The 57,671-nt window shown below is 61.3% G+C and carries 47 protein-coding genes and 5 pseudogenes (1 of these 52 running past the window's edge); 30 read left to right on the forward strand and 22 right to left on the reverse strand.

The window, feature by feature from the left end; genetic code table 11:
• The 4 genes and pseudogenes from ASF45_RS36535 to ASF45_RS17670 form a co-directional block, all read right to left on the reverse strand.
• The coding region (locus tag ASF45_RS36535; protein ID WP_304440568.1) for a calcium-binding protein at positions 1-441 on the reverse strand (441 nt) is incomplete at both ends.
• Position 442: 1 nt separating this feature from the next.
• A pseudogene (locus tag ASF45_RS37120) lies at positions 443-2,867 on the reverse strand (calcium-binding protein); the annotation flags it as partial.
• A gap of 507 nt (positions 2,868-3,374) precedes the next feature.
• The gene (locus ASF45_RS34655) at positions 3,375-4,859 is read right to left on the reverse strand and encodes an HlyD family type I secretion periplasmic adaptor subunit (RefSeq protein WP_156473059.1); all 1,485 of its coding nucleotides are present in this window, start codon (positions 4,857-4,859) and stop codon (positions 3,375-3,377) included.
• Complete coding sequence (locus tag ASF45_RS17670) at positions 4,856-7,090, reverse strand: type I secretion system permease/ATPase (RefSeq protein ID WP_369802142.1); 2,235 nt, start codon at positions 7,088-7,090, stop codon at positions 4,856-4,858. Before ASF45_RS17670 ends, ASF45_RS34655 begins: the two co-directional genes overlap by 4 nt.
• 510 nt (positions 7,091-7,600) lie before the next feature.
• Here ASF45_RS17670 and ASF45_RS17675 point away from each other — a divergent pair.
• From ASF45_RS17675 to ASF45_RS35415, 4 genes are all read left to right on the forward strand, one after another.
• On the forward strand, positions 7,601-8,830 hold the full coding sequence (locus tag ASF45_RS17675; RefSeq protein ID WP_156473060.1) for a hypothetical protein: 1,230 nt from the start codon (positions 7,601-7,603) through the stop codon (positions 8,828-8,830).
• A 163-nt stretch (positions 8,831-8,993) separates the two neighbouring features.
• On the forward strand, positions 8,994-10,160 hold the full coding sequence (locus tag ASF45_RS17680; RefSeq protein ID WP_056665380.1) for an FRG domain-containing protein: 1,167 nt from the start codon (positions 8,994-8,996) through the stop codon (positions 10,158-10,160).
• A 39-nt stretch (positions 10,161-10,199) separates the two neighbouring features.
• The gene (locus ASF45_RS35410; RefSeq protein WP_156473061.1) at positions 10,200-10,781 is read left to right on the forward strand and encodes a hypothetical protein; all 582 of its coding nucleotides are present in this window, start codon (positions 10,200-10,202) and stop codon (positions 10,779-10,781) included.
• Positions 10,782-11,311: 530 nt separating this feature from the next.
• The gene (locus ASF45_RS35415) at positions 11,312-11,896 is read left to right on the forward strand and encodes a hypothetical protein (protein ID WP_156473062.1); all 585 of its coding nucleotides are present in this window, start codon (positions 11,312-11,314) and stop codon (positions 11,894-11,896) included.
• A 75-nt stretch (positions 11,897-11,971) separates the two neighbouring features.
• Here the strand turns inward: ASF45_RS35415 and ASF45_RS17685 are convergent, their stop codons facing one another.
• The 5 genes from ASF45_RS17685 to ASF45_RS17700 form a co-directional block, all read right to left on the reverse strand.
• Complete coding sequence (locus ASF45_RS17685; RefSeq protein WP_056665383.1) at positions 11,972-12,289, reverse strand: hypothetical protein; 318 nt, start codon at positions 12,287-12,289, stop codon at positions 11,972-11,974.
• A 370-nt stretch (positions 12,290-12,659) separates the two neighbouring features.
• Positions 12,660-13,547 carry a serine protease gene (locus ASF45_RS35420; RefSeq protein WP_156473063.1) on the reverse strand — a complete coding sequence of 296 codons (888 nt, stop codon included), beginning with the start codon at positions 13,545-13,547 and terminating at the stop codon, positions 12,660-12,662.
• 364 nt (positions 13,548-13,911) lie between these two features.
• On the reverse strand, positions 13,912-14,274 hold the full coding sequence (locus ASF45_RS17690) for a hypothetical protein (protein ID WP_156473064.1): 363 nt from the start codon (positions 14,272-14,274) through the stop codon (positions 13,912-13,914).
• 39 nt (positions 14,275-14,313) lie between these two features.
• Complete coding sequence (locus ASF45_RS17695; protein ID WP_156473065.1) at positions 14,314-15,519, reverse strand: hypothetical protein; 1,206 nt, start codon at positions 15,517-15,519, stop codon at positions 14,314-14,316.
• Between the two features lie 548 nt (positions 15,520-16,067).
• Positions 16,068-17,579, reverse strand: coding sequence for a hypothetical protein (locus tag ASF45_RS17700; RefSeq protein WP_056665392.1), 1,512 nt, complete (start codon positions 17,577-17,579; stop codon positions 16,068-16,070).
• A gap of 251 nt (positions 17,580-17,830) precedes the next feature.
• Here ASF45_RS17700 and ASF45_RS17705 point away from each other — a divergent pair, with 251 nt between their 5' ends.
• On the forward strand, positions 17,831-18,679 hold the full coding sequence (locus tag ASF45_RS17705; protein WP_156473066.1) for a hypothetical protein: 849 nt from the start codon (positions 17,831-17,833) through the stop codon (positions 18,677-18,679).
• Between the two features lie 233 nt (positions 18,680-18,912).
• Here ASF45_RS17705 and ASF45_RS17710 read toward each other — a convergent pair whose 3' ends face one another.
• The 5 genes from ASF45_RS17710 to ASF45_RS17730 all read right to left on the reverse strand — a co-directional run bounded on the left by ASF45_RS17710 (position 18,913) and on the right by ASF45_RS17730 (position 24,339).
• Positions 18,913-19,461 carry a GNAT family N-acetyltransferase gene (locus ASF45_RS17710; RefSeq protein WP_162244021.1) on the reverse strand — a complete coding sequence of 183 codons (549 nt, stop codon included), beginning with the start codon at positions 19,459-19,461 and terminating at the stop codon, positions 18,913-18,915.
• Between the two features lie 833 nt (positions 19,462-20,294).
• Complete coding sequence (gene istB / locus ASF45_RS17715; RefSeq protein WP_056665401.1) at positions 20,295-21,188, reverse strand: IS21-like element helper ATPase IstB; 894 nt, start codon at positions 21,186-21,188, stop codon at positions 20,295-20,297.
• A complete protein-coding gene (gene istA / locus ASF45_RS17720; RefSeq protein WP_056665530.1) occupies positions 21,181-22,704 on the reverse strand; it encodes an IS21 family transposase in 1,524 nt (507 codons plus the stop codon). The genes istB and istA overlap by 8 nt, the downstream gene beginning before the upstream one ends.
• A gap of 54 nt (positions 22,705-22,758) precedes the next feature.
• Complete coding sequence (locus ASF45_RS17725; RefSeq protein ID WP_162244022.1) at positions 22,759-23,628, reverse strand: PEP-CTERM sorting domain-containing protein; 870 nt, start codon at positions 23,626-23,628, stop codon at positions 22,759-22,761.
• Positions 23,629-23,745: 117 nt separating this feature from the next.
• A complete protein-coding gene (locus ASF45_RS17730; RefSeq protein WP_056665408.1) occupies positions 23,746-24,339 on the reverse strand; it encodes a hypothetical protein in 594 nt (197 codons plus the stop codon).
• Between the two features lie 782 nt (positions 24,340-25,121).
• Between ASF45_RS17730 and ASF45_RS17735 the strand changes: the two genes are divergently transcribed.
• The 4 genes from ASF45_RS17735 (at position 25,122) to ASF45_RS35430 (ending at position 28,750) form a co-directional block, all read left to right on the forward strand.
• Positions 25,122-25,370 carry a hypothetical protein gene (locus ASF45_RS17735; protein ID WP_056665411.1) on the forward strand — a complete coding sequence of 83 codons (249 nt, stop codon included), beginning with the start codon at positions 25,122-25,124 and terminating at the stop codon, positions 25,368-25,370.
• A gap of 860 nt (positions 25,371-26,230) precedes the next feature.
• Complete coding sequence (gene dinB, locus ASF45_RS17740) at positions 26,231-27,376, forward strand: DNA polymerase IV (protein WP_056665413.1); 1,146 nt, start codon at positions 26,231-26,233, stop codon at positions 27,374-27,376.
• A gap of 916 nt (positions 27,377-28,292) precedes the next feature.
• The gene (locus ASF45_RS35425; RefSeq protein ID WP_156473068.1) at positions 28,293-28,520 is read left to right on the forward strand and encodes a hypothetical protein; all 228 of its coding nucleotides are present in this window, start codon (positions 28,293-28,295) and stop codon (positions 28,518-28,520) included.
• 23 nt (positions 28,521-28,543) lie between these two features.
• Entirely contained in the window at positions 28,544-28,750 is a 207-nt protein-coding gene (locus tag ASF45_RS35430) for a hypothetical protein (RefSeq protein ID WP_156473069.1), read from the forward strand.
• A gap of 167 nt (positions 28,751-28,917) precedes the next feature.
• Here ASF45_RS35430 and avs1c read toward each other — a convergent pair whose 3' ends face one another.
• From avs1c to ASF45_RS17755, 3 genes and pseudogenes are all read right to left on the reverse strand, one after another.
• A complete protein-coding gene (gene avs1c, locus ASF45_RS17745; RefSeq protein ID WP_200932173.1) occupies positions 28,918-29,184 on the reverse strand; it encodes an AVAST type 1 anti-phage system protein Avs1c in 267 nt (88 codons plus the stop codon).
• 31 nt (positions 29,185-29,215) lie between these two features.
• A complete protein-coding gene (locus tag ASF45_RS17750; RefSeq protein ID WP_056665419.1) occupies positions 29,216-30,823 on the reverse strand; it encodes a hypothetical protein in 1,608 nt (535 codons plus the stop codon).
• 147 nt (positions 30,824-30,970) lie between these two features.
• Positions 30,971-31,246, reverse strand: a pseudogene (locus ASF45_RS17755) (integrase core domain-containing protein); the annotation flags it as partial.
• A gap of 68 nt (positions 31,247-31,314) precedes the next feature.
• Here ASF45_RS17755 and ASF45_RS17760 point away from each other — a divergent pair.
• A complete protein-coding gene (locus ASF45_RS17760) occupies positions 31,315-32,667 on the forward strand; it encodes an IS30 family transposase (RefSeq protein WP_082551091.1) in 1,353 nt (450 codons plus the stop codon).
• Between the two features lie 31 nt (positions 32,668-32,698).
• On the opposite strand, the pseudogene ASF45_RS34660 reads toward ASF45_RS17760, so the two are convergent.
• A pseudogene (locus ASF45_RS34660) lies at positions 32,699-33,606 on the reverse strand (IS3 family transposase); the annotation flags it as partial.
• Between the two features lie 451 nt (positions 33,607-34,057).
• On the opposite strand from ASF45_RS34660, the gene ASF45_RS17770 reads away from it, so the two are divergent.
• The 3 genes from ASF45_RS17770 to ASF45_RS34665 all read left to right on the forward strand — a co-directional run bounded on the left by ASF45_RS17770 (position 34,058) and on the right by ASF45_RS34665 (position 39,047).
• Positions 34,058-35,503 carry a VPA1262 family N-terminal domain-containing protein gene (locus ASF45_RS17770; RefSeq protein WP_056665429.1) on the forward strand — a complete coding sequence of 482 codons (1,446 nt, stop codon included), beginning with the start codon at positions 34,058-34,060 and terminating at the stop codon, positions 35,501-35,503.
• A gap of 7 nt (positions 35,504-35,510) precedes the next feature.
• Positions 35,511-37,586, forward strand: a complete 2,076-nt coding sequence (locus ASF45_RS17775) for a hypothetical protein (protein WP_156473070.1) — start codon at positions 35,511-35,513, stop codon at positions 37,584-37,586.
• Positions 37,587-38,702: 1,116 nt separating this feature from the next.
• Positions 38,703-39,047: a transposase gene (locus tag ASF45_RS34665; RefSeq protein ID WP_162244024.1), complete on the forward strand. Its 345-nt coding sequence runs from the start codon at positions 38,703-38,705 to the stop codon at positions 39,045-39,047.
• A gap of 214 nt (positions 39,048-39,261) precedes the next feature.
• Here the strand turns inward: ASF45_RS34665 and ASF45_RS17780 are convergent, their stop codons facing one another.
• Complete coding sequence (locus ASF45_RS17780; RefSeq protein ID WP_235580952.1) at positions 39,262-39,585, reverse strand: helix-turn-helix transcriptional regulator; 324 nt, start codon at positions 39,583-39,585, stop codon at positions 39,262-39,264.
• A 276-nt stretch (positions 39,586-39,861) separates the two neighbouring features.
• Positions 39,862-40,142 (reverse strand): annotated as a pseudogene (locus tag ASF45_RS35435) (OB-fold nucleic acid binding domain-containing protein); the annotation flags it as partial.
• Between the two features lie 453 nt (positions 40,143-40,595).
• On the opposite strand from ASF45_RS35435, the gene ASF45_RS17790 reads away from it, so the two are divergent.
• Positions 40,596-41,057, forward strand: a complete 462-nt coding sequence (locus tag ASF45_RS17790; RefSeq protein ID WP_056665443.1) for a hypothetical protein — start codon at positions 40,596-40,598, stop codon at positions 41,055-41,057.
• A 64-nt stretch (positions 41,058-41,121) separates the two neighbouring features.
• Here ASF45_RS17790 and ASF45_RS17795 read toward each other — a convergent pair whose 3' ends face one another.
• Positions 41,122-42,162, reverse strand: a complete 1,041-nt coding sequence (locus ASF45_RS17795) for an IS30 family transposase (RefSeq protein WP_056665446.1) — start codon at positions 42,160-42,162, stop codon at positions 41,122-41,124.
• A 27-nt stretch (positions 42,163-42,189) separates the two neighbouring features.
• Here ASF45_RS17795 and ASF45_RS17800 point away from each other — a divergent pair, with 27 nt between their 5' ends.
• The 8 genes and pseudogenes from ASF45_RS17800 to ASF45_RS17835 all read left to right on the forward strand — a co-directional run bounded on the left by ASF45_RS17800 (position 42,190) and on the right by ASF45_RS17835 (position 48,830).
• Positions 42,190-42,750 carry a hypothetical protein gene (locus ASF45_RS17800; protein ID WP_156473071.1) on the forward strand — a complete coding sequence of 187 codons (561 nt, stop codon included), beginning with the start codon at positions 42,190-42,192 and terminating at the stop codon, positions 42,748-42,750.
• A gap of 48 nt (positions 42,751-42,798) precedes the next feature.
• A complete protein-coding gene (locus tag ASF45_RS17805) occupies positions 42,799-43,059 on the forward strand; it encodes a hypothetical protein (RefSeq protein WP_156473072.1) in 261 nt (86 codons plus the stop codon).
• A gap of 943 nt (positions 43,060-44,002) precedes the next feature.
• On the forward strand, positions 44,003-44,353 hold the full coding sequence (locus ASF45_RS17810; protein ID WP_056665454.1) for a hypothetical protein: 351 nt from the start codon (positions 44,003-44,005) through the stop codon (positions 44,351-44,353).
• Between the two features lie 119 nt (positions 44,354-44,472).
• The gene (locus ASF45_RS17815; RefSeq protein ID WP_056665459.1) at positions 44,473-44,823 is read left to right on the forward strand and encodes a transposase; all 351 of its coding nucleotides are present in this window, start codon (positions 44,473-44,475) and stop codon (positions 44,821-44,823) included.
• Positions 44,766-45,149 (forward strand): IS66 family insertion sequence element accessory protein TnpB, encoded by a 384-nt coding sequence (gene tnpB / locus ASF45_RS17820; RefSeq protein WP_156473073.1) that lies wholly within the window; start codon positions 44,766-44,768, stop codon positions 45,147-45,149. Before ASF45_RS17815 ends, tnpB begins: the two co-directional genes overlap by 58 nt.
• 63 nt (positions 45,150-45,212) lie before the next feature.
• Positions 45,213-46,766 (forward strand): annotated as a pseudogene (locus tag ASF45_RS17825) (IS66 family transposase); the annotation flags it as partial.
• Positions 46,767-46,905: 139 nt separating this feature from the next.
• Positions 46,906-47,709, forward strand: a complete 804-nt coding sequence (locus tag ASF45_RS17830) for an alpha/beta fold hydrolase (RefSeq protein ID WP_056665465.1) — start codon at positions 46,906-46,908, stop codon at positions 47,707-47,709.
• A complete protein-coding gene (locus ASF45_RS17835; RefSeq protein WP_056665469.1) occupies positions 47,709-48,830 on the forward strand; it encodes a PAS domain-containing sensor histidine kinase in 1,122 nt (373 codons plus the stop codon). Before ASF45_RS17830 ends, ASF45_RS17835 begins: the two co-directional genes overlap by 1 nt.
• Positions 48,831-48,868: 38 nt before the next feature.
• Here the strand turns inward: ASF45_RS17835 and ASF45_RS17840 are convergent, their stop codons facing one another.
• Positions 48,869-49,339 carry a response regulator gene (locus ASF45_RS17840; protein WP_056665473.1) on the reverse strand — a complete coding sequence of 157 codons (471 nt, stop codon included), beginning with the start codon at positions 49,337-49,339 and terminating at the stop codon, positions 48,869-48,871.
• Between the two features lie 116 nt (positions 49,340-49,455).
• Here ASF45_RS17840 and ASF45_RS17845 point away from each other — a divergent pair, with 116 nt between their 5' ends.
• The 8 genes from ASF45_RS17845 to ASF45_RS35440 form a co-directional block, all read left to right on the forward strand.
• Positions 49,456-49,788, forward strand: a complete 333-nt coding sequence (locus ASF45_RS17845) for a hypothetical protein (RefSeq protein WP_156473074.1) — start codon at positions 49,456-49,458, stop codon at positions 49,786-49,788.
• Positions 49,789-49,790: 2 nt separating this feature from the next.
• Positions 49,791-50,225: a very short patch repair endonuclease gene (locus tag ASF45_RS17850; RefSeq protein WP_056665479.1), complete on the forward strand. Its 435-nt coding sequence runs from the start codon at positions 49,791-49,793 to the stop codon at positions 50,223-50,225.
• A 46-nt stretch (positions 50,226-50,271) separates the two neighbouring features.
• Entirely contained in the window at positions 50,272-50,856 is a 585-nt protein-coding gene (locus ASF45_RS17855; RefSeq protein ID WP_056665482.1) for a hypothetical protein, read from the forward strand.
• A gap of 179 nt (positions 50,857-51,035) precedes the next feature.
• Positions 51,036-52,070, forward strand: a complete 1,035-nt coding sequence (locus ASF45_RS17860; protein ID WP_056665485.1) for a serine protease — start codon at positions 51,036-51,038, stop codon at positions 52,068-52,070.
• A 28-nt stretch (positions 52,071-52,098) separates the two neighbouring features.
• Positions 52,099-54,057, forward strand: coding sequence for a protein-arginine deiminase family protein (locus ASF45_RS17865; RefSeq protein WP_056665489.1), 1,959 nt, complete (start codon positions 52,099-52,101; stop codon positions 54,055-54,057).
• Between the two features lie 423 nt (positions 54,058-54,480).
• Positions 54,481-55,428 (forward strand): hypothetical protein, encoded by a 948-nt coding sequence (locus tag ASF45_RS17870; RefSeq protein WP_156473075.1) that lies wholly within the window; start codon positions 54,481-54,483, stop codon positions 55,426-55,428.
• Positions 55,429-55,436: 8 nt separating this feature from the next.
• Positions 55,437-56,381: a hypothetical protein gene (locus ASF45_RS17875; RefSeq protein ID WP_156473076.1), complete on the forward strand. Its 945-nt coding sequence runs from the start codon at positions 55,437-55,439 to the stop codon at positions 56,379-56,381.
• Positions 56,382-56,946: 565 nt separating this feature from the next.
• On the forward strand, positions 56,947-57,671 hold the 5' portion of the coding sequence (locus tag ASF45_RS35440; RefSeq protein ID WP_156473077.1) for a hypothetical protein. It continues 16 nt past the right edge of the window; 725 of the gene's 741 nt are visible here — the first part of the coding sequence; its start codon is at positions 56,947-56,949; its stop codon lies off the right edge, out of view.

Here is a 57,671-nt window from a genome sequence, read left to right on the forward strand (position 1 = left end):
TCCTCGATCTGCCAGCCGTTGGCCCCGTCGCCACCGAAGTAGTTGTCGATGCGCACCTGGTCGCTCGTGCCCTTGATCTTGAGCACCAGGGTGTCGCCRTCGCGGCYGRCCARCACGTCGGCCACCGCCACGCCAGCCTTGAACACCAGCTTGTCCAGGTTGCCCGCCGTGGTGTCGGAGTCCACGATCCGGTCCTGCCCGTCGCCCCGGCCAAACAGGTAGGTGTCGTTGCCAGCACCGTTGTAGTTGCCGTTCCAGGTGTCGTACACCCCACCGGCCAGCAGGTCGTTGCCCGTGCCGCCGTCCAGCGTGTCGCTGCCCGCGCCGCCTTGCAGCACGTCWTCGCCCGTGCCACCTTGCAGCGAGTCGTTGCCGTTCTCGCCCTGCAGGTTGTCGTTGCCCGTCCCGCCGATCAGCGTGTCGTTGCCGTCGCGGCCATAGNCCACGATCCGGTCCTGCCCGTCGCCCCGGCCAAACAGGTAGGTGTCGTTGCCAGCACCGTTGTAGTTGCCGTTCCAGGTGTCGTACACCCCACCGGCCAGCAGGTCGTTGCCCGTGCCACCTTCCAGCGTGTCGCTGCCCGCGCCGCCTTGCAAAAGATCGTTCCCGGCTTCCCCGTACAGCGCGTCAGCTCCGTCATTTCCCGCTAACGCATCCTCTCCAGCACCGCCGAACAACAGGTCATTGCCAAAGCCACCGGAGAGGTTGTCATGCCCAGCGGCCCCATCAATGATGTCATTTCCGTCTCCACCATCAAATGTGTTGCCTTGATCATCGCCGCCGAAGGTGTCTGCGTCAGAAGTCCCAATTGCGCTTGCGGTCGGCGAGAAGCTGTAGCCAGCAAGGTTTAATCCGTCACGTACATCCAGATTTATCGCTCCCTCTTGGATAAGCAAGCGAATGCGGCTAGCGCCATTCCAACCGAATGCATCAAATTCGCCCCCCTGTACTCGATACAAATCCAGCAGTAGCGCGGCACCCTCTTGCATATTAGATGCCATTGCTTCGCTCAATGCCGCATCCAGTTGGTCGAAGGCGAGATAGGCTTCGTCGCCGGAAAAGACTACATCAACCAGATCAAGATAGGGCGATAAGCGCAAACTCGGCAGCAAATTGGTCGCCACATCATCAACGATTCGACCCCATAGCGCGTCTATATGCGAGACTCCAACAAGTGGTGCCGGAACCGTCAGCCTTATATAACCAGCCTGGCTAGACATAACAGCATTTCGATTCTCAACCACAATTTGAGAAAGTGGCACCCAAGTTTCTACTGGGCGACCAGATCCTTGAACAGCTGCTCTAGGAGTATAACTCTGAGCATCTCCAAATATTTGGCTCCAGTTTAGGAACGAATAACCAGTAAAGGCCTCGTAGGCTTCGATCCTATCGATGCCTCCGATCATTCGGTCGCGCATAGCATCAAAGCTTGCGCGATCAGAAGAAGACAGTGTTTCCCGAAACGCATTTCGCGCCTGATCACTGGCCTTGATCGCGGCGTCCATCCAGCCCCGCTCCTGCTCATTGGCCGGATCGCTTAATATCAATCCGTATCCTGCAGAAAGAGCACTCTTACTCGCACCAATATATTGCGAGGACCGCCCCCATTCCAGAAGCAACTCGCCTACTGCTGTACTGTATGCACCCCTTGTAGCAGTCGCTTTGGCCGCGTTGTACAACTCCAATAAATTAGAGTTTTGTGTCGCAGCCTCTTGTAGATCTCGCACCCATCCGCTTCCTCCCAAATTTTGGATCTTCTTGGCCTCGATGCTTACGGCTATTGGTGAGAATGAGCGCACAAAATTATTCTGCGCCAAAATAAAACTACCGACCTGGCCCTGTGTTCCGTCGGGACGGCTGAAGCTGCTACTTTGAACCAATATGGCGTCACCATAGCTTGCATTTGTTGTGCTGCTGCCGAGTCCTATGCTCTGGATTCCGGCCTGAGTCAGAGTCTGAAGTTCATTTTCTTGACTGATACCATCTTGATTCAAATCTCGCCAGACACGAATATCGGCGTACTGTGCATCTAGATGATCGAAAATTCCATCACCAGCGCCACTGATCTGGCCGTCTACAATGCTCCCAACATCAAGATCCGCCAATGCGCTGAAACCGTGTTGTGCCTTTTGACCGGTCGACAGAATTGTTTCATCACCGAAAAGCTCTTTCCCAGAATCGATTTGGCCGTCTCTATTGCGATCCAATACAAGCAGTCCGTCGTCTGGCGCAGCCCAAGCAGTCCCCGTTTTAATGGAGTCACCATCTGTATCAAAAAGAATATTTTTGTTAAGTGGCGTTATTTCCAGGCCGTCGCCATCCAAATCCAGAATGAGTGGGTCTACATACCTGATCGTCTTAACAAGAGGGTCGGGAGTGCTCCCAATCGCGGTCGAAACTGCGGTGGGATCCGCCGATCCAGTTGTACCGCTGCGCGGTGGCAGAGAACCGCTTGAAGGAAAGCTGTTCTTCGCTCCGGTTAGGAGAATCGAAATACCAGCAGCCATTGGCCTCATCGGCAATGGAAGCACCCCAGCCAATAATCCAGCGACTGCAGCGCCTAGCCCCAAAAACTTCTGACTGGCATCAAACGCATTTCCGCTGTTGAGTGCGACGTGGAAATCGGCATAATTTTTCAGGACGGCAGCGCCCGCTCCCGCCAGTCCAGCCGCACCAACCATTTGAGAGAGGCCGGGAGGTAAACGAGCTGCAACTGCGCCTGCCGCAGCTGCCGCGCCGGACAGAGCATCGAATATTGCCGCCGAGTTGCCATCGGGGCTGTTGGGAACATTCTTCCAAGCGTCGACGAGCGTGTCATATGCGCCGGCTAGATCGTTTAATGCATTAATTGAAAATCCGACGTTCATAGAGCCCCCCCAAAAAATGCTTTAAGCATTAGAAAGCAAAACATCCAAACAGTAAGAAATGCGTTTAGTCTTCCGAAGGATTTCTTTTGGAGAAAAGCATTCCAAACTATTAACGCTAAAAATCCAATAAATCCAACAATCAGCCCCGTGAAACTCAGCAAAGGCGACCACTTCTCGAAGCGAGGTGAATGAAGTAAGACAAAGAATAAGAGGCAAGAAAAAATTGCCCCCACAAAAAGAATCAACTCAATCTTGCCCATCGGCCCTTTACTCAATTTAGCACCTCCAAAAAATGCCAGTTCTCTAAAAAATTACGACGACACCATTAGATGCAAGCTGGAGACCGAGTGATCGTTGCGTTCTTTGCAAGCTAAGAAATTCCTTGACGAACGGATTATTTCGTGTCGCACGCCGCGCATCTCATGCATTTAAAACACCAGCACCCCGATTCTCGGATACTTTTTTATCAGCAGCGCTGCATAAATATCTCGATGCGACGCGACCGCTTCACCGCTCTCGGAGACTTTCTCTGGTCGCCCGTTGAACTGGACTAAATAAGTATTCGATCACTTTTCTTTTACCTGTTTTGATTTCAGCCGTAATGTTCATGCCGGCACTAAGTCGGACAGGCGATCCATCGACGTCAATAGTTTCCCGGTGAAGGCGTAACGCCACAGGAAACACGGCACCTAATTTTTCGTCACTCACCGCATCAGCCGTAACCATTTGCACCTCAGCATCGACTGTCCCGTACCGAGTGAAGTTAAATGTATCGAACTTTATTTCCGCTTGTTGTCCCAAGTGGACAAAACCTATATCTTTGTTGTCGAGGGTTACTTCAGCACGCAAACCGGCACTATCCGGGACAATAACCATCAATACCTGAGCATCTGTAACGACGCCACCTTGTGTGTGAACAGCCAACTGCTGAACCATTCCTGCTACCGGAGCCAAAAGGGTCGTGATTTTTTCTCGCTGAACTGCTTTTAGCTGTTCTTGAAGAGTCTGCTCCCGTGTAAGATCGGCGCGTGCCAATCTCTCATGAAGCGACCGTAGTGTTTCAGCGAGATATGCAGCTTTAGCATTCTCGCTTTCCGCAGACGAAGCACTTGCTTCATACAGTCGAGCGCGCTGCGTATCCAGATCACGCTCCAACTCGATCCGCTCGCGCTGCCGGTCTTGACCGGCATGGCTCGCCATAAAACCTTGTAACGCCAACTTTTGGAAGTCCTCTTCCCGCTGACGACTGAGCGGCAGCGTTGCTTCCAGCTTTGCCATTATCGCTCTTGCCGTTTCCGTTTCCGCTTGACGTCTGGCGAGCTCCGACCGGAATCTGGACAGTTTTGCCTGAATTTCACCCCATTCGGCATCGAGCTGTGCTGTTGCCGACCGCAGCTCAGTCTTTGTCCATTCTTTAGGAAAAAAGTCCCTAGACGTCGGCAGAGTAGCTGACTGGCCTTTCAGAGCCGCTAAAAGAAGTTGAGTCCGCAGAGATTCGGATTGAGCAGCTTTATACTGCTCAAGAATACTGAACTTGTCGGCGGTAGCTGATGTTGGATCTAGCGCCACTAAGGGTTGACCTGCAACGACGCGGTCGCCGTCTTTGACTAGCACCTCTTGCACAATGCTCGTCTGAAGGGGTTGAATTAGTTTTGTGCGTTCACTAACGACAACGCGCCCGCGAGCAATCGCCACGATGTCGACTTCGCCGATACTTGCCCATATCAGTGCGATACCAAACAACGCCATCATTGCAAATGCCAAGCGTCGCGGTGCCGGGTGGATCGGTGTGTCGCGAAGACTTAACGCCGCAGGCAGGAATGCGGCCTCGTCGGTAAGCCGCCGCGGTCCTACCAGCTCTCGTCGCATACCCCAAGCCGCGCCGAACACTGCCCGGTAACGCGCAAGAAGCTCAAATACTGGATGCTGCGTGCATGCCGAAGCGTGCAGTTTTGACGCCGGTTTATTCATCGTTTTGACCACATGCTTCATGCGCTGGCTTCGACCTCAGGTTGACGCGACTCCTGCATGCGCCAAAGGTGTGCATATAGACCTTGCTGCTTCTGCAAAAGCACCTCGTGCGGCCCTGCTTCCGCGATGCGACCGGACTCCATGACGATGATGCGATTTGCATGCCGCACCGCCGAGAGTCGATGCGCAATGATCAGAACGGTGCGCCCGCGCGCGATGTCTCGCATGTTGCGCTGAACGATGGCTTCGCTCTCGTAATCCAGCGCACTTGTGGCTTCGTCCAGGATAAGGATGCGGGGGTTCGTGAACAGGGCCCGCGCAATAGCAATCCGCTGACGCTGTCCTCCGGACAGCGAGGCGCCCTGCTCGCCTACTACTGTGTCGTAACCCTCTGGCAACTCGCTGATGAAATCGTCGGCGCCCGCCAGTTTCGCCACGTGCACCACGGACTCGATGCTCGCGGCCGGGTCCGCGATGGCGATGTTCTCGCGCACGCTGCGATTGAACAGCAGGTTTTCTTGGAGGACGACGCCCACCTGCCGGCGCAGTTGAGCCGCGTCGATCAGGCTGATGTCAATGCCATCGACGAGAACACGGCCTTGCTCCGGGCTGTACAGGCGTTGGACGAGCTTGGTGAGAGTGCTCTTGCCAGAGCCTGATCGGCCAACGATGCCTAGAACCTCGCCAGGCCGGATGTCCAGTCGCAGTTGGTGCAGTACAGGTGATGCTTCGGGGCGGTAGCGGAAGGTCACTCCGTCCAGCGTGATGCGGCCTTTGATGGGCGGCAACTGAGCCGCGCTGGTGGGTGCAACCTCGGTCCGGGTGTTCAGGATGTCGCCCAGTCGAGCCACAGAGATCCCGGTTTGCTGGAAGTCTGTCCAAAGCTGCGCCATCCGCATGATCGGCTGCGCCACTCGCCCAGCGAACATGTTGAACGCCACGAACTGCCCCACCGTCAGCTGGTTGTCCATGACCAGGTGAGCGCCGTACCAGAGGGTGGCGGCGTTGACCAACTTGCCGATGAGGTTGACACCCTCGTGCGCCCACGTGGCCAAGTTCTGCGTTCGGAAACCGGAACTGACGTAGCCGGCGAGCTGGTTGTCCCACCGACGAGCAAATGCGGGTTCCAACGCATGCGCCTTGACCGTCTGGATGCCCGTGACGGTCTCGACCAACATGGCCTGGTTCTCTGCTCCCCGGGCGAACTTTTCGTCCAGGCGACGGCGAAGGATCGGGACCACGGCCAAGCTCAAGCCGAAGTACAACGGGATGCTTGCCAGCACGATCAACGTCAGGGGCACGCTGTAGAAGAACATGACCGCGATGAAGATCGACGAGAACAACACGTCAAGCACCACGGTCAGCGCGTTGCCGGTGAGGAAGCTCCGGATGTTCTCCAGCTCACGTACGCGTGCGACCGAGTCGCCGACTCGGCGCGCTTGAAAGTACGCCAGCGGCAGCTGCACAAGATGGCGGAACAACCGCGCACCCAGTTCGACGTCGATGCGGCTGGTCGTGTGGCTGAACACGTAGCTTCGAAGACCGCTGAGGATGCTTTCGAAGATCACGACCACGAGCAAGCCGATGACCAGGACGTCCAGCGTCGTCATGCCCCTATGCACCAGCACCTTGTCCATGACCACCTGAAAGAACAGCGGGCTGACCAAGGCGAACAGCTGCAGCACGCAGGAGATCAGCAGGACTTCGCCGAGCAAGCGCCTGTGCTTGACCAAGCTTGGAATGAACCAGGAAAAATCGAACTTGGCGAGCGCGCCGACCAGGCTTGCACGGCTCTGAAGCAAGATCAGATCGCCGGTCCATTGCTGCGCGAACAGCTCCATCGGCTGGATCTGCGGGCGCGAGGGTGTCGTGCTGAAGTCTTGGAGCAAGACACGCTTGCCGTCGCATTGCGCCAGCACCACAGCACGAGAGCCACCTTCGGGATCGTGAATCAGCGCCAACGCAGGCAAGGGAACATGGGGTAATCGCTCGGTCGTGGTTCGGCTGCTTTTGGCCTTGAGACCCAGTCGGCGCGCGCCCAGCAAAAGCTCTCGCACACCACTGGACTCTGTCGGCCCCAGACCCATCTGATGAGCGAGTGTTGCCGGGTCCGCGGGCACTTGGTGGTAGGCCGCCACCGCACACAGCGCTTTGAACGAAGAACTTGCTCCGAGACGGGCGTTTTCGTCGGTGTCTGCGCTCGGGGCGCTGGTCGAGGCCCCCGGAGGAGCCCTCTGAAAGCTGATGTCCACGTCGCCCTTTGTTGCTTCATGTTCTCGAATGTCACAACAAGTGTCCGACGAAGGCCCGAACTCCGTAACCTGAAGAGGTGGTAAATATTCACGTTTTGGGATGGGGGGACGGTCTGGTCAGGTATTGGTCAGCCTCCATTTCTTGTTCCTCGGCCCGTGCGCGCTAGCGTCCTGCGACGTGTTCTGCCAGCTCGCAACTACTCGATGGCTCCGACACTGACCTATGGACGTCCATACTTTGAAGGATGCAACCCCTACGACCGTCTGAAGACGTCGCGATTTGGTATACCCTCCGCGCCAAATTCGTGACATATAGAAACCTTGATGACGATTGGACACATTGAGCGGCGCGTAGTGCCCCTCGCTCTTTCCCTGGTTCTAACGGCGGCCCTCATGGCTTGCGGCGGCGGAGGTGGCGGCGACGAGCCGAGCGAAACCGCCGCCGTACTGCGGCCTACGTCGATCGCAGACGTTCCTGCCGGTTGCGCGGATCCTTCCATGTGCCAAGCCGTGACCGCGACTTTTCTGGACAGCGACGGAACCGCCAGCGTGTTCTGGGGTGGCGCCGATTCCGGCACCATGCCGCGCTGGCGCGCCGCGTCTCTGGCTCCAGGTGCGTCCTCCCCCGGTCCCACCGTCGAGATCGCGCTTGCCCAAGGCAACTGGTGGACCCAAACGGCCGATTTGGGGAACAAGCGCTTCGCGGTGATCGAGACCCTTACGTCCAAATGGGAGTCAAGGGTCGTGGACCTTTCGGCGCCATCAAGCCCCTCTGTCAGTCCGCGCGTCGTCTTGGACGTGGGCTACCCGGCGCAGATGGTCACGACGCAATTCGACGGAGCCTACGTCGTCGGCACGAACGTGTCCCTCGGGCCGATCGACATGGGTGGGGGCATCACGGCCCAAGGCACGCCCATCGAGTTGCCATCGAACCTGAGCCGACCGACTTGGGGGCGCGTCGAACGGTTGTGGGGTGCTGCTTCCGCATGGTGGGGCTTCAACGCCACGAGCACGACCGACACCCAGCAGAACGTGTACCTGGGCTTGGTCGACTTGGCCAGTGGAGCGGTGCGGAGAACCGAAGACCGTCGCCCCATTCCATGGGTCGACAACGGCTCCAACTACTACGCTTGCCGACCGAACCGCGAGCCCTACATCGAGGTCAGCGACTACGGACAGGGTCGAGCCGTGATCGGCTGGATCCAGCGCAAACTGGCTTCCAATCGCGGTTGCGACATCGTCGCCGACGGCGCCACGTTGACCGGGCCATCCGCGAACGCCGCGGGCGGGCCCGTGCTGGGAGGATCCGTTTCGGGCCCCGTGGTGCTTTGGCAGGAATCGGCTTTGGGCGCGACCGACCACACCCCAGGGCCATCTCGGATCGTATGGCGGTCGCAGGATGCGCAAACAGGAACTTGGGGAGCCACGAACGAGCTTTCATTCCATCCCCACGCGTACATCACCGGCCGCACGTCCGCACCTCAAGGGCTCATAGCAATTGCTTGGGCGGGATGCCCAGACCACACGAGCAGCCGTTGTACGAACTACCTCACAAAGTTTGTGCGAGGCCAGTGGCAAACCGTAAGCCTCGGCGCGGCGGGTCCGTTCTCCCCCTTTTACACGCAGGTGGCCATCAACATCCACGGCGACGCGATCGCGGTATGGAGCTTTTCGGCGGCCGATCGATGCCCCGAGGGAGTGACCGCGCGTTGCGCACGTGTTTACGCGCAGCGATTCTGAAGATTTGAACCGGCGCGCTGATCGCTCCCAGGATCCCTGTCGGCGGCGGTGGCGCCGAACGGTGTGAGCTGCCAGCGTGCCGCCTGACTGCTCACATTGAGCGCGAGGAAACGAGCACAGGGTCCCAGCGCGTGCAACAAACCACCCCGTCATACGCAGAGTCATGGCAAACCAGCAATTCGGCACGATCGAAACCCCTGACGGCCCACTTAGGTCGATCATCTGCATGGACGAGGACCGTCCCAACGAGGCGGTGATGCATTGGTGGGGCAATGAAGCAACGACCGCATCAGGTGCCCTCGTTGAACTTCACTGGACGTCCGAGTACGAAGCCCAGGTGATCCCGAGGTTGTCGCTTTCCAGCGATTCGGCCAGCGGAGAAATCACGGTCCCGCAGTTGTCCGCAGAACTGCAGGCCTATTTCAACGGCTACAGCGCCAAGTTGCGGCGTCTGAAGAACAGATCGCTTAAGGGCGAGTGGTCGCACGAGCACGGCGCGCATGGCAAGTTCTCCTACTCGCCTTTGACCAACGAAACACGCGTCAACGCCACGCAGTGCGCAGACTGGCGGGAGTTCAAGCAATGGGCAGACGACACCAGGGGACTATTGGACGCCGTCATGTACCGCGGCCACGGCAGCCACCGGTTTAGGCTTTCGACAACGTTGCATCGCTCCGGCCGGACCCGGCTGGAGCGCTACTGCAGCGAAACCCTGCAACGGTTCCGCGGCTACGCAGAAGCAGTGCTGAGCTTGCGGTTCAACATGCGCGACTCCGAGGATTACGCCACCCTCCTCGGCTTGGCGCAACACCACGGCTTGCCCACCCCTCTTTTGGACTGGAGCACCTCGCCTTACGTTGCCGCGTTCTTCGCATTCTCCGATGCATTGGAAATGGAAGCATCGAGACCGGACGTCTCCCACGTCCGAATCTACGCACTCACGCGGTCCTTCGTGGAAGCATCTGCGCCGAAGGTCGTCACCATCCCGACGCTGATGCCTTACGTCTGCGCGTTGTCGATCTCGCCTCGCAACAACCCGCGGCTGTACGCGCAGCAAGGGCGCTTCCTTGTCACCAACGTGGCCGACCTTGAGCGTTACCTGTGCGTGCTCGAAAAGGCACAGGGTACCCGCATTTTGGTCGCCGCCGACGTCCCTGTTGAATGTGCTCGGAGCGCGCTCGAAGACCTTGCCTTTATGGGCCTCAACGCTGCCACCATGTTCCCAGGGTTGGATGGAGTGTGCCGGATGATGAAGCATGAGATGTCGTTCCGACGCCCTCCGATTCCTATGCCTGTGAAGCGCACGGGCGACGGCGCCTCCATGCTGTGATCGCAAGCCAGCGGCCTGCGGTTCGACTTTCGTTCACTCGTGTACAACGAAGACTCTTCTTTCATCATACGAATCATCATGAAAAAAGCGATAGTCGCCGCAACGCTCCTTTCAGTGGCGGCAATGGTGCATGCTGCGCAAAACTATGCAGATCGAAAGGCCCACATCGTCAATGTCAGCCCCCATGTCGAGCTGACACAGTTCACGTTCTCGAACGAGGATCGGGACAGAGGGCGAGGTTTGTCGTCGGACACCCGATTCATCGCAAACTATTCTTGGAAGAACACGTCACAGCAACCAATCATCGCACTGGAAATTGTGATGTTGAAGTACGACGCCTTCGATGAGCGGCTCATCGGAAGTCGCTTTATCGTGCAAGGCACCAACAGCGCGAATTGGTCACCTTTGCAACCTGGCCAGAGCAGCTCAGACGGCTCGATCGGATTCCGAGATGAAGATGTTTACACCGGCATTGCCTATGTCAGGCGCGTCCGACTGAGCGACGGATCGGTCTGGCGCGTTGACGATTCAAAACTGCTTCAAGAGTTAAAGAAGGTTGCCCCTAGCATCCGCAATCCTGGGAATCTAGCGCCTGACGCAAAACCTCCCGCAAAGGAATGACTGCCGGGCACTAAAGCTGCATCTTGGCAGACGGTTCGCTCCCATCAGCCTTAGCGCATGAGATCGCACGCTCGACGTCGCACGAGCCGCAGTGTGCCGAATGCTTGAGCGCCGCTGCTTGCCGCAGTCTCCCTGGTACTGACTGGAACTGGACAAGATGGACGTAGCGTCCGCGGGCCGCGAAAGACTTTCAACTTGCTCGCACAGCGGTCGCACGCTCACTGTTCTCAAATTTCGCTGAGCAACAAGCGACTGAACCAAGCGAAACGCGCCAAAAGCAGCTTGATCATCGTCGTGGAGGGAACGTGTTATCTCGAAAAAGCAAAGGCCAATTTCATCCCGAAAGGTGGATGAAAGAAGGGAACCACCTGCTTGCATCCTCGAAGATTGCAAGAGCGACGTGGATCGTCAGGCGCGCTCGGTTCAAGCGAAAGCTTGAGCGCCAGCCTCCACCATCAAAGTTGTCCGCGTCCAAGTTCGCTGAACTAGAAGCACTCCCGAAATCGTCGTGCCTGCTCCTTGGGTACGCCGTGGAAATGTATCTGAAGGCGGGAATTACAAAGTTGTTTGTGGGGTGCTCGGAAGACTTCTTCGACCACGCTGTCCGTAAACGCTATGGTCATAAGTTGCGCCAACTGGCGAAGGACCTTCATTTCGATGCGAGCCAGCAAGATCTCAACGATTTGAAAGACCTGGAAGCAATGATGGTCACCGGTGCTCGGTATCCCGTGGTGCCGGGTCCTGACGGTTCGAGTGCAGAGCAGGAGAGCGAACGGACGCGGACGATGTGGAACGGAACCAGCTACTTTCGCTTCCGTCAGTTGGCTCTGCGTGTCCGCCGGCACGTCTCGCACATCGACGCCGACCCTCAACGACCGATGTCGCATTGGAGGGTGCCGTTTGGCGGTGACGGCTACGTCGTCTGTCGATCGGGAGGTGGATTGCCACCTCGAGTCACTTACAGGCGCGGCAGCGATCGGATGGACGACGGTGACGACGTGCTCCAGGAGGTAAAGCTTTTGGTGGTCGCGCGACATGACTTCACTGGCATGTGGGACGTCGCCGTGAAAAACGAAGATCGAACCGGATTGCCGAAACTCTCCAAGCACTGCTAGCGAATGGGCTGCTCGTTGGCGGGGTCCACCGGCCGAGGTCGAGCCGCCATCTTGCAAGATCGCCGGTCGCTCCATTCAGAACTCGTGCCGCTCTTCTATCGACGAGCCGGGCGCCAGCTCAAGCGTGCACTCGACGACCTCAGCGTCTCCATCCCGACTTCGGCGTTGAGCGACCACCCGGGCCGCGTCCATGGTTTGAGCGCTCGACGGCAGCGCCACCTGCTGGCGAAACACCTCAATGGCGGGCGGCGGTGTTCGGATCGTAAGCCGGCCGCCGGCGTCGAACCGCTCCAGCAATGCGCGCCCTACTTCCGTGACGCGAACGGTGACGGTCGGCTTGGCCGTGCGCTTGGATGCATGGATCACGCAGCGCCCCTCGATGACGAGCGCCATGCGAATCACTTCCTACAGCTTCTCTGACGAGGTCGACAGCCCCAGAGCAACTGGAATGCTCTCGTTCACCATCCTTGCGATGGAGCGAGCCGCCTTCACGTAGTACGCAAACCTCAGGTGATCCGTCAGCCACTCCTGACTGCCCTGTTGCAGACCTCTGGCCGCAAGAGCGAGCAGGTTTTGCAATTGGTCCGCGAGGTTCCGTCAAACGGCCGGCGCACAAACAAGCTGCACGCTGCGGCGTGGCTCGAGTCAGCCGGCCCTCGCGACCGGATGCCAGCAGCGTGCACCCAAGCTACATCGTTCATCAAGCACTTCGCGACCGAGGGGGAGCGCCTGTGCTCAATTATTGGCTGCACACTCAAGGCAGCTAAATCACGCGCGCTTTGAGAAATGCTGATTTGGCATCTGCCGCGGCTCTTGCGAGGTGGACGACTCCGCCAATTTCGCTGGCGTGCACGACGTTCCCGAGATTCATCATCGTGTGAACCACCGGAACCACGTTCACGGCCGTAGGAATGTCCCTTTGAACCAGCGAACCCTCGTTGGTGAAACGTGGTCCTGAGGCAAGAACGCCCAACAACTGCGCCCTGGTCCCTGGGGTGTAGGCGTTCTGCTTGGTCCTGTACATCAAATCTTCGAAGAGAAACACCGGGGATCCGCTCGAACCTGGAAAGCAAGCTGCGTCGATGACAAATATCGATCGCCCGTTCCATTTCAAAAAGGGGTGCGAAGCCGATGTTCCGCGCCTTGCCAGCGGTCGATTGTTGCGCTCGTCCCACAATCCATTCGGGTACCCGATCATAAGGATGGGTTCGATCGGTCGAATGTTGATCCGCTCGTCCATAGGCACGAGAAAATGTTCTTGCAGAAACGTGTTCCTCAGTTCCTTCCCTGCTCTCTGAATATCGTCCAGAATGTCGCTAATAAAAAAAGCGCACAAGTCGACGTCGGGATCTGGATGCCGCGACAACCGCTGCTGGCATCCTGGAATGACGTACGTGAGGTGCACGTCACCGGGGCCCGCGACGATTTCTCCGAGAGCATCTCCCGGGTTTCGGACCGTGAGCGTCAGCTTGATCTCGTTGAAATTCGCCACTACGTGCTTGTTCGTGAAGATCAAAGGAATTTGGGCCTTTCCCCCTGGCGCATCAAACTCGTCAAGATAGAAGAACCCGGTGCCGACGGACGCCGACGCCCCGCTGTTTCCGCAAAGAAGGCGAACCGTTGACAGCGAAATGAAGGTTGCTGGATTCATACAAAGTTTGAGTGGTTGTATGGGACGTTCGGCATTCCTGCCGAATTGGGTTTGGGCGGTCGGCCTTTGTCCGCTTCGACTGTGGTGCCTACGGCCCGTTGCATTGAAAAATCAACTTCCGGCGTGCTGTGACGATCACATGGCCGCTTGGATGCCCACCGCCCCGGCGCGAAGCATTGGCCATCCAACAATCACGGGGGAGAAGTCTGAACTTGGGCTCAGCTCGAAAGAGCGATCCGTGTCCCTCCAGGTTCTGCGGGACAAACGCCCGACGATGACCTCACGACTGCATCGGAGCGAAAACCACTCGTTGGCGATCCTTGCCGACCAACCCAGTGCCTCGGTTTGCAACAATCGCCAGCACTCACACCCGTTGGAATCGATAGCTCAAGGTGAAGGACGTCGGCACCGCGTCGCCGACCGAAAACGAAGCCTGCGCGCAGGGCGTGTACCAATCGATGCGCCGTTCACCGTTTTCACCGGGAGTGACGGTGATGCGCGAAAGCACATCGCCGTTGCAACCGATGTTCATCACGATCGGACCGTTGGAGTCGAGCGTGGTTTGGAAAATCAGCCCAACGACACCACCCTTACTCTGGCCCGACTCCAACTCGAACGTCTTCGAAAAATCGTCGACGCGAAGTTCGTCGCCGCCGCACGCGCTCAGAGCGATCGCCGCCACGACCGCCAAAGGCGATGTCAGGTAGAGACGCGGGAGGCATGCCATGAGAAGACTCTAGCAGCCATTTCCCGCGATCGCACCCGCTCAATTCGTACGTGCGTCGTTCATCGTCGGGAAATTGAACGTTGTCGAGTGCGTCTCTCCTTCTTGAATGACAAGCTGCGACGTGTTCGAACTGCCGCCCGGCAGGGTAAGCGCACCTTTGAGCCTGATCTGGAACCCACAGCCACCCTTGGTGCCGTCCAGTTTGCAATTCACGGTGAGGGTGTGATCGCCTGAAGGAATCTGGTCGAACTCAAACTCTCTCGATGCTCCCTGCGGCGTGTCGCCCACCGCTTTCCCGGCGATCGACACCGTGTAGATGTCATCGTAATCCGGCCCGTCGTCAAAGACAGTCAGCGTCTGAGATGGCTCCAGGTAAACCAGATAGTCGACGCCCACGGTCACGTTTTTCCTGATTCGGTTGACCCAAAGGAGCTTGTAGTTGAGAAGCGCTGCTTGTGCGGCTTCGGGAGTGGAATTGGGAGCCGACGTGAACAAGCGCCTGCCAATCATGTTGTTGTTCAGATCCATGCGCTTGTCGTCGTCGTTGGCAACGCTGCTCTCATGGGCCGTGGCGAACGCGGTCGCCCACCCGACGGAGCAGCACTTGCTCATGAGCCAGTTCCAGTAGCTGTGCCTGAAGGCGTCCGCACGCGTCAGATACATGGAGCCGGAAAAGGTCTGCTCCGTTGCGGTGCGCGCCTCGGTGGTTGCCGTTCTCGATAGGTAGGCTTTGACAGGATTTGCCAGAACCAATGCCTTCTCTTCCGGGTTCAAGCTCTGGAACGTGTCCCACATCTCCGAGGCTTTGATCTCGCGAGGCAATGCTTGCGTGGTCGCTTGAGGGGCCAGGCGAGCCAACTCAGCGACGAGTGCCCTCGCGAACTCGGTGGAGGTTTGCGCCAGCGTCGGCTGTGCCGCCCTCACGCGGTCGAACGCGGTCGCAAACGTGTCCAAACTGAACGAAGGCGCCCTGTCGCTTTCGGCTCTTGAAAGACCGTTCGTTTCGGCGTCTCGGAATGCGATCGGGGTCGCCGTTTCGGGCTGCACTTCGATGGGGTCGTTCGAAGGCTCACCCGCGAAGCCACCGCCGATGGTCACGTCGACACTCACCGGTTGAACGGGATCGGGAATGCTGAGTACGGGTTCGTTGGACGCTTCGGGTTCGTCGCCTCCCCCTCCGCATCCGGTCATGGCGAGAACGATCGATGTTGCCGAAACGGCGAACACGGTCCGGAATGAGTGCATGGTGATTGAATGTCGGTGGAGAAGGAACACGGGCCACACGGCCCGGCACGCAACGCGCCAGTAAGACGCTCAGGGGCCGCGGCATTATTGGCCGGCATTGCGGCATCGGATCGGACGGCAAGCCTGTCCGCGCACCGAACTTCCGCAATCGGAGGGATGCGCCAGACGTTGGCGCAGTCGTCGGCACCCCGAGCTCCAGAGCCGCCGTCGAGGGCGAACGTGCGGTCACGCGTTGCGGCTCAGACGCAGTCGGCCGATCAGGTGCGACCAGGAAGTGCAACGTCGCGAGGAACACCGTCATGGCGGCCTCGTGGATCCGCGGGCGAGGTCGGATTCTGGGGCGATTGCTGGTCGGCCGCTCCCTGCTCGATCGCAGCGGATCGGGCTTTGTCTGCACCAACCCGGACTGGCAGCCTCGACGTCTTGCTGAGCTAGACAGGTGCACTTCTACCTTACGAGACCAGGACAGCCGTGCGCTTTTCCCAGTTTGTCCCCAGCGGCGTTCAGGCACCACAACTTGCCCGGTCATGTCGACCCCGCCTTCGCCACTAGATCTTGGACTTCCGCGCTTCGCGCCGTACCTGACGCGGCGCGGCCCCGTGCACCACGATGAGACCGTTCAACGCCGTAGCCACAGACACACCAGCCGCCTGACCGTCAGAACGACCGTCCAAACTCGTTCCCAGACGGGACGCAAGGTCTGAACTTGCGATCGTGTTGCGAAGTCGCGTCAGCCATGCCTCGAGCGAAACGTGTCCATCGGAAGTCCAAAACAGGGGCACCTTCGCCAGACCCGACATCGCAGCGATCCAGCCGACCTCGACGGCTCCCTCACGATCCCGCGGGGCCGGCTGCTTCAGTGCTTCCACCGCCGACGCGAACATGCGCTGGGCCTGCCGCCTAACGCTCCCATCCTGGAGGTATTCGACATCGAACGCGGATTCGGCAGACTGAGCCACAACCAACTCCGCCCAACGCGCATCGTGGTCGAACGGCCCGCCGTTGGCCCCTTGCGAAAAGTACTCGCCGTAGACAGCCGCGAAGTGCCGCGCGACGACCATGAACGCCCGCAGTTGCTCCTCCGATTCAAGCAGAACGTAAGGAACGCCGATGACGAGCGGCTCACCAAAAAACGGGTCGCGGCCAAGATACCGCGCCTCGTATCCGAAGAAGTTCGACAACCCCGGCGGATCCATCGACCTGCGTTGATGCCCCAGCACGCGGTACTGTTGGATGGCCCCGAGAAAGGCATGGGCGTCGCCAAAATCCGGGAGCAGTTCAAGATGTAGTGGCGCGTCATCGTCAGGCGCCGGGTCGACGAGAGAGGCCACGAAGGCATCGCCGCCGAAGTGCCCCATGACGCAGGCAAAGTCTTTCACGCTTTGCGTCGTTAAAGTTGCCCCTGCCGGGTCCATGAAGGTCACGCTCTTGAGGCGGGACGCCTGCGTCAGTCCCGTTTTGATCGTGGCCCAGTTCAGTTCGCCAAACGTGCCCTTGGCCTCCGCAGGGAACCATTGTCTGCTTGTGTCTTGCACCAAGTAGTCGGGACGGCTCCTGTTCTGAGGATTTTTTGGAGCCGCGGAGATCCACCTCGACGCGGGCGACGCGTAGACCGAAAGATGCCAGAAGCGCTTTACCTTAGACCCTCTCAGCCTGAACCACTTTTCACAGGCAATCCGGCATGCGAGGCCGCCGAGAACAAAGCTTGCATCACCTCTCTCAGTGCTTTCCAAAAACTTGGTGAACTCTCGCAGCCTGAGGTTCGAGTCTTCGATCTTCAACAGCTTCATCAGCAAAGTCAGACGCCCACGCAGGTATCGGCGTAGCTGCTTCTGCTCCGTAGTCTTCATCTCCAAGCATGCGGTCTGATCGTAGCCCGCGCCGTACCCTGTATCGATCGTCCAAGCAACGAGCTGAGCGAAGTCGCACTTCACCAGAGTGTCGTTCGCTTCGAACCATTCGTGAATTCTGGCCGCGCTGGCGTTCAGCGCGGCTTTCACGGTTCGACGCTTGCGCAATTCGTACAGGGCAACTGGAACTTTGAGGGTTTTGATAGTCATCTTCTCGATTGGATAAGGCGTCTGATCAAACGACCGTAGTCGTTTGTATTGAATCGGCGGCCAGTCTCCCAAACCTGCCACCTGCCACCTGACTCGGCTTGCGCAACTGAACGACATCGAGCGCATTGGACTGTTCAGGGCCCTGCCGATGAAGCAGAGCTTAGCCAGAGCGAAGGGGTGCCGCGCAGCAATGGCGCTACAACCGGCTCCCCTGACAAGCCGGATGTCCTCTACTGTGAGGAAGATGCGGCATGGACCTGTTTGTCCGGCCGAGCCCGCCGGCCGGCTCCGCCTTGGCGCGCGACACAATCGAACTCTCCCCCCTGCAACGTGGCCAACCGTTGAACTCACCTGCACCCGCCTCTGCGCCCTCCCCGGCCCCACCGACAAGATCGTTCGCGTGGACCACGATCGCACAGATGACAGCGGTTGTGACCGCTGTCGGCGGACTCTGCTTGCACCTCATGGGGGCCACGTACAACGCGGAGTACTACCGCCGGTGGGGCCTGGACGCTGCCTTCTTCCCGCTGTCGACCGATGCCACCGTCGTGCTCGGCTACGAAGCCTTCGTGAACGGCGTAGCCGCGGGCGCCCTGGCGCTGTTTCGAGATCTTCGGCCCTGGCTGTACGGATACGGCACGGTCCTTGCCGGCACCCTGCTGGTCGGCGCATGGATCGGTTGGCGCCAACTGAAAGGAAAGCACGTGTGGTCACCAGACGCACGCTGGCGTCGGGTGGCACCGTTGGCCGTGCCCGTGTTTGCGGCCTTCGCAGTCCCGGCGCTCGTCATCCCTTACGCCGGCATGCTCGGCGTGTTCGCGCTGGCTCTCCCCATGTCCACCGCCGAACACTACGCGCGCCAACAGGCCGATGCGCGGCTCCTGCAGTTCAAAGCGGGGTGCGACGACGCAACCGGGTGGGTCAGATGCACCACGGTCACACGCAACGGAACCGACGCGATCACGGGATTCCTTGTGGGTGCCTCGTCGTCTCACGTCGCGATCTACGATCCCGTCCAGCACCGTGTGACGACGTTGGAGCGCGCGGGCCTAAAGCTGTCGGCGCAAGGACCTGGTATTGCGCTCGACTGGAAAAAGTAGGCGGTTTGTTCGCCGCCGTGGCACAGTCGCGTGCTCAAGCGTGCCGCTCGGCACCGCAGACTTCTGGTGGTGGCGTCGGTGCCGCTCGACAAGCGGGACCGAGCGCTCGCGAGGCTTTGTCTATCGCCTGTTCGAGGCGCCCTGGCTAAGGATGCGACGGCTAGGCACAATTTCGCAACGAGCGAGGCCTAGCGGCACAGCGAGAAGCCAATGACCTCGCCCTGCGAACGATCTCAAGCGCCCTCATCGATGGGATGGTTCGCGGCGGGCCCGGTCGCCAGCATCTTTTTCATGGATACCCGGTAGAACGGATCGCCTTCTACTTCGTAGAAGAGGCTGGGTCCGCTCCACACGGTGAACCCGAACGAGTCGTACAAATGCCGCGCAGCCGGATTTAGCTCGTTGACCTCAAGAAGCATGCCGACGAACCCGCAATCGGCCGCGTCGTCGATGCAGGCTTGCACCAGCCCCCTGGCCACCCCCTGACCCCGGTATGGCGGCGCAACGATCACGCTCGACAACCCGACCCACGCATCGCCGTCGGTATCCCATGGGTCTTTCGGAACGGGCGACACCGTGGCAGCTCCGATCAGGGTGGACGAGCCTGCCCATGCACCGATCGTGCGAAAGGGCTTTACGAGCGTCTCCTGGATCCGATGCATCGCGAGCCCGTGCTCACGTTCCTGCGGCGTACCGAGCGTGAGATCCTCGTGCGCTGCCTGTCTCAGCTTCTGCAGGGCCAGTGCGTCGTCGGCAGTCAGGGGTCGAATCACCATGCTCATGGGGCATAGCGTACCCAGAGCAGATGCCCACCCCATGGCGTGGTCGCGATCTCGCGCCTCCACCGGAGGATCGTCGTCCGTCAAATTATGGAAAACCGCGGGGATTCCCGATCCCACCGCATCGAGCAAACCCGCGCTCGCAGACGCAAGCTGCGCGCTCGCCGGAGCTGGCCAACGTGCGCTAGGGTTCGGTCGGCGCCGCGACAGTTTCTGACACCACCATTTCGTGGAAAGCCTCGGACCTCAGGTGCTCGGCCACGCGCCGCTCTTTGTAGCCTGCGATCTCCGGTTCATCCTTAGGGACCGCCATGCCCGTTTCCATGAGGATGGTGCTTGCGGCGCCCTGTAGCGCCTCGGCGAAGCCATGCGCCTGTAAAGGGAAAGCTCGTGCGTCTTGCCCTCTGGGCGTCCGCCAGACCGCGACCTAGCCGAACGCGCCCAGGCCCCGTCGTTTCCTGCTCAACCGCTTGGCCAATGCGTACTCTCGACCTCGGGGAACGGCTTGAGAATCGGAACGCACGTCGATACCGATACCCGATGGCGGCCCACCGGGCACGTTCTTGTGATTTGGCATGCAAGCAAAGGCCTGTACGACGCACAGCGCGCCTGTACGGCCATTGTCGGAGCTGGCTGCGCGACAGCGAGCACCGGAAGGTGCGCTGGCGTTCCGTTCGCCGCCAGCCACGAGCACCCCTCCTCGCCGCTGCCTCACTTCCTGGATCGACCTTGTTAAAGGGCGGAAACGGGGTGTCGGTCATGAGCGGGGTCAAGTGCCGTTGGACGTCTCAAGGCCTCCGCTCGGCTGACCGAATGTGAAGGCCAGCTGTGAATAACTATAGGTTGTCTGCCTCGGTCGAGCCTCCTTTTCTTGCATTGGTTTGGGCTGTTCCCGAGCCGTCAGGCGAGGCCCCCTCCGCGTCTCCAACGAACTGAGCAGTTGTCACCTTGCGGCTCTGCTCCCGCGTCTTGATCCGGCCCTTGGCCTCATGGCTGCTGTGGCGGAACCGGTAGGACTCATTGCCCGTCTCGATGATGTGGCAGTGGTGGGTCAGCCGGTCCAGCAAGGCCGTGGTCATCTTGGCATCGCCGAACACGCTGGACCACTCAGCGAACGTCAGGTTGGTGGTGATCATCACGCTGGTGTGTTCGTACAGCTTGGACAGCAGATGGAACAACAGCGCGCCGCCGGCCTGGCTGAACGGCAGGTAGCCCAATTCATCCAGCACGACCAAGTCCATGCGCACCAGGCTCATGGCAATGCGGCCAGCCCGCCCCTGGGTCTTCTCCTGCTCCAGCGCATTGACCAGGTCGACCGTGGAATAGAAGCGCACCCGCTTGCCGTGCCGGGTCAAGCCCGAGATGCCCAGCGCCGTGGCCAGATGGGTCTTGCCAGTGCCCGGTCCACCGACCAGCACCACGTTCTGTGCATCCTGGGTGAACGTCATGTCGGCGAGCTTGTGGACCAACGCCTGATCGACTTGCGAGACCTCGAAGTCGAAGCCGGCCAGGTCGCGGTGCATGGGGAAGCGGGCCGACTTCATCTGGTGGGCAATGGAACGCATGGCCCGGTCGGCGTCCTCGGCCTGCAACAAGTGCTCCACGAGCCAGCGTGAAGCGGCCAGGGTGGTATCGCCCCCTTGCTCGGTCAGATCGGCCCAGGCGGTGGCCATGCCGTTGAGTCGCAGCGCTTTCAACTGCGCCTGCACATCGTTGGTGGTGTCACGCATGGCCGACCTCCTGTCCATCCAGATGCGTCGGTCTCAACCGGTCGTAGCGTGCCGTGTCGGCCACCGGCACTTGGCTAAGCCGCAGCGAGGTCTCGGCCTGCGCCGGGGTGACGGGGTTGTTCAGACGGGCCAGCACATTGCGCACATGCTCGACGCTGATGCTGCCACTGGGCGCCATGCCTTCGAGCACCAGCTCGACCGCCACCAGCACCGCTTCGAGCCCGGCCTGCGGCACCACGGCCAACACCTGGGCCATGGCCTTGTCGCCACCAGGATGGCGCAAGAGTGACTGACGCAAGCGCAGCAGCGGCGCCGGCAGGTCCAGGAACGGCGTGCCGTTGCGCAAGGCGCCGGGCTTGCGTTGCACCAGCGCGATGTAGTGCTGCCAGTCGTAGCTGGTCTGGTCGCTGCCGGGCAGCCGCGCATGGCTGGCCACCACGGCATCGGCCGTGGCCACGTCGATGCGGCCGGGATAGACCCGGGTGCTGACGATGTGGCCGGCCCACTCGCACGGGACAGAGTAGCGGTTGCGGGCGGCCGCCACCAGACACGTGCTGCTGACCCGTGCCAGCCGCTCGACGTAGCCATCGAACGGGGCCGGCATGGACATCAGGTGGCCTTTCTCTAGCTCCCACATCTCGGCGACCGTGAACTGCCGGTGGATCGGGTGGGCGGTATCGGCCCACACCGAACGGCAACGCTCGCCCAGCCAGGCGTTCAGTTCGATGAAGGAACCGAAGCGCCGCGTGCCGGCCTCGATCCAGATGCGCCGCCGGCTGTCCTGCACGTTCTTCTCGACGACGCCTTTCTCCCAGCCCGAGGCGACGTTGCAGAAGTCGGGATCGAACAGGTAGTGGCTGCACATGGCAGCGAAGCGCGCGTTGACGATGCGCTGCTTGCCGCGCTGCACCTTGTCCACGGCGGTGCGCATGTCGTCGTAAATGCCTCGCCGCGTGACGCCGCCGAGCGCTTGGAACGAGCGGGTGTGCGCGTCGAACAGCATCTCGTGGCCCTGGCTGGGATAGGCCACCAGCCAGAAGGCTCGGCTGGCGCACAGCTTCAAGTGCGCCACCTGGACGTTGTAGAACACCCCGCCGACGATCATGGCCTCGTCGCTCCAGTCGAACTGGAAGGCTTCGCCAAGCTCGAAGCTGAGCGGGACAAAGGCCTTGGTCGGGCTGGCCAACGACTCGACCCGCCAGCGGCGGATGTAGTCGGTGATGGCGCTGTAGCCGCCGCGGTAGCCCTGGGCCTGAATCTGCGCGAACAAGGCACGGCCGCTGCGCCGACCCTGCTTGGGGCGATGGCTGTCGGCCGTCAGGGCCTGGTGCAACGTCGGCTCGAAGGCCGTGAGCTTGCCCGGGGCGCTGACCCGTTCGTACTTGGGCACGACCTCGCTGGGCGCCTTGAGCCACTTCTTGACCGTGTTGCGCGACAAACCGGTGCGCTTTGCGATCTCGCTGAGGGAGAGTTGGTCGCGCAACTTCATGCGTCTGACCTTGCCAATCATGTCCATGGTGATCACCTTGCTCCCTGCTGAAAGTTTCAGCAGGTAAGTGGAACACCCTGGTCAATTTTGAATCGGCACTTCGTCTTCTAGATGGTCAGTTTTGGGTCGGCGCCAACACATTCCAAGAAGAGCGCATGCGACGAGGGCGACGGAGTGCGGTTCTGGCACTTCCGACACGCCAAAACTCGAGTCGAACCAAATCCGTCCGGCGGTGATCGGCGTCCCGATCGCGGGCATTTGATGGACCTCAAACGCTGCGGCAAAGCTGACGATCGTTCCGGACGAATCGCGTTGCAGATCGAAGATCTCGAAACTGCCGTCGTAGTACGTGTACGCCATGGAGTACTCGCCGACGGTCATGCCTGCGCGGCCTTGCATGTAGCCGTAGGGGTCGGTGTCGTCGTAAACGCCAGGCACCAGCGCCACGTAATCCCAAGGACTGGAGAATTCGATGCCGAAATGATTCAATCTTGGGCCGATGATCGTCTCTTCCGTCCAGACGATTCGGAAGTCCAGCGAGTTGTTGTGGCGGCTGAGACGGTGCCGCATCGAGAACGACGCGTCCGGCGATCCCGGCGTGACCACCTCCGTGTACTTGTACTCCCACGGGCTGTTTTGAACGCCCCAGCTCGTGTCGATGGGTCCGAATCGATCCAGCTCCAACCTCGTGATGGAGGCGCTGGCGCTGAACGTCAGACAGGCGGCAGTGAAACCAAGAAGAGCTTGCTTGAAAGAAAACATGAAGACCAGAAGCAAATAAATACCGAGAAAAATTCTACAAATTGTGACAAGTGTCGCGCCGGGCAACTTCATCAGCTTTATGGAGAAACGGCACTCCGACGGTAGTTCGTGCGCGCAGAACCACCGATGCCGCAAGCGCATCTGCGTCGCCGCTTGCCGCCGGGTCAGATCTGCGGGATGGCGGCGCAAGTGCATCCAGCCGGACGCGCGCTCGCGCGGTTCGTTTGCCCCAAGCTAGGACGTGGGGCCGTCGCCATCGCCTGCCCGGACCGTGGGCCACCGCGCGCCAACGAACGCAGTCGGCGCTCAATGGAGCCGGGAGTGCGGGGTGCGGCCCGGCTCCGAGAGAACCGCACCCGCCTGCACGGTCGCGATCAATGCGTCCGCTTCCGGTTGCGTCAGCGCCTGCTGCGTGACGAGCCATTGAAAGCGCGCGATCTCCTTGTCCGGCTCTCCGTTGACGTCGATGGACCCGTACCAGCGTTTGAGCTGCGCGCTGCGGCGCTGCAGAAGCTCGTGCACGATCGCATCGTGATGCTTTTCCTCCTGGATGACGAACAGCCCGCCGGTGCCGACCGAGAAGACGCTGTACGAGATGCGCGTCCAGCGATGGACCACCAAGCACACGCAGCCGGCCAGCAGCCAAAACCCCCTTCCCGCCAAGCCGTCGCCCTTCGCAAACGCAAATCCCAGTTGCAGGATGCCGATCACGATCCACAGCGCGCCTAGGTTGCGCCACCAGGCGTTCTCCTCGATGCGCACGGACGGCTTCGCCGCAACGTCTCCGTAGGACACCTTCGCCTCGCCAGACCCGCTTCGGTCCTTGTACTGAAACGTCACAGCGTCCGCGTGAAAGTCGAAGCGATGCGTGACCGACCGCCTCTTTTGAACGAAATGCATGGTTCTGCGGCTTCGTGCTTTGTGCCGACGTGCTCGCCGGTGCTTGGCGGTCCTTGGAGACCGCCGGGAGCCCAGGCAAAGAGCGCCATTTCAGCAAGCTTCGGTGCACGGCGGAACTACCAAAAACTGCAGGTGTTGCACCGAGCGCGCCCTGCGGCGCCGCGCAGCCGAACGGGGCGAGCGCACGAATGGATCAAGTCGCGTGAGCCCCCGTGGACGTCGCCCGCTCCTCCCCCAAGCTCCGCAGCGTGGCGCATTGGATTCGCATGACATCCTCAGGCGAGCGGATCGGCCGAGACCGTGACCCCGTGGTGCGGTTGCATCGCCTCGATGTGAACTGCAGCCACGCTGCTTGATCTGCGGGCGCATGCATGCACACCTGGCACTCGCCCTCGCCTACCAGCTGCGCAGACGCCGTGCGATGCAAGTCCATCCGAACCGCTTGCTGAACCGGCGGATGCACGAGCTGTCGAAACCGTTGACCCCGCACAGTGCCGCGCGCGCAGGGTTGGCGTGCGACTCGTAGGCAAGTGCGGCGTTTGCCGTCGCTCGCATTGTGGAACGCGAGCTGCGGCCAGCGCGAACCGCGAACGATCTCAACAAGATCCGCGGACGGCCACCTGGTGCTTCGCACAGACTTTGGAGACGACCGGTGGCCGGGCGCAGACTCCCTGGTTGCACTTCCCGCAAATGGGCCGCGACACACCATAGGTAGTGGTTGCAAGGCAATACAACCGCAGATATAGTGATCGGCACCTTTTTCCTTCGCACCGAGGTGACCCATGGCATCCAACACGAAGCAAACCTCCGCCCGCGTCGCGACCGTAGCTGGCAGGACGCTGCAGAACGACAACGCCAGCGCGGTGCAGCGCTCGCTCGCGGGGTCCGCGCTCAGGCAAGCCGGCACGACCGCGCAGACCGGAGCACGCACCGAAGACCGCGCGTCCCGCGCGCTCGACAACCCGCGATCGTCGCCCGTCACGCGCACGCTGGCCGGCAGCGTGGTTTCGCAGTCGAACCGCAAACGCTGATCGCCCGGGCAGAAATGCGGTCGCTGGCCGTCGTTTGCCCCACAAGGATTTGCATGGGTTGGCCCGGCGGCGCACTCACACTGCAGAGTGGCAGCAAAGCAGACGGATCTGCCGGCTCGCCCATCCTGATGCAGGGCTGCTTGTGGAGGGATCGTCTGAATCAAGGATGCGCGACTGGGCGCATTGACGCCCGGACCAACGCCATCTCCTCCCAGCGCTCGCCTCATAGACCGGTTCCCACCAACCGCATCCGCTACGGCCATGCGAGGACGACATGGTACGGCTGGACATGTAGCCCACATCGCTGCATCACCCCTCTGCAACCGCCGCTGAACGAACGTAAAACGGAGCGCTCGCGAGGCGATCGCGTGTCCGTCGCGGGCAGAGTGTTTGGAACCTCGGGGCCTTCCTATTCACTTCGGACACAGTAGCACTCTACCTCGCGCACAGGGTCACCCAATCCCCCGCATTTGCCATGATCGACGACTTAATCAGACGTGCGTGGAACGCACCGCCTCGTTCGTCGAGGTGGTCTTGCTAAGCGACGTCACCGTCAAAGCAACGATCGAGCTTGGCGAGGGTTTTCGGTTGTGGCCGTTGAGTACCGACGACCGAGCTGACCGCTCCTCTGCTTGGGTCGGGGAACGTCCCTTAGCAAGGCTGGGGAAGCGCCGACGGCGGCCCTAAAAGGTTGCTGAAATTCATCCCTGGCGGCCAGCGGGAGGCCGCATCCCACGTCAACACTCCCAGGGCGAGACGGAGGTGGTGTACTCGGACGCCGGCCGACCGACACCACGTCGCGCTGCCCAAGCGCCGGCAAGTAGCTGGCGTGCAGCCGCCCTGACAGAAAATGGCGGCCTATGCGCCGCATCGCACACATCGACATGGACGCGTTCTTTGCGTCCTGCGAGCTGTCGCAATACCCGGAACTGCGTGGCGTGCCCATGGTTGTCGGCGGGCGCCGGTCCGATGCCCCCAAGGTCAAGCCAGACGGCACGCGTGAGTTCGCGCGCCTGCGGGACTACGTCGGGCGCGGCGTGCTCACCAAGGCCAGCTACGAGGCCCGCAAGTTTGGCGTGCGCTCGGCCATGCCCACCATGACGGCAGCCCGCCTGGCGCCCGACGCGATCATCCTGCCGGTCAACTTCGAGCTGTACCGCAAGTACTCCCGGCTGTTCAAGGAAGCCGTCGCGTCGGCCTCTCCGGTGATCGAGGACATCGGCATCGACGAGGTCTACTGCGACGTCTCGATGCTGGAAGACGACTCCGAAACCATCGCTCGACGGCTGAAAGCGGCGGTCGTCGAGGCCACGGGCGACCTCACCTGTTCGGTCGGTCTTGCGCCCAACAAACTTCTGGCCAAGCTGTCGTCGGAGATGCAGAAGCCAGACGGCTTCACGATCTTGACCATAGACGACCTGCCTCGCAGGGTCTGGCCCATGGCCGCCTCCAGTATCAACGGCATTGGCCCGAAGGCCAACGAGCGGCTGGCGTCGTTTGAGATCGCCACGATCGGCGACCTCGCCGAGCGCGAAGAACCGTGGCTCATCGAGAACTTCGGCCGCAGCTACGGCGCCTGGCTGTACCGGGTCTCCCACGGTCTGGATGACCGCCCCGTCGTGACGTACAGCGAACCGGTCTCGATGAGCCGGGAAACCACGTTCGAACGCAATCTGCATGCGGTGCGGGACCGCGAGGAGCTGGGCGCTGCCTTCAAGGCTCTGTGCGACCAAGTGGCTGCCGACCTCTCGCGCAAAGGCTACGTCGCCAAGAAGATCGGGGTCAAGCTTCGCTTCGACGACTTCAAGACGGTCACGCGCGATGTGACCTTACCGGTGTCCATCGGCGACGCCCGCAGCTTGCGCAAGGCAGCGAGCAGTTGCATCAAGCGCATCGACATGGTGCGCACGATCAGACTGCTTGGAATCAAAGCCGGCAACCTCGCTCGACCAAGTCAGCAGCAAGAGCCTGAAGAGGCGTCCCAGTTCGCGCTGAAGTTCGACTAACCAGCCCGACAAAGGGGGCAACGACGATGCATCCGAAGCCTGCACTTCGCCGGGCAAACTGGAGGTTGGAACACAGAAGGGCGACGGAGGTATCTGTTCTGGCTCGCCGCTTGGCTACGGGCCGCACAGGCGTTTGCGATTGATCAGACATACACACTGCCAGCGCACTAAACTTTCTGCATGCGGGGTCTTTGTTGGCAGCTGACATGGCCTGCTCAGTCAAGTTGGGGACGAATCTGTCGGGCCCATGATGGCGGCGTAGGTTCCATTTCGTGGGCGGCCGAGAGCTCAGCTTTCTCGTCCGCCCGCCCTACTCCAGCGGTTGCGACGATCGCGACACCGCCGCCACCCAATGATTCAGCCAACGCAGCCCATAACGGCAACGAAAGCGGCCCACCTAGTCGCACCCTCACCCGCCGCCAGCCTCCTGGAACGCGGGCTTCCCCTGCACCGACAGCAAGGCTCAGACCGACGCCCCCGCGGCTGATCCTGCCTCCAGCGCCACAACAGGCGCGGCTTGGTCACAGGCACGCTCAAGTTCCCCGCCCTCCACCGCCAACCCATTCTGGATCCTGATGCTCATTGATGCAGTGCATGACTATCTGCAGCCTCACCACTGAAGCAGTGAGAGCCGGACAGTGATCCGAGCCGCGGCCGTAGGCACATGGATGGCAATGGACTCGATGCTCCGGGCTTCGCTTCGCGGTGATGGCCGCCTTACCTAGTTAGGTATGAGCGACATCACCGTATCCGACGACAGGCTGCGTGGAGGGTAGGATCGTCACCACTGCCCTTCCATCCTCCCAATTTCGCACAGCGACGACTACAGCGGACTGCATGGCCAAGTTTTCGCTTTCCAGCAACTGCACCGATCAGGAACGGAAAAAAGATGCCACCGATTGCAATCAACCCACCCGTGAAGCTCAAAACCAAAGGCGGTCTCGACGCCACACTTTTCGAGCTTGATCCAGACGATCTACAAGACGGGATTTCGGGAATGGTCTACACACCTGGCATGGGCGACGTTGCCAAGAGCTGGAACGACTTCGGAATCTGCAGCAATGCGTCTGATGTTCTCAACATCGATCCCAGACAGCCGGCTTTTGTGGCCGTCGTCGACCAGCTGCGTGCAGCGCGTCCCTGATCCCAAGACATTCCGGAGGCACTATGAGCAAGACCATGGAAGAAGCCGAAGCCCAGCTCAACGCAGCGAGAGCAGCTTTTCAAGCCGAACTGCAGCAAGACTGCAACCGATCCGAGGGAAGTGGTGCACAAGAACGACGCCGTGAAGAGCACCAGCAGCACCTGAGAGACGAAATCGTGCGTTGCGAACGCGAGATGGAACTGGCGAGGAATGCCGCGGCTGGAACCTAGCTCCACCTCGGGAGAGGTCGACGAGACCCTCTCACGATGAGCGACAAGCTTGCGCGGTTGCGTCATGAGATTTGAGATGCCGACCGGCGAGCAAACCGACCTACCGTGTCCTCATCCAGCCCCCATTCCCGAAGGTTGGACCCAAGAGCTTGCCACAAGCAAGCGGGTCAATCGCCGTCCGTGCGATCGGACGGCTGATCGTGCTCATCTGTGGCCGCGGGCATTTTGAAGTTCGCGAACTGAAGCATGGTGTTCGCAATCAACCGTGCGGACTCGTCCACGCTTAAGAAGTCGAGACGTCCGTTGGGCAGGAGCCGAACGTCCAAAAGGCTTTCCTTGGTACCGGGAAATTGGTGATACTTTTTCTGCTGAACCAGTTCGAACACACGATGAAACCGATGCTCGAACTCGGCTCGGTTCTGCGGCGTGTCCATCGTCTTCATACGTGAGGGCATCGGCGTCGTCCTAGATGGTGGGCGCAAGCAGAAAATGGCGACCGTCAAGCTGACCGTCCCACGCGATGGCCAGATCAGGTGGCAGCTTCAATGCAGCCTTCTCGACCTTCAGAAAGCATCCCTCTTGCTGTGGCCAGGAATCGCGGATGCTGCCGATCCGACCCTCGCGCCAATAGCCCCGCGTGACGGCGCTGGTGCCACCGACGTGCTGGATCAATGCGGAGGTCGGAATCGCTGGAGCGAACGTGCCAAACAGCGCCGATCTCGGTTCCGCCCTGACGCACAAGTCCATCGATCCTGCGTGGCCACTCCTGGGCGTCTCGGTCGATGCGAAGGTTGGCGATTGAGCTGGAGGAATCGCTCGTGCGCCCCGCCGATGCAGAAACGCCGTCAGCCTCAGGTACCGACGCTGCCGCTCGTGAGGAAGCACCAGGCATGCTTGAAAGTCCAAGAACATCTCGGAAGCTTCGACCGGCATGATGGAGCCGAGACCGCCTCGCGAGATAGCTTGCATCCAACGTTCGGCTGGCGACACAAAATCCACCACCCGAAGCCGATGCAGAGGTGAAGGGTTGTAGACGCGGAACAGTTGCTCCACGAACAGCAGATCCGATTCACTCAACCTTGACGAGAGCGTCACCAAGATGGCGTGGCGAACGTTGGCTTCCCAACGTGCCAAAGGGCGTTGGTGGGAGTCGCGAAAATTCCGCAAAAGCAAGCCCTCGAGCTCTTCGGCTGTCGCGATCGACATCGGAGCGCAACCCGCGCGCAAGCGCTCCTCAACTTGACGCACCATGTCGGCGTCCACAAGCCCTCGTGCGGCCAACTCGTCCCACTGCAGCTCCAACGACGTCGCCCACGCGGGGACCTCAGGCGGAGAACCCGTCGGCGAGCGCCGCACCGCCGACACCGAGAACCGTGATCGCAGGCGCGAAACCGCACTACCCGCCCCCGGATGGCCGTCGCCTTCAGCACGCCTGGCCAACCGAAGCAGGACGCCCCATCGGCCGGCGTGATCGCACTCGCGCTCGATGCGATCGAAATCAAGCGCAGGCGCAAGCCGATCCCACAGTTCGGTTGGGCGAGAGCTGGAAAGAGCGTCGAGCGCGCCGCAGATCACGTCTGCGCGCATGCCGGTCGTCGCCTCGAACGCCAGCGGCCCAAGCGTTGCTACGTAGTCCGGCCGCTGCTCAAGAAGCCAAAGGATCATCTCCGCGGCTTGAGCCTGCCTCATCCATTTGGGATGGTCCACCAAGCCCAACAGCAGATGCAACAGCGCATCGGTTGCACCGTCGCGCGTGTCGGCGCTTAGAAATCCGTACTCGTGCACGTGCTCCGTCGCATCACCCACCATGCAACGAACATGGTCCAAAACCACGTCGACGATCGCGGCGCGCTGCTGATTGTTGAGAAGCCCCGACATCCTGCCTATGAGATGGTCGGCCCTGCGCCACTTCTCGACGTGTCGCTCAGCTAGTATCAGCGGCCCGTACAACCTGACGAGTTCGGCCGGATCCTCAAGACCTGCGCGTACCAACGCCTCCGCACGGGCAGCCTCGGGGGAATGCCCACCCCAAACCGACCAGCCGCCGCCTTGAAGAAGTTGCAAGGCAGTCATCGCTTCGTCACGTGCGGTCCCTGCATTCAAGCGCGCAACGTGAGCTTCTGCGCGCCGCAACGCCTCGCCAGACTCGCGCACAGATCGGTTGGTTCCAAACGTGCCGGGCACCACCAGTGACCCTGCCTCGTTTCCACGTACATCAAGTCATGCAGCCAAGCGGGAGCTCTCCCAGATCACTGGGGGCAGGAAGCCGTTGGCTGAGTGCAAGCGCTGGCGGTTGTACCAGCCTTCGATCCAATCGACGATGTCCAGCCTGGCCTGCGCCCGCGTGTCGTAGCGTACCTGATGGATGCGCTCGACTTTCAGCGTTTTGAAGAAGCTTTCCATCGGCGCGTTGTCCCAGGCGTTGGCCCTCCTGCTCATGGACATCGTGATGCCCAGCTCGGCGGCCAACGCCCGGTAGCGCCCACCTGCGTACTGGGTGGATTCAACCGGTCGTCGCAACACCTTTAATCAAGGAGGTGTTTATGGGCCGACCTGCGGGTTGGATGCACAAGTTGACGGGGCGTGGTGCGATGCGCTCGCCTGGAGCACCGTCGCTGCGACGGGAAGTGGAACGACAGTTCTGGCAGCAGATTGCCACCGGAATCACGAGCGAGAAGGCCGCTGAAGCCGTCGGCGTGTCGCAGCCGGTTGGCTCGCGCTGGTTCCGGCATCGTGGCGGGATGCCATTGTTCATGTCGACGCCTGTTTCCGAGCGGTACCTGTCCTTTGCAGAGCGAGAGGAGATTGCCTTGTTGCGAGCCCAGGACATTGGTGTGAGGGACATAGCCCGTCGTTTGGGACGAAGCCCCTCGACCGTCTCCCGAGAGCTGACACGCAATGCTGCAACACGTGGCGGCAAGCTCGACTATCGTGCATCGGTCGCGCAGTGGAAAGCCGAGCTTGTTGCCAGGAGGCCAAAGCCGGCCAAGCTGGTCACCAACCCACAGCTGCGTCGCTATGTCCAGGACCGCTTGGAAGGCGAACTGCATGACACTCGCGGCAAGGGAGTCACCGGTCCTCGGCAGGCACCATTCATTGGGCGCAACAAACCGCACCGTGGTGACCGCAAGTGGGTGAAGGGTTGGTCACCGGAGCAGATCGCAAATCGCTTGCGGATCGACTTCCCCGATGATCCATCGATGCGCATCTCCCATGAAGCCATTTACCAGTCCCTGTACATCCAGGGCCGAGGGGCTCTCAAGCGCGAGCTGGTGAGCTATCTGCGCACGGGCCGTGCCTTGCGTACGCCGCGGGCCAGAGCCCAAGCCAAGGCATGGGCACACGTCAGCGAGGAAGTGATGATCTCCAACCGACCGCCAGAGGCCGATGATCGTGCCGTTCCAGGTCATTGGGAAGGAGACCTGATCATCGGGCTGGACCGGTCTGCCATCGGTACGCTGGTGGAGCGATCAACCCGCTTCACCATGCTCGTGCACTTGCCGCGCGAGACCGGCTATGGAGTGACTCCCAGAACGAAGAACGGACCTGCACTGGCGGGATATGGCGCGACCACCATGGCCAATGCGCTCAAGAAAACAGTGACCACGATGCCTACGCAACTGTGGCAGTCACTGACCTGGGACCGTGGCAAGGAGCTGTCCGATCATGTTCGATTCACCATTGAATCGGGCGTGAAGGTCTTCTTCGCCGACCCACACAGCCCCTGGCAGCGCGGCACGAACGAGAACACCAACGGCCTGCTACGTCAGTACTTCCCCAAGGGCACTGACCTGTCCCGATGGGACGTGCGCGAGCTTCAAGCTGTGGCCAACGCCTTGAACAGCAGGCCACGTAAAACGTTGGACTGGAGGACTCCTGCGGAGGCGCTGAACGACTACCTAAAATCCGCCGCGTAACCCGGTGTTGCGACGACCGGTTGAATCCACCCTGGGATCCGCGGTCGGTGTGGACCAGCAGCCCCTTGGCAGGCTTGCGCAGCCACCATGCCGACTTCAAGGCGGTGCACACCAGCGTGGCGTCAATGTTCTCGGACATCGACCAGCCCACGATGCGCCGGCCGGCCAGGTCCATCACGGCCGCCAAGTACAGCCAGCCCTCGCCAGTGGGCACGTACGTGATATCTGCCACCCAGGCTTGGTCGCGCTGCCAACCATCAAAGCGTCGGCCCAGCAGATTCGGTGCCACCGGCAAGCGGTGCGCCGAATCGGTGGTCACCACGAACGGCCTTCTGTACACCGGGCGCAGGCCTTGGCGCCGCAGGCTCTTTCGCACTCGCTCGGCACTGACGACTTCGCCCTGCTGGCGCAGCTTGTGAACGATCCGAGGGCGGCCATAGCTTCGGCGGCTGGCATCGTGGATGGCGGCCACCTTGGCATCTAGAGCCTGGTTGGCCAGTGTGCCGGGACTGGGCGGGCGCACGCGCCATTGGCAGTAGCCGCTGCGGGACACCTGCAGCACGCGGCACAGCCGGCTGACGGTGTACTGGTCGCGATGCTCGTCGATCCAGGCGTACTTCATCGCGACCCCCTGGCGAAGTACGCCGTCGCTTTTCGAAGGACTTCCACGTCCAGCTTCGCGTCGGCCAGCTCCCTGCGCAAGCGGCTGTTTTCCGCCTCCAGCTCACTCACCGGGCGCCGCGCTGGCGCCTCACTGGGCACAGTCGCGCCGCTGGCGCCGGCCGATGCAATGCCACGCCTGGACCAGTTACCCAACGTCGCCACCGGCACGCCGAGGCGACGTGCGGCCTCGTGTCCGCCCACCGACGCGGCCAGCCTGACGGCCTCGCCCTTGAATTCTTGTGTGTACTGCCTCTTGGGCAGCTTGCCTTCTCTCATCTCGATTCTCCGTACCTCTGAAGTTATCAACTTCTTGCTGTACGTGAAATCGAGGCAGGGTCAGTCTTTCACGTTCACGATACGGCGTACCTCGGAGGCCGCTCCTTTGGCCTTGAGCACGTCCTCTGGCCAGCAGCAGGAGAAGTCTTCAAATCCACCACGGGGGCTCAAACGTCGGTCGGCGCCAACACAAAAGCGCATTCTGTGTACCCTTCGTATGCGATGCTCACTGCCTCTGCACGACCTACCATCCCCATCACACTACGCTCCCATCGCCGGAATGTCGACTCCCCATCGCCCTTCAGCCCCCCCTCCGAATGCCAATTGGTGGCTATACGACAGTTGGATAGAGCGGCCCGGAGCGGAGCCGACGCATTTCTACGGCATGGCCGCACCAATTGAGCGCTCCGTGCAGGTGTCGATCAGGTGCGAACGGCTTCCCTCTGGCGCAATGCTGCACGTGCAACAGCGCACCTTCGACGGCAACGAACAGGCCGGACAACTGCTGCTGTCATCGATCAGCGGCGGCGTGGCCAAGATCGACCTGTCCTCGTTGCTGCCCGAGGCGCCCTCGATAGCGGTCCGGCACCAACGTTCTGTAGTGACCCCGTTCCCGGGGCACTCTGCCGCGATGTCTCTTGTCAGCTACGGCTTGCCGCAAGTGCCAACGGGCGTGCCGGCCGACCTTGACTTCGTGCGCGCTGCCGACATCGTCGCGCAGGACGTTGGCGTGGATTTGCGCAAGCAGCAGATCACCCACATCGGCGGATTCGACCTCTTCAAGCTAGCAGACCGACTCGAGGCGCCGGGCGACTTCCGCATGCATGTTCTGCGGTCAAGGGAGGACCATCACGACAGCGTTGTGACCGTATGGTGTGTCAGCCCCGAGAAGGATGCGTGGACTGCGCACATCCGCGCCCTGGGCGATGGCGAAGTCCTTTGGGAGGGACTGAAGTTTTGCGGTCCCGACAAGTCCGGATTCGATCAAACCGTCGATGGAATCGTGGACGAGTCCATCATCTCCATTTTTGATCAGACCGGCAAGTTGCTGCACCGGGAGCATGCGACCTACATCCGAGAAGTGACGCTCACGTCCCGCACGCTCGGTAGGACACTTCAGGTGGGCGACAGACTAGCGATTCAAGCAGCATCCCAAAACAAAAAACATGCGTATGCCTTCGGCTCTGCGGCGGTCCGCACGCACCACACCGTGGTCTCCTACGACCCGGACGGTCTCAGGCAGTTCCGCCAGAGAATGCAAGCCCACTTGAGCCACCTGGACGCAACTCTGCATTCGGACCGATGGTTCCCTCGCGGCTTGGACGAACAGCTCGGCGTCATCGAACACTTCAACCGCCTTCTGAACGACGGCACCGTCACCCGCGCTGTGATCGCCGACCCGTTCTTCAATGGCGAAGCCGTGGAGCGCCTTCTCACGCGCCTCAGTTCGGACTCGTTGCACGTGACGATCGTCACGTGTTGGGGAAGGACCGACGTCGACACAGGAAAGCAGCTGAGCCCGCAGGACCTGGCCGAGGACCGGATGGTGAAGCACGAACTGCCCAGCATCCTCGGCCGCCTTGCGCCGCTGCTCAGTGTTCAGCTGCGTTTCGTCAACCTGATCACTGGCAGCGGAGAGCCGGCTTTCCACGACCGATACCTGCTCTTGAACCGCCGCGACGGTAGTCGAGACGTCTATCTTCTTTCCAACAGCATCAACAACCTTGCCGTCAACTGGCCCTTCTGCATGAGCCGCCTCACAGGCTCTGCACTGAGCGACGCGTCGGACTACATCGAGGGACTTTGCCACGGTCATGACGCCACCGAATCGACAACGACGCGCATCAACTTTGAATGGCCTGCGCCGCCGGACGCTTTCCCGAGAGCTGAGACATAAATCAAGCGTGCTTCCCACCTTGCGGTGGCTCCTGGATCTGGACGAAGGCACAAGGCCTACGGCGGTGTTCAAGGCGGCTCGCACTCGACGCCTCTTCGTGCGGCGTCACGAGCGCAAAAGTGTGGATGCGGGCAGAGTCGCTCGAGCGATCCGTCGCTCAGGCAATCGACACGGCCTTGCTCGCCCGGGCGTGCTGTTTGGTTTGGGTGAGTTGATGGCCCATACGGTCGAAGGTTTCGACGCCGCGGCCTGCGTGACGCTTCTCAAAAGTCCTGCCCGTAGGGTGCTTCGTGGGCGTTTGCTGCTCCGACGATTGTTGGGTGAAGCTGCGCGGAGAGGCGAATCTGTCGCCCCGAAACGGCACGGCGTCGAGACCACAAGCTTGGACGCAGTTCGTGAATCGAACTTCACGCTGGAAGTGATGCAAATCGCACGCGGACGTGACGACATCCGATCGGCCAGCTACGGCCTGTCCGCAGTGTGCGACTTTGCCTTGTTTGTCAGCCCCCGAACCTTTGGCGACTGGCTGCGCACCGAGGCAAGCCATTGGGCGGCATCCGCGGTTGTCAACCACATGCTTCGGAACGCGCGACTCGGCCTCGAAGCGCGGGCCCGCTTGTCGATCCACCTCGATACCAACGTTCCGGTGCTGCAGGCGATGGGCATGGAGGCGCACATGGAGCAGTTGTCAAGCGTTGACGAGGCCTTCGATGGCCTCGCGCACGCGGCGCGGCAACTCAGGCGCCGATCCACATCGAACGCGCAGGCGTTCGCACTGGCGACCATCGTGTTCGATCGGGTCAGGCTGTTGCGGCTGTGGGAGCTCGATGCAGTCGTCAGCGAAACGCCTTCAGCGCTCCCCGGTCCCTCCTTCGTGCAGCTTCCCCCGAAACAAGCGCACCATCCCACGTCGGCCGATCGCAGGCGCCTGATGGAAATGGCGTTAAAGGGTGCGCAAGACGGGGCTTTTGGCGCGCGCGCAGCAGCGGCGGATCGTCTGCTTGATGCGGGGTTCGACCTGCTTGCGGAGCACGCGCCTTCTGCGGCACTGACCGATCTGCAGATCGCACAGTTGACGCGCTGCTTTGTCGGAGATCCATCTCAGTATTTCGTTCGTTTGGCACAACGCGTGCAGTCGGTCCCTCTGAAGGAATCGATCCTCAAGCTTGCCGTCCGAGAGTTTCAGAACCTGCTACTTCCGACCGTCGCGGCCGACCCATTCGAGCACCAACCGTCCTCTTCGGAGGATATGGAAGAGCGGCTGCGTTGGTTCGGCGAGGCGACCCGGATGATCACGGTGCCCAAGGATCGGACGCTGGACCGACACGTGGGGCTGTTGCTCCATCCGCTCACCGAAGCGGCAAACAAAGTCTTCGACCAGCCGTACGCAGCCGACGTTCGGCCGAACGCGTATGCATCCGCGCTGCAACGGCGGCTCCAGGGTGTGTGGATGGCCTTGCACCTGGGTCATGGGTGGCCAGATGGTCCGGCACCGTTGCCCAACCTCATGAAAGTTGCGCTCAAGCAGGCAGACTTGGTGCTTCAGAAATGCCGCGGAGACATCGACGATCAGGGCTGGCAGTACCGTGTCGTTGGCACCGCCCTGGCGTTGATGGAGCCAGGCAGCCCGGGTGACCGGCGGGAAGCGTGGCTGCACGACGATCGCATGCCGCCTCTGGTGCGCTGCATGTCCTTGTGGTCGTCGGCGCCAATGATCGAAGGCCGCGCGAGCGTTGCTCTGGACCTGCTGCATCAGGCCTTGCTCGACCTGAATGCGGGAGATGCATGGAGCGTGGCCTCTCTGTCGCTGGAGCTGCTTGATTCAAGCATCGGCCAGGCGCGTCGCCTGGACGATACTGCGCTGGAAGACGGAATCGTTCGGGTTTGGGAATCCAGCCTCATTCGATGGTCCCCACTCTGGCGCGAGCGGCTTCGTCCGATCGCCGCCACATTATTGCGTGCCGTGCGCGGTGGAGCGCTGGAACGCGATCAACTGCTTGGTTCTCCCGACTTCGGCGGAAGCCGGTGCGCACAATTGTGTCGTGAGGAAGCGCTGTCGTCGCGTCCCCACATGGCGGGCTGATGGTTGGGGGCGGTCCGGCCGGCATGAGCGGTGGGTGCTGCCCCAACGGCGTTAGCCCGATGCAGTCACTGAGGACGACAGCGCTTCACAGCGCGAGGAGCCTCAGCACGAAGCTGATTGGCCCGACGCACCTATCGTGCACGTCGACCCAGCCGGTCCGTCCGCGCCCTGGATTAGCGAGCGAAGCCTCGACTTTCGTCTTGCGTCTTGCGATCTCAGCGACGAGGCATCAGCGCTCGGCTGGGGCCTGAACCGTTCGGCCTAGAGCAGACGACAAACGGCTGCTTTCCGACCACGGCCTGGTCCTCCACCTGCGTGAGCGTTTCTACACAGCCGACCCGTTTGGGGGGACGAGCTGCGACGCAGCCGCGCACGAGACATGCCACGTCGCAGGCAAATGAGCGCGCTCGCTCCGCTGGGGGGCAAAAGGAACACATGGCGCTATATTGCAAGGATGAAGAACGCGACGGTCGACGAGGTAGCCAGTGCATAACTGTTGTGGTTTGAGCAACTAGCTCGCGGCATTTCGCCAAGACAAGGCGTCCTGTCACGACACTACCTCAGCAACGTATTCACCGCCTACAGCCGCTACTCGATCTGCAAGCCCGCGGTGGGCGGAGCCCACAGCATCTGCATCGGGGACATCACGGTCGAACAGCCTGGTCATGGCCTTTTCACAGCGCTGTGCAACCAGTTCGAGGCGACCAGCGTTTCAGCCAATGTTGATTCAATGTTCGTTGAGAACGTGGCCAACGGGCGCTTCGCATCTCGGCTGACGCGCCGAGGATTCCTACGTTTCCCCTACAGTGGTTCTGACGCGCCCACGCTGTACCTGCCCCGCAGCGGGCGCTGAAGTCGAGCGCCATTTCAGCCATTGGCCGCATGGGGCGCACCCGAGCCTCGGCCCTCGACTAAGCGGTCTCGCGCACGCATGAATGGAATCGAGGAACTCCTACCCTTCTGCTCCGCGCCGTGATGGATCTGATGGCATCCTTGTTGGAATACGGTAATAGTCCGACGAGGACCACCCTTGCCTGAGCGTGGGAGGGCGGCAAGCATCTGTCCCTGATCGCTGACCCGCTTGGAGGTGTGCGCTTACGGGAGATGGTGCACACCATGAAGAGTGAGTCGCAGGTTGGCAAGGCCAGTCGCAGGCAGCACGACTTGGCCTTCAAGCGGGACCTTGTACAGCAGTGCCTGGAGCCGGGCGCGTCGGTGTCGGCCATCGCGCTGCGAAGTGGCGTCAACGCCAACATGCTGTTCAAGTGGCGCCGAGACCATCTTCGGCATCGAGCCGTCCGTCGGCAGCAACAGCGACAGCTATCGGAACGCGTCCGCCGCGTCATTCGCCGGGCAGGCGGTAGAGAAAGATCGGCTTCATCGTCGCAGCCAAAGGAGCGTCGCGATACGTGGCCGGTAGGAACCGAACGCCTGGTGCTCCGCACCAGAAGCCGTTCCTGAAGGGCTCCCACCGCTGCAGAGTGTCGGCGTCGTTGGCGACGGTCTCCCTCATAACGACGGCATAGATGGCGCCACAGACACTGCACTTGGCGAGCGGCCTCTCGGGAGTCGGTGCATCATGGAGGCATTCTGCGGCAGCGGCGCATTAGTGAGCCTGCGAACTGGCCGCCACCTGCCGACGAACGGTGCATTCAGTTCGTCAGGGAGACATCGATCAGTGTGCGTCAGCCGTTGCAAGCGCCAAGATGCGGCTGCCAGGCATACCTTGCTCAAGCGCGATGCGGGGCGTCGTGCCGTTGAGGGCCATCAAAGGCGTTTCTAAGAAAGACAGAAGCCGCCAGCCGTCATGGGTACCGAGGCACTCCGCCAGCGGTTGCAGCAACGGCCAGATCTCCGGCTCAAATTGCCAGCTTGGCAGTTTGAAGCCGCGCCGAAGGTTCGAAACGCCAATGCAGCGACCCGCTTTGATCCAGGCGTTGATCGTCACGCGGCTCATGCCTGCACGCTTTGCTGCTTCATCCATGGTGATCATGTCCACGGCTCCCATTCGATCGCGCCGAAACTTCGCGCCTGACCGTAAAAGCGCTTCGGATTGGGCCGTCGAGGCATAGACGTCGGCTGCCGCACCGCGCAGCTCATGGTGGCTTCCGGGAGGACTTGGCGACGTGAGGGAGCGAGGCTTCATGTCTGATCCGGGCTCTCTGCAATTGCTTTGAAGAAAAGCGACGACGGCACAGTCTACCGACGATCGAACCAGTCGCGCACTCAGCTCCGCAGCGAGCGCTGCATCGCGTCGGACGTACCTCGTGCTTGTCTAGTGAAAATCCCTTGACGTCGTCTCGAGCCCCCAAGCAACGGCGTCAGATCCGCCAGCCTGTGCCCAACCAAGTTCTTGACGCCGTCCTGCAGCTGCCACTGCCCGTAGACCGCAAGCAACCGCGCGCGTAACACCTCGGCCCTCTGCTTCTCCGTCAACGTGGGCCAGACGATGACCTGTACGTTGCCGGTCACATCTTCCAGTGAAATGAAGACGACGCCCTTGGCCGTCTCCGGTTGCTGTCGCACCGTGACGATGCCGGCGTAGCGCACGAAGCGTGCCATCAAGCATCCCACATTGGACGCATGCTGTGGGACGTTCTCGTCGTCGGCAGCCTTGGACTGGGTCTGCCTGCCTTCGTAGGTGCCGTCGCCGCCTTCCGGCTCGGTCGTCCAGTGCTTCTCCACTGGGTGCTCTTCGTTGTGACTGCCTTGCTCTGCAGCCTCGTTGTACTGCCCTGGCTTCACGACGGCCTGAGATTTGGCCGAGCCATCGAGTCCAAGGCCCGGCCGTGGTGGCGATATGGCGCGGAACTCGCCTTGCTGGTGGCTTCGCTTGCTGCGTTGAAGTCGTCCAAACAGAAAGCTAGGTGCCTAGTCAGGCAAGTCAACTCATGACAAGCCGAAGACGGCACGCGCACGGTGGGCGTGTGGCGCAACGGGCGGTTCCGGCCCTGCCGAACCCGCGAGTAGACGCTGCATACGGCGCTCTCAAGCACCAAGGCTTACCGCATGGAAGAAGCGCAACAGGTCCGTGCACTGCTGAAGCGCTATCCGTCGATGTTCAAGTCGCCGGAACTGCTCGACGTCTACGCAGGATGGGTTCCGCCGCTCGTCACGCTGTGCGCTGAAATCGACGACTTGGTTGCAGACCAGTCGTTCGTTTTCCAGTTCATTCAGATCAAGAAGAAGCTCGGGCAGTGCCGCATCCACTTCGTCCTTGAGCAGCGTCGTTCCGACCTGCGGACCGATGGCGCGCTCGAGAAGCTGGATCGTTGCAAGAAGAGCGTTCAGCAGTGTGTGGAAGCGGCCCAGTCTTCGTGCGCGTCGCGATGCCTGGTGTGTGGTCGCACCCCGGCGCCTCCCGACCGCCTGATGCCCACGCCGCTCTGCAAGATGCACAGGCGGTCTGAACATCTACGCGATCCGTGGTCCCTCGGGAAGATCCGCCTCGAGGGTCGAACGGACGCGTGAATTTGTTGGCGCGCCGTTGAGCAGAGGAGGCGGCTTCAAAGCCCAAGTGCAACAGTTGGATGTTTCAACTTGCATTGCCATGAAGGTCCTTGAAAAGAACTTCAACGGGCGTGCACCAGCCAAGCGTCTTGCGAGGTCGGGTGTTGAGCTCCCAGGCGATGTGATCGAGTTCGCGTTGGGAGTGCACGCTCAGGTCGGTGCCCTTGGGCAAGTACTGCCGGATCAAACCGTTCGTGTTTTCACAGATGCCGCGCTGCCACGGACTGTGCGGGTCGGCGAAGTAGATCTTCAGCCCCGTGCTCTCTGCGAGCTTCTTGTGCAGCGCCATCTCCTTTCCCTGGTCGTAGGTCAGCGTCTTGCGCGCCTGGGGCGGCAGCGGCGAGAACGCCTGCTCGAATCCATGCAGTGCGTCCAATGCAGTGCTGCCGTCGACCTTGACCAGCATGACGAACAGCGTTTTTCGGCACACCAGCGTGCCCACTGCCGACTGGTTGCGCGCGCCCTTGATGAGATCGCCCTCCCAGTGCCCAGGCATGAGCCTGTCGTTCGCCTCAGGCGGGCGCACGTGGATGCTGACGATGTCTTGCAGCGCGCCGCGGCGACCAGTTCCGCGCGCATGCGGTCTGCGCGCACCACGGGCCTGGCGCAAAAGCGCCACGAGTTCGCGCCGCAGCTGGCCCCGGGGCGCAGCGTAGATGGCGGTGTAGATGGTCTCGTGCGAGGCTTGCAAGGCGACTTGTTCCGGGTGCTCTTTGTGCAGCGTAGCGGCAATCTGTTCCGGCGAAAGCTTGCGCTCAAGAAGGCTGCGCACACGTGCCCACAACGCCCCTGCGCGGTGCAACTTGCGTTCAGGACAGGCCTGTTGACGAACCCGGCGCGCTCGAACTCCTGCGCGCTGCGCGTTGTAGCCGCCAGCCACGCGCGGACGCCCCATCCACGGTTGTTCGACCTCGGGGCGCCAGCCATTGCGGCGCAACTCGCGCGTGATCGTGCTGGGGGCTCGCTCAAGACCCAAGGCTATTGCGCGAGCGCTGTGGCCCTCCATCTTCATCGCCATGATCATTCCGCGCCCTTCCGCGCTCAGCTGGCTGTAAGTCCTTGTCATGCAGTTCCTCCGCAGAAGCGAAAAGTGTTGCACTTCGCGCTTGAATCCGCCGGACCTCAAAACTTGCACACGTGGCGCGAAACCGCGGACGAATCTACGATCGGAGTTCTGGAGAGGCTCGCGCTGATGAAAAATCGTCTTCTCACGCCGTACCGTGTTGGCCCGTCTGCCAAGGCGATCGGGGGGCGCAGTGACACGGTTCTCGTCCCCACATTCGCCATGCCCATGCCCCGCTGCCTGGAGGTGGCAGCAGCAGTGAAGTCGCGTGGTGCAACGCCCCTGCTTCTGTGGACGCTCCGCCAACCGTGGCCTCACATGGAGGTGGTCGACCGCATTTACGAGCTGGGCGGCGAGCTGCTCGCACTCGACGAGCGCTTCGCCGAACGCCCATCGAACGACGAAGAGCTGCTTGCAGCGGTGACCGAGGCGCTCGACGAAAGAGTCCCGATGCCAAGCGGCCCCGCGTCGAAGCGGGCGCGCGGATCGCGACCGGCCACCAGAGATCAAGTTCCGGATCTGACGCCCAAAGAGCGCAAGCAGTTTCTGGCGGCGATCTACTCGCCGAGGCGCATCGACGACGCAGGGTGACTCAGAACATGCGAGCGCCTCCTCCACCACACCGAATTGGTTGATCCCATGGCAGGACACTTTGAACCACCGCCGCCAGGCTATCGTGAGAAGTTCAGGGGCGTGGCGCTACTTGAGATGCACGCCATGGCAGAGGCCTGGTCCGAGTTCACTGCAATGCTCGATCAGAACCCGAACTACATCCACCAGGTGCTGGACTGGTTCTGTGCCGACGACCAGGTGGACTACTTCATCTACAAGCGCGCACACGACATTGCTCGCGCCGTTCGTGCGCGACGCGCCGCGTCGCAGCACGCCGATGGCGTGTAGCTGCAAACCGTCGCTAGCGATCGCCACGTGGCTTGCGACGGGAAACCTTCGCGCTCATGGCTCTGTGCGCCTGAGCACCGCCGGTTTGGTGGCATTGAAACCCCTCGCGCGCGAGCGTGGAGAACAACGGACGCTGCGATTGCTACATATGTTCGACCGCGCGGAAGCTTTCTATCAAAAACCCGTTGCGCGTGGCGCTGACGCCGATTTGCGAGCCGCGTTCCATAGCGCGCCGAGCGAATGCCTTGGTCGTGTTGGCGGAGGCTGGGTCAACCGAGGTCCAGTTCGAGCATCTTCCCTCCTCGCTGGATCGCGGCCGTCTCGTCCGTCCCGCGTCAACCAAGATCATCAACTTGTAGAAAGTCTCGGGAAGCGCGCAAGCTCACGTGCATTGACCTTCTTGTCCAAGCGCTTGTTCACAAGCGACCAGTTCAGAAGGAGTTGCGCCGCGTATCGAGCTGGCGATTTCATCCACGCTAGACAGGCTTTACTCCGAGCTGACGTGCAAGGATCTCTCCGCGCTGACTCGCAAGCTCATGCAAAGCCTCAAGCGAGCCGGGCGCCAGCCTTGTTGAGCTTCCACCGGTTGTCGGTTGAGCTTGAGAAAGCGGGTTGACGAAGGCGGAAAGCATTCCCCCTGCTGAAGGGCAGCTTGCGATGACAGTTGTTCCGAACCGGTTGAACTCGAAGCCATGACTTGATGCTAGCGGACGCAAGACCAGGTGGACAAGATTCAATTCCCTCACCAGGGACGGAAGCCTAGCTTTGCCTAAGCGAAAACTGGCCGCCGACGAATCGCAGGAGGCCACAAACAAATTCCACTTCGCCAAAGGGTTTTAGACATGAAGAATTCCATTCCCACAAGCTGTGGCGCAGACCATGGCAAAAAGGAATCAGCGGACGCCCGCTCATTGACATAGTTGAGCAGACGATCCGCAACGGCGTGGCAGCTCTCTACGCGCTCGTCGAGCTGGCCGACGACTACGAAGCGGAGAACGGCATCCTTTGCGCCCAGAAAAATCTTCGTTACGCGGGAACGCACCGCTTCGTCGTGCTGCATGACCTTGGAGATCCAAGCCAAGCGAGAGCCGCTCCCGACATCGAGCGGCATCGCAAGGACTCTTTCACCGAGGATGCCGTGCATGCGCTTCGAATGGCAAGGTCGGCCATCCAAATGCTCGCGCTTTCGGGTTCGCAGTACGAGCAGAAGATGGCAGCACAGGCCGATGGACCCGTCAGATCGCTACAAGTCCCTGACCATGACTGGATCCGAGGTGGTAGCGAGGCTCCATGAGCCGGGCTTGGCAAGTCAACCAAACAACATGGCGACGATGCGTAACCGTCCGGTCAACTCATCTTGAATTCGCCGCGCGCAACGGCAAGGATCACGTCCACGTAACTTAGGTGGACACGATGGCAAGCGAGAAGACAGACACGCGCAGGCGGTACAGCGCGACAGTGAAGGCGCAGGTTGTCGCCGAGTGCGGCAAGCCTGGGGCATCAGTGGCCAAGGTCGCCATGGCGCATGGCATCAACGCCAACGTCGTGCACCGCTGGCGGCAACAGGCTCGTGAGGGCAAGGCGCAGGCGCCCGCTACAACAGGCGAATTCATCGCGTTGCCGCTTGCCATGGCGGAAGTGCCCGCAGTAGCGCCAGCGGACATCCGCGTCGAGCTACGCCGCGGCGCGGTCACGATGAGCGTCAGTTGGCCGCCCAGCGCAGCGGCGGATTTCGCCGCGTGGACCCGCGAGTTGCTGCGGTGATCCGGGTGGATGCGATCTGGCTCGCCTGCGAGCCAATGGATATGCGTGTTGGCACACAGACAGCGCTGGGCCGCGTGGTGAAGGTCTTTGGCGAAGCGCGGCCCCACCATGCCTACCTGTTTGCCAACCGGCGGGCCAATCGCATGAAGGCATTGGTGCACGATGGCATTGGCGTGTGGCTGGCGGCCAGACAGCTGAGCGTGGGCCGCTTCGTCTGGCCCAAGGACGGCAGCACGCTGGCCCTGACTCGGGCGCAGTTGGAGGCGCTGGTGCTGGGCCTGCCCTGGCAACGCATTGGCCAAGCCGGTGTGATCGCGCTGGTCTGAGCCGTCCATTGCGGACAGTGCTGATGGCGCTGTGCGGGTGGCGCTGGCAGCATCACCGTCGTGATGAACAGCAGCAACGGCCACGTCATTGATCCAGCCTTCGCGGGTATGAGCTTCGCCGACGTATGTTCGTTGGCCCAAAGGCAGCAAGCGCAGATCAAGCACATCAGCGCTCTGAACGCCAAGATGGCCCACGAAGTGGCCGTGCTCAAGCGGCTGAAGTTCGCCGCCACGTCGGAGCGTTTCGGTCCCGAGCAAAGGAGCCTGCTGGAGGAAGCCATCGACGAGGACTTGGAAGCGCTAGACCGGAAGATCGGCAAGCTCCAGCTGCCGGCCAAGGAGCCAGGCGAGAAGCGCACGCCCAAGCGCCAGGCGTTGCCGGCCAACCTGCCGCGCCGAGACGTCCAGCACGAACCCGAAAGGACTATCTGCGTGACGCCGGGTTGCGGCTGCCAGATGAAACGCATAGGCGAAGACGTGTCCGAGAAACTCGACTACGAGCCTGGACGCTTCAGTGTGGAGCGCCACGTGAGAGGCAAATGGTCCTGCACCAAATGCCAGACGCTGGTCCAAGCAGCTGTACCGGCCTGCGTCATCGACAAGGGACTCGCCACGGCCGGCCTGATGGCGCATGTGGCGGTTGCCAAGTACATCGACCACCAGCCGCTGTACCGCCAAGAAGCCGTCCTCGGGCGCGCAGGCTTTGCCGTGGCACGCTCCACGCAGGCCGAGTGGATCGGCGCCATCGGTGTGGAACTGGCGCCGCTGGTGCAGGCTATGCGCGATGATCTGCTGGGCCGCCGCGTGCTGCATGCCGACGAGACGCCGGTGGCCATGCTCAAGCCGGCCAGCCAACGCGATGGCAAGACCCACCGGGCGTACCTGTGGAGCTACTGCACCACGGCATGGGACGACATCAACGCCGTGGTCTTCGACTTCGCCGATAGCCGGGCCGGGCACAACGCGCGGCGCTTCCTGGGCATCTCTGAGGACGGCAGCGGCGGGTGGCGCGGCACGTTAATCTGCGACGAGTACGCCGGCTACAAGCAACTCATGAACGCTGGCGTGACCGAGGCCGGTTGCCTGGCGCACGCCCGGCGCAAGTTCCACGAGCTGTGGGCCAACCATAGCAGCACGCTGGCCGAGCAAGCGCTCAAGCTGTTCGGCGCTCTGTACGACATCGAGCGCGAGACCAAGGACTTGGATCGTGATGAACGGCTACGCATCCGCCAACTCAAGTCCAGGCCAGCAGCTGAATTGCTGCATGCTTGGCTGCTGGCCAACCGCCAGAAGGTGCCCGATGGCACGGCGACGGCCCGGGCCATCGACTACAGCCTCAAGCGCTGGGTGGCGCTCACGCGCTTCATTGCCGACGCCTACCTGGCGGCCGACAACAACCGCATCGAGAACCTGATCCGGCCCACCGCGCTGGGCAGGAAGAACTGGCTGTTCGCCGGCAGCTTGCGCGCGGGTCAACGAGCCGCCGCCATCATGAGCTTGCTGCACACCGCCCGGCTCAATGGGCATGAACCCTTTGCGTATCTGAAGAACGTCCTAGAACGCCTGCCAACGCAGCCAGCTTCGGCGCTGGCCGAACTGCTGCCGTATCGCTGGAAGTCAAACGTTCTGGAACGACGCTGGCCCGGCGCTTGCGAGCAACTCTCAACATCGGCCGCAGCCTTGCTGACGACTGTCAGGCCTTAGGCCAGCCCCCTACAATCTCGGCACTGGCCGCGTCTGGCCCCTCGGAGTCAGGATGTCGGTTCAGCAGCGCAATAACGTCCACATCACGGGCTCGGGCCCGGCAACGATGGTTTTTGCACATGGTTTTGGCTGCGACCAGAACATGTGGCGCCTCATGGAACCGGCGTACAAAGACCGCTTCCGCTGCGTTTTGTTCGACTTGGCAGGCAGTGGCAACTCCGATCTTGGAGCCTACGACGCCGAGAAATACGGTAGCTTGCAAGGGTATGCGGACGACTTGGTGGAGGTCATCAAGGAGTTCTCTTGCGGCCCGGTGATCTTTGTCGGGCACTCCGTCAGCGGCATGATCGGCATGCTCGCCGACCTGAAGTTTCCAGGCCTCATCAGCGCGCACGCCATGATCTGCCCTTCACCGTGCTACATCAACGATGGAAGCTACTTCGGTGGGTTCAGCCGCGCTGACATCGACGGGTTGCTCGAGACGCTGGAGAGCAACTACTTGGGCTGGTCGAGCAGCATGGCGCCGGCCATCATGGGCGCGCCGTTGCAGCCGGAGCTTGGGGTGGAGCTGACCAACAGCTTCTGCCGCACCGATCCCGACATCGCCAAGCACTTCGCCCGCGTGACGTTTCTGTCCGACCACCGCGCGGAGCTTCCCCGGCTGAAGACGCCCACCCTCATCGTGCAGTGCGACGACGACATCATCGCGCCGGTTTCGGCAGGCGAGTACATGCATTCGGTCCTTCCCGACAGCACTCTCACGGTCATCGCGAATCTGGGCCATTGCCCGCATTTGAGCGCACCCAGCGCCAGCACCGACGCCGTAGACGCATTTCTGGCCCGACAGGGTTTTTGATGGACACGGTGCCCGGCGACTCCGAGCACGACGAGCTGTTCCAAGCTGCGCCTTGCGGCCTTCTTCGTACCGACGAGCGGGGCACAGTGACCCGCGTCAACGACCGCTTCGCCGGGTGGGTGGGTTTCACCGCTGAAGAGCTCATAGGCAAGGTACGCCTGCAAGACCTCTTGACCGTCGGTGCGAGGATTTTTCATCAGACGCATTGGACGCCTCTGCTCCAAATGCAGGGCTCCGTCTCCGAGGTCAAGCTGGAAGTGCGGGACCGCGACGGGCACACCATGCCCATGGTGTTGAACGCCATTCGCAGCACTGCGGCCGGTGTCGTGCGACACGACATCGCCGCTTTCGTGGCGCACGACCGGCACAAGTACGAGCGCGAACTGATTGATGCGCGCAAGCGTACCGAAGCCCTGGTGTCCGAGGCGACCAAGCTCAAGGAGTTGGCCAACACACGGGCTGCCGTTGCAGAGCAGATGATGGGCATCGTCAGCCATGACCTGCGCAACCCCTTGGCCCTGATTCTGATGTCCACAGAACTGCTTCGCCGCGGCAATCCTACGGAGAACCAAGTGAAGATCGCGGACCGGGTTGCCCGGGCCGTTGGGCACTCCAACAGGCTGATTGCTGACCTGCTGGACTTCACTGCGGCGCAGTTGGGCAAAGGGATCGCGATCAACAGGCAGGCCTGCAACATTCACGCCGTCATGGCCGTTTGCGTTGACGACCTGGCGCAAGCCTTTCCTAAGCAGCAACTGAGGCACGTGGCTCAGGGCAACGGCGACTGTTCGGCGGATGCGGTCAGGCTGAGCCAACTTGTTGGCAACCTGGTTGCCAACGCTGTGGCGTACGGCAGCGATGTCGAGCCAATCGCTGTTATTTCGGCTGTCGATTCCTCAGGGTTCTCGCTGTCAGTGACGAATTCTGGAGAGCCCATTCCTGAGGACATCCGCGACAGCCTGTTTCAGCCTCTTTCGCGTGGGACCACGGGGGGCGCTGCGCGCAGCATCGGCCTCGGCTTGTTCATCGTGAACGAAATCGCGCGCGCGCATAGCGGCAAGGTAACCGTGCAGTCGGATGTTGCAGGTACCACCTTCACGGCTTACTTCCCTCTCTCTTAGGGCTGGAATTTGCCTGCATGATTGCTGGCAGCGTGTAGCTACAAGCGCGTTGGCTTGACCGACGGCGAAATGTTCAGCTGCGCCCAGAACTTCGTGAGTTTCTGAACAGTCGCATGGAACTGCTGCAGGCCGATGGGCTTGACGACGTAGGCATTGGCCCCGGACTCGTAGCCGCGGTCCATGTCCTGCGGCTCGGCCAATGAGGTCATCATGACGACGGGCACCGCTTTCAGCGTCGCCTCGCTCCTCATGACCCTGAGCACCTCGTATCCATCGACCTTAGGCAGCCGCACATCGAGCAGAACCACAGAAGGATTCCCTTCGTCGCGTCTTTCGTGAAGTCCCTTGCGGCACAGGTAGTCCAGCGCCGCAACCCCGTCTCGGGCCACGACGACTTCGCCCAAAAACTCTGCATGGTCCAAGGCCAAGAGGATGAACTCCAGGTCATTGGGATCGTCTTCCACAACCAGGATCGGCTTGGGCCCGGGTGTGGCGATGGACAAGGACATGGCGCGAGTGTAGCTACGACATCTCGCCATCGCCCGACGGTTGATAGCCAGGAGTGACACTGCGCGAATGCTTGGCAACGAGCCCTCCGGGACGAGTTCGCCGGACGGTTACGACGATGCACAAGCACGTACGACGCTTCGACGGGTCGATTGCTTTGACCGTCCTGGCGCTGTTGTTGCTCCTCAAGGAACAACTGCCTTACGACTTGCGCTACGAGACGGACATCGGCACGAACAAAAAGTCGGTGAAGCACACCGTGGGGCACGTCGATCAGCGCTCTCACGTGTGCGACGTTCCCCGCTCGAACATGACCCTGCGGGAGATCTTGATCGAGTGCGTGATCCCCGCGCTGCCCGAGGGCTGGATGGTCACGATCTTCCCAGGCCGCGTCATCCTGTACAAAGAGCCCACTAGGTACAGGTACGGGCTTGAGGTCATCGCTCGCTGAGCATGGACAGCCTCACGGTTCAGCAGCGCAGCGAGCGCATGGCGCTGGTCCGTGGCAAAGACACCACGCCCGAACTCCAGGTACGTCGGCTGCTGTGGAGCCTTGGATACCGCTACCGACTCCACGGCAAGGACCTGCCAGGGCGTCCCGACATCGTCTTTCGAGGCCGCAGGCGCGTGATCTTCGTGCACGGCTGCATGTGGCATCAGCACGGATGCGGTGCCTACAAGCAGCCGAAGTCCAACGTTGAATTCTGGGCCGCCAAACTTGGCAAGAACGTCGAGCGGGACCAACGGCATCTGCAGGCGCTAGTCGATGCCGGTTGGAACGTCCTCGTCGTCTGGGAATGCGAGCTTCGCCATTTTCAAGATCTTGAGCGGCGCCTCGTAGAGTTCTTGGAACGTTCGCCGGGTGCAGGCGAGATCGCTTCACCCTAGTTTCAACCCCGCCTCTGTAGCTTTTGAGGTCGCAGGTCACCACCCGATGCTTGCCTGGTTTCATTCGGCTCCGGCCGGACTCGTTTCCCTGCTGACCGCGTTCATGGCGGCGTTCGTCGCACTCGCCGTCGTCGTCCTCACGCAATGGATCCTCAATCGAAGGCAGCGAGCGGAACTTCTGGCGAAGAAGCTTGAAGAGATTTACGTCCTTTTGAACCAGGCCGCGAGCGACAACATCCAGCGGTACCAGGCCATCTTCGCCAAGCTTCGAAATGGCGCGGAAACGTCACCAGCAGGATTGGAACCTTCGGCGTACCACCTCGACCTTCACAAAAAGATAGTCATGTACGTGCGCTTGTACTTTCCGCTCCTCGGTCCCGCGCATCAACACATGTTCCGCTGCAACAACCGAATCTCATGGATCGTTCATCGTCTGGCAAGCGGTGAGCAGGTGGAGCAAAAAGACGTTCTTGAAGCCTTCGGTGCCTACGGCGACAGCCTGCGCAACCTGGAACAGGAAATCATCGACAACAAGTCTCTGCTAGTCGGCGATCGCGCGTGGCCACGTCGGTACAAAGTGGCCAACAACCACACACCCGTGCCCGACACGGCCGAGGGCTTGAACCCCTGAACGCGGCGCCGCGTTCGACCTTGCCGGGGTAAAGACGGCCCAGATGGCGACCGACGTGAGGGGTTGGTCCAGCGCGCTCAAGCCACCGTCGGCGGCGCTTGCATCCTTCAAACTGTGGAAGGAATCCGGCCGGTTGTATCGCACACTCGGCGCCTTGTGCCTGCTGCCGAGAGCGCGTGATGCTGGAAAATCTGACGGTCGAACAACTGCGTGGCATCTTGGAAGTGCGCCATGCGCGCGCTCAGGTGCTCGTGGAACGGGCCGTCGAGGGAGGGGCCCGCGCGAGAGCGCGTGTGCTGGAGCATTTTCCCCATGTCTTGCCCCTCGATAGCCCGTTCGGCGCGACCGAAGGTTCTCTGATCGATGTGCCCTCTCTGGAGATCTACTCGGAGATTCGAGGACGGCAGAAGGCGCTCTATGGCGAGGACGACCGCGTCGAGGTAGCCGACTGCTTGGACGCCGCACGCCGGCTCCGCGCACGGTCGGTGGCCGCCATCGTGGAGCGACGCAACCTGATCGCCACGGCCGGCGGATCGGTCAGCATCGGCGGCCGCACCCTGGAACAACGGTACGCGATGGCGGGCAAGGTGTTGTGCCAAAGGGAGGCGTTTCGCACGCAACCGAGCGCAGCCGTTGGCTCCGCCTTCCTTGTCGCCCCCGACATCATCGCAACGGCTCATCACTGCCTCAACGCGGGCAATCTCGGGACACGCTGCGTGGTGTTCGACTTCGAAACGGGCGCCGACAGGATCGCTCCTACGACCTTCCGGACCGATCAGATGTATGGCTTGGGCCAGTACCTCGCGGGAGCGTTCGACGACGACGGGACGGACTGGGCGCTGGTGCGCCTTGATCGATCGGTCAACGATCGTTCGTTCCTCCAACTCGCGAGGAACTCGCGGCCCCCCGACCTCACCCCGCTTTACGTCATCGGGCATCCGTCAGGGCTGCCCAAGAAGATCGCGGGGAACGCGGAAATAAGGGACAACACGCCTCCCACGCATTTCGTGGCCAACCTGGACACGTACGGAGGAAACTCTGGATCTCCCGTCTTCAACGCCCTGACCCACGAGGTCGAAGGCATCCTCGCGCGCGGCGACGCGGACTTTGTTCCGCTTGGAGACTGCTATGCGTCCTTGATCTGCCCTCTCAGTGGTTGCAGCGGGGAAGACTGCGTGCGAATCGCCCCCGTCGCCGAGTTTCTTGCCAGCTAGCCGCTTCGGAATCATCGAAAGGAACCTCATGCACATGGTCACCATCGCGCCCATCGAAGGCGCCACCCGTGAAATCCGTCTCGGCGTCCAGCGCGGCACCGTGACGCTTCGGTCCAGCGACGGCCTGCAGGTCGCCGGCTGGGATGCGGTGACCGGGAGCCTGTTGACGCTGCGACAGGACGAGCCGTTGGCCGTGTCGAAGCTGTTCGATTCGACCATCCTGCTCCAAACGCCAACCGGTGAAAAGGGGCTTTTCAACGTCCATCTTGAACTGCGCGTCGACGAGCCCGAACGCTTGGACATCGGCGTGCTGGTCGCCCACGTGCACCTCGACTGCGATGCGGACCGCGACGGCGCCGTAGGGCTGAACGAAGAAGGAAAAGCCAATTGGATTTGGGGCGAGAACGGTCGCGGTGCAATGGTGCTGGTGGACAACGACCGCGACGTCACCTCCGAGACGCTGGATGAAAGGGAGCCGATCGTGGTCCGCCCCCTTGGCGTCGACGCACTGCCCCCCGGCGTGAGCCTGAGGCTTTCCACTGCTCCCGAAGCGGCACTGAACATGTCGCTGCTTCGATGGAGAGGCGATACCTACGAGAAGGTGATCGGCCGGCTGCCCGGCGAAGCACCTCAACAACTCGTCACCGCCGCGACCGTACACCCAAGCGGAGAGACCCTCTATCTCGCGGCCCATGCGTACCCGGGCCCCTACTTCGAGGGACTTGTCATCTTCAATCTCGAGTTGGTGCAAGAGGTCGGGGCCGCGGAGCGCGTGATCGCGGCCGATCGTGTCATGCTGCGCGTCGCGCCATGGATCATGACGCCGAACACCCAGCCGGCCGTAAAGATCTACACCACGCGCGTCGCGCACGGCAAGAACAACAACGCCGAGTTCCTGGCCGGATTGAAAGCGGCGGTCGAGGCCGAAAAGCTGACCCTCGAGATCATCGAAGCGGGAGATCATCGAGACGATCGGTGGATCCAAGACGAGATCGAAATCGGCTACTCGCAAACCCATCGCGGGACCATTCCCGTCGTCTTCGACAGCCCCCGCGATCGGGGTTTGGACTCGTACCCGGAAGCCAAGATGCTTGGCGCGGACTTCGGCCATTTCGTGGTCGGCGGTGGCGTGCCCGGCTCTCTCGATTCGTTCGGAAACCTTGAGGTATCCCCGCCGGTCACCGTCGGTGGGAAAAACTATCCACTTGGCAGGGTGATCGTCGGAGGCCGACGAGACAACGATTTGGCGCACGACTCACGTCAGATGATGGCCGAGGTACGGCAGTTCCTTTACTCGCAAAGGGTTCAGTTCCCGTTCGAGCTGTACACGGACTGGCTGGCCGTCGCTCACGTCGACGAGATCGTCTGCTTCGTACCCGACGAAGCGGCCCCGAAAGGGTTTCGCTGCTTGCTTGCAAGCCCGGCAAAAACCAAGGCGGTGCTGCTGGACCTGCACCACGGCGGGCACGGAGACGCCATCCTGTTCGAGGGCAAAACACGCGATGGCGCGGACGCGCAATGCACCGTCACCGAAATGCTCGATGACGCGCCGTTTTGGAAGGCCAACGAGCACTACCAGACCGTGATGGACGAGAACCGCGTCATTCTTGAACGCGAACTTGGTCTTGTCTCGGCGGACTTCGTGCAGATTCCCGTGGCGTTTCGATCGGCGGCGCGTCCGGACGGATCGCTCAGACGGACCTTGGCGTACTTCCCGGATATGGTCAACCACTTGGTGGTGGGTACCACCAGCATCGTGCCAAAACCCTACGGGCCGGTGGTGGACGGCGAATGCGCTTTCGAGAAAGCATTCAAGAGCGCGTTGCCTGGCCGACGCGTGGTGTTCATCGACGACTGGTACTCGTACCACGAGATGTCGGGTGAAGTGCACTGCGGCACCAACGCGTTGCGCCGACCGTTCTCGGCTTCGAAATGGTGGAGCGTCAAACCCGAGGGCGGTTACGACATCAAGGAGTTGAAGTTCTAACGATCCGGACCGCGCGCAATACGGTTCGCCGAATCAGGCTCTCCGATCGTGGTTTGAAAATCGGACGGATCTCGCGGTTGTGGAGCCGAACCCACGTCGCCATGCTTGCGGCTCCCCGGTGCGGCAAGCCTCTTGGGCGTGCGGTGCAACGGGACCCCGCATCGCCAGCTGCTGGCCCTACAGGCTCAAGACAGCACGCCATCCAAGCCAGACGGATTCACGAGCGCGCGGGATGCGGCCCCGCTTAGATGGCCGTGCCTTTGGCGCTGGGCCCGCTCGGTGTTCGCCCGACGGCAACACGCGGGCGTTGAGAGCTGCACCTTGTGCGCCCGTGGCGAACGATCGCCGCATCCCCAATCCTAAGGATGCCGTGTCCGAAGTCGGCTGATACGTTATGGCCACATGGAACAACAAAGGGCATCTATGCATCGACTCGCACGAGCAGGCATCTCGCTGGTTGCTGGCTCTGTTCTCGTCAGCAGCATGCAGGGCTGCGTCACCACATCCGTTCGAAATTTCGCGCCAGACGAACTCAGTGGTCAGGGCAAGGGCACCGTCATGCTCTATCTGCACCACGCAGCAGTGGTTCCGAAAGACGAGCAATACCTTAAAGCCGCAACGCTCCAGGCGTTCCCCAAGCTTAAGGATGCCTTGGACGGTTGCAAGCCCACAGGTGCGAGCATCCAATCGCTGGCGGCGGTGATCGTTCCCGTCGTGGGCAAGTTGCTGTTTGATCTCTACGTGGACAAGCAGGCTCGCGATTTGGAGGCTCTGAAGGAGTCGTCTGAAAAGTCCTACCACGCCCGCGCCGTCCTTCGGGCGGACGGGTTGTCGGCCGCCGTAAGTGGCGGCCACTGCTTCGTCGTCACCCGCACCACAGACGACGATGCCGTTCCACAGTTCGTCGCGGTACTCGCACTGAGCCGGGCGCCAAAGGAGCTTGTCCCTGGCCAAACCGTCGAAGCGTTCACGTTCCGCCCAACGTATGCCGCAGCACGGTCGGCCGTCGCCGTGACGCGGAAGGCCGACAAACCGAAGATCTCGACGTCGTTCGCGGTGTCGGTGCGCGCCATCGGCATCCAGGACAACAAGCTGCCTGCGTTCGCACAGGTTGGCGAAGCGGCCGTCACGGTGCCCGGCATGGTTCTGAGCAATGCCATTCGTCCGGACAACGTGGGCTGTACGAAAGAATGCCCTGCCTCGGACCCCATCCCGTTGGTGCCCGGCACCGGAACGTTGGCGGTCGGCATCGGCGTGACGGAAAAAGGAGAAACTGGAATCGACTTCGACGCCGCGACGAGCGAACTGAGCGCCATCAAAGCAGCGATCGGCCCGATGATCAGCGAAGTCCTCAAAGAAAAGCTCAAGTAGGCCCAAACATGGCACGCGCGAACGCTGCCGGTGCTGCATGGACGGCAGCAAGGGCAAGCATCCTCCGCCTCGCCCAAAGGTATCCCGGCATCACAGGCGTGGACTACGGATACATCTACAAGGGAGGCCAGCGGACCCGGCGCCTCGGCGCGCGGTTTCACGTCAAGCTCAAGCGACCGATCGAGGAAGTCCCGGCCTCGGAGGTGCTTCCCACCTCAGTTGATGGCCTTCCGTGCGACGTGATCCAGGCAAGCTACGACCTGCTGTCGTCGCCCCAAGCCATCTGCAACCCCGTGCAGCTTGGAGTGAGCGTTGGCAACTTGCAGCGCGGCAGCACCGGCACGGTTGGTCTCATCGTGCGCGACATGGTGAGCGGAAAGCCGGTCATCCTCAGCAATTGGCACGTGCTTTGCGGAAACGTTCAGGCTCGCGCTGGAGACGTGCTCGTACAGCCGGGCCCACATCACATCGGCAATGCGGCCCCTCGTCCAGTGGCCCATCTGACACGCTGGCTACCGCTGAGCACGGGCTACGACGCCGCCATCGGAATCTTGGATCCGGCCACCAACGCGACGAACAACTTGTTCGGAACGGCGGTCGCCGTCAAAGGCGCGGCCCCGCCGCGTACCGGGATGTCCCTAATCAAATTCGGCGCTCTGACTCGAGCCACGCATGGCGTGGTCGACGGCGTGAACGGCTCTTACGTACTTGATTACAGCGGGCGCGGAGATGCGGCGCGTCAAATGGACGGGGTGATGATTCGGCGCGACGCCAGATTCCCCGAAGCCGAGATCAGCCTGGAGGGCGATTCAGGAGCAATCTGGGTGGACTCCAAGAACCGGGCGGTGGCACTTCTCTTCGCGGGAGAAGATGGAGTCGGTCCGACCGCGGAATACGCACTCGCGCATTCCATCGATCGCGTCTTCTCTCTACTGCAGCTGCAACCGCTTTGAACGTTCGCTGCGAGACGCCTAGTTTCCCGCTAGCTTTGTTCGCGTGCTGACATCCAAGAACGAGGCCGAGACCAGATGTGAAGGTTTCGAGGCAAGCAGGAAACCGTTTCAGCAGAACGACGAGAAGTACTTACGCAACTGAGCACGGCTGAATGGGCGGGGTCTCGATCAGTGCCCGCAGGGCATCGATCGTCATGTGGCTTCGGTCGACCACCAGTCGTCGTTGTGCTCGAGCATCCTGACGATGGTGGTGCCGCCAAGAACTCTTCAGCAGCTCTGATGCCGCTGCGTTGACGTCCCCAAGTTGCTTGACAGTCCTCGTGCCAAATCCGCAGCGGGCTGCCTGGTTCCACGGCGCGGCACACGTTCGTCTTTTGTCGGACGCGATGCGAGTAAAGCCGGGTACTCATTCAATGCCGCGCCCTCCCCATACGCGACAGCGATGGTGATCCATACGCACCTACCAGAAACTACAGCAACGACGACCATCGTGGAAAACTCGATTCAAAGCCTGCTAAATTCAACACACAGAACGTAATGATTCCTATTTATTCAGGAGAATTTTATGCGTGTGATGTTGGGCTTCGCCATCCTCTTTTCTTCGCTTGCTTCGACGGCGCAAGCCAAGGACTTCCAGGTTCAGAACCGCGAGCAAACAAAGGACGGGCAGACGTTCACGTACCGCAGCGTGGACGCATCGGCGGTCGGCTTGAAAGGAAGAGTCGAACTCAAACTGATCAACATGCCAGACGGCAAGTATTTGTACGACACCCGCATGCAGAGCGATCCCGCGAAAGAACTGAATCGGAGTATCTGCGCCTCCGCCGGACGCTTTCCACCCGCGACGGAAGGCATCGTGATCGTTGGTGGCGACATGACCATTCCACTGTTTTGCGGTGGACCGGATCATTCCACGAAGGCTCCGCAAGTGGACTCCCGTGTGACGCCCAACGTTACCCCGCAAAGTCTTCCGGGTGATCAATGGGACTATCGTCCCGTGCTGGATTTGTTCTACGGTGCTTCGGCACCGGCGGGCTCTTGGAATTACGTGGAAGCAGCTGCGGGCGTGGACTTTTCCACGCCATCCGGTGGCACGTTGACCGTTCAGTTCTCTGCTGCGATTCCAGGTTGCTGGGGATGGAGTTCCGCAACGGGCAGCATCGGTCGTCCCACCGCATCGGCCTATACCTCCGCCCTCTGCTACATGAACCCTGGTCTGGCCAACACCGGTGGCCGCGGCGTCAACGCGTCGGCCACGTCCGAACACCAGACGACATCGAGGTTCGGGGT

The sequence above is a fragment of the Pseudorhodoferax sp. Leaf265 genome (genome assembly GCF_001422365.1).
Taxonomy (GTDB): domain Bacteria; phylum Pseudomonadota; class Gammaproteobacteria; order Burkholderiales; family Burkholderiaceae_C; genus Pseudorhodoferax.

Bases quoted from the DNA above. Each gene is read 5' to 3' on its own strand.
- ASF45_RS34655 (WP_156473059.1), bottom strand. From the start codon at position 4,859: ATGAAGCATGTGGTCAAAACGATGAATAAACCGGCGTCAAAACTGCAC.
- ASF45_RS17680 (WP_056665380.1), top strand. From the start codon at position 8,994: ATGGCAAACCAGCAATTCGGCACGATCGAAACCCCTGACGGCCCACTT.
- ASF45_RS17685 (WP_056665383.1), bottom strand. From the start codon at position 12,289: ATGGCGCTCGTCATCGAGGGGCGCTGCGTGATCCATGCATCCAAGCGC.
- ASF45_RS35420 (WP_156473063.1), bottom strand. From the start codon at position 13,547: ATGAATCCAGCAACCTTCATTTCGCTGTCAACGGTTCGCCTTCTTTGC.
- ASF45_RS17690 (WP_156473064.1), bottom strand. From the start codon at position 14,274: ATGGCATGCCTCCCGCGTCTCTACCTGACATCGCCTTTGGCGGTCGTG.
- ASF45_RS17695 (WP_156473065.1), bottom strand. From the start codon at position 15,519: ATGCACTCATTCCGGACCGTGTTCGCCGTTTCGGCAACATCGATCGTT.
- ASF45_RS17700 (WP_056665392.1), bottom strand. From the start codon at position 17,579: ATGACTATCAAAACCCTCAAAGTTCCAGTTGCCCTGTACGAATTGCGC.
- ASF45_RS17705 (WP_156473066.1), top strand. From the start codon at position 17,831: ATGGACCTGTTTGTCCGGCCGAGCCCGCCGGCCGGCTCCGCCTTGGCG.
- ASF45_RS17710 (WP_162244021.1), bottom strand. From the start codon at position 19,461: ATGAGCATGGTGATTCGACCCCTGACTGCCGACGACGCACTGGCCCTG.
- istB (WP_056665401.1), bottom strand. From the start codon at position 21,188: ATGCGTGACACCACCAACGATGTGCAGGCGCAGTTGAAAGCGCTGCGA.
- istA (WP_056665530.1), bottom strand. From the start codon at position 22,704: ATGGACATGATTGGCAAGGTCAGACGCATGAAGTTGCGCGACCAACTC.
- ASF45_RS17730 (WP_056665408.1), bottom strand. From the start codon at position 24,339: ATGCATTTCGTTCAAAAGAGGCGGTCGGTCACGCATCGCTTCGACTTT.
- ASF45_RS17735 (WP_056665411.1), top strand. From the start codon at position 25,122: ATGGCATCCAACACGAAGCAAACCTCCGCCCGCGTCGCGACCGTAGCT.
- dinB (WP_056665413.1), top strand. From the start codon at position 26,231: ATGCGCCGCATCGCACACATCGACATGGACGCGTTCTTTGCGTCCTGC.
- ASF45_RS35430 (WP_156473069.1), top strand. From the start codon at position 28,544: ATGAGCAAGACCATGGAAGAAGCCGAAGCCCAGCTCAACGCAGCGAGA.
- avs1c (WP_200932173.1), bottom strand. From the start codon at position 29,184: ATGGACACGCCGCAGAACCGAGCCGAGTTCGAGCATCGGTTTCATCGT.
- ASF45_RS17750 (WP_056665419.1), bottom strand. From the start codon at position 30,823: ATGACTGCCTTGCAACTTCTTCAAGGCGGCGGCTGGTCGGTTTGGGGT.
- ASF45_RS17760 (WP_082551091.1), top strand. From the start codon at position 31,315: ATGCACAAGTTGACGGGGCGTGGTGCGATGCGCTCGCCTGGAGCACCG.
- ASF45_RS17770 (WP_056665429.1), top strand. From the start codon at position 34,058: ATGCTGCACGTGCAACAGCGCACCTTCGACGGCAACGAACAGGCCGGA.
- ASF45_RS34665 (WP_162244024.1), top strand. From the start codon at position 38,703: ATGAAGAGTGAGTCGCAGGTTGGCAAGGCCAGTCGCAGGCAGCACGAC.
- ASF45_RS17790 (WP_056665443.1), top strand. From the start codon at position 40,596: ATGGAAGAAGCGCAACAGGTCCGTGCACTGCTGAAGCGCTATCCGTCG.
- ASF45_RS17795 (WP_056665446.1), bottom strand. From the start codon at position 42,162: ATGACAAGGACTTACAGCCAGCTGAGCGCGGAAGGGCGCGGAATGATC.
- ASF45_RS17805 (WP_156473072.1), top strand. From the start codon at position 42,799: ATGGCAGGACACTTTGAACCACCGCCGCCAGGCTATCGTGAGAAGTTC.
- ASF45_RS17815 (WP_056665459.1), top strand. From the start codon at position 44,473: ATGGCAAGCGAGAAGACAGACACGCGCAGGCGGTACAGCGCGACAGTG.
- ASF45_RS17830 (WP_056665465.1), top strand. From the start codon at position 46,906: ATGTCGGTTCAGCAGCGCAATAACGTCCACATCACGGGCTCGGGCCCG.
- ASF45_RS17835 (WP_056665469.1), top strand. From the start codon at position 47,709: ATGGACACGGTGCCCGGCGACTCCGAGCACGACGAGCTGTTCCAAGCT.
- ASF45_RS17840 (WP_056665473.1), bottom strand. From the start codon at position 49,339: ATGTCCTTGTCCATCGCCACACCCGGGCCCAAGCCGATCCTGGTTGTG.
- ASF45_RS17845 (WP_156473074.1), top strand. From the start codon at position 49,456: ATGCACAAGCACGTACGACGCTTCGACGGGTCGATTGCTTTGACCGTC.
- ASF45_RS17850 (WP_056665479.1), top strand. From the start codon at position 49,791: ATGGACAGCCTCACGGTTCAGCAGCGCAGCGAGCGCATGGCGCTGGTC.
- ASF45_RS17855 (WP_056665482.1), top strand. From the start codon at position 50,272: ATGCTTGCCTGGTTTCATTCGGCTCCGGCCGGACTCGTTTCCCTGCTG.
- ASF45_RS17860 (WP_056665485.1), top strand. From the start codon at position 51,036: ATGCTGGAAAATCTGACGGTCGAACAACTGCGTGGCATCTTGGAAGTG.
- ASF45_RS17865 (WP_056665489.1), top strand. From the start codon at position 52,099: ATGCACATGGTCACCATCGCGCCCATCGAAGGCGCCACCCGTGAAATC.
- ASF45_RS17870 (WP_156473075.1), top strand. From the start codon at position 54,481: ATGCATCGACTCGCACGAGCAGGCATCTCGCTGGTTGCTGGCTCTGTT.
- ASF45_RS17875 (WP_156473076.1), top strand. From the start codon at position 55,437: ATGGCACGCGCGAACGCTGCCGGTGCTGCATGGACGGCAGCAAGGGCA.